The 57671-nt window shown below is 58.6% G+C and carries 44 protein-coding genes and 6 pseudogenes (1 of these 50 running past the window's edge); 27 read left to right on the top strand and 23 right to left on the bottom strand.

Annotated features, from left to right (window positions below; genetic code table 11):
• Both WB650_RS02005 and WB650_RS02000 read left to right on the top strand, forming a co-directional pair.
• Positions 1-803, top strand: the 3' portion of a protein-coding gene (locus tag WB650_RS02005; RefSeq protein ID WP_422300745.1) for a thiolase family protein. It extends 421 nt beyond the left edge of the window; 803 of the gene's 1224 nt are visible here — the last part of the coding sequence; the start codon falls outside the window, past its left edge; it ends in the stop codon at positions 801-803.
• A gap of 19 nt (positions 804-822) precedes the next feature.
• Positions 823-1161 (top strand): hypothetical protein, encoded by a 339-nt coding sequence (locus tag WB650_RS02000; RefSeq protein WP_423959224.1) that lies wholly within the window; start codon positions 823-825, stop codon positions 1159-1161.
• Between the two features lie 84 nt (positions 1162-1245).
• On the opposite strand, the gene WB650_RS01995 is transcribed toward WB650_RS02000, so the two are convergent.
• The 3 genes from WB650_RS01995 to WB650_RS01985 form a co-directional block, all read right to left on the bottom strand.
• Entirely contained in the window at positions 1246-2532 is a 1287-nt protein-coding gene (locus WB650_RS01995) for an FAD-dependent oxidoreductase (protein WP_422300747.1), read from the bottom strand.
• Positions 2533-2606: 74 nt separating this feature from the next.
• Entirely contained in the window at positions 2607-4184 is a 1578-nt protein-coding gene (locus tag WB650_RS01990) for a wax ester/triacylglycerol synthase family O-acyltransferase (protein ID WP_422300748.1), read from the bottom strand.
• A gap of 62 nt (positions 4185-4246) precedes the next feature.
• A complete protein-coding gene (locus WB650_RS01985) occupies positions 4247-4504 on the bottom strand; it encodes a hypothetical protein (RefSeq protein WP_422300749.1) in 258 nt (85 codons plus the stop codon).
• A 332-nt stretch (positions 4505-4836) separates the two neighbouring features.
• Here WB650_RS01985 and WB650_RS01980 point away from each other — a divergent pair, with 332 nt between their 5' ends.
• Positions 4837-5937, top strand: coding sequence for an LLM class flavin-dependent oxidoreductase (locus tag WB650_RS01980; protein WP_422300750.1), 1101 nt, complete (start codon positions 4837-4839; stop codon positions 5935-5937).
• 150 nt (positions 5938-6087) lie between these two features.
• Entirely contained in the window at positions 6088-6330 is a 243-nt protein-coding gene (locus WB650_RS01975; RefSeq protein ID WP_422300751.1) for a cupredoxin domain-containing protein, read from the top strand.
• Here the strand turns inward: WB650_RS01975 and WB650_RS01970 are convergent.
• Genes WB650_RS01970 through WB650_RS01960 form a run of 3 tightly spaced genes read right to left on the bottom strand, consistent with a single transcriptional unit; the run spans position 6327 to position 9516 of the window.
• Positions 6327-7520: a dihydrolipoamide acetyltransferase family protein gene (locus tag WB650_RS01970; protein ID WP_422300752.1), complete on the bottom strand. Its 1194-nt coding sequence runs from the start codon at positions 7518-7520 to the stop codon at positions 6327-6329. The genes WB650_RS01975 and WB650_RS01970 overlap by 4 nt on opposite strands.
• A 26-nt stretch (positions 7521-7546) precedes the next feature.
• Complete coding sequence (locus WB650_RS01965; RefSeq protein ID WP_422300753.1) at positions 7547-8518, bottom strand: alpha-ketoacid dehydrogenase subunit beta; 972 nt, start codon at positions 8516-8518, stop codon at positions 7547-7549.
• A gap of 23 nt (positions 8519-8541) precedes the next feature.
• Positions 8542-9516 (bottom strand): thiamine pyrophosphate-dependent dehydrogenase E1 component subunit alpha, encoded by a 975-nt coding sequence (locus WB650_RS01960; protein ID WP_422300754.1) that lies wholly within the window; start codon positions 9514-9516, stop codon positions 8542-8544.
• Between the two features lie 89 nt (positions 9517-9605).
• Here WB650_RS01960 and WB650_RS01955 point away from each other — a divergent pair, with 89 nt between their 5' ends.
• Entirely contained in the window at positions 9606-9830 is a 225-nt protein-coding gene (locus tag WB650_RS01955) for a hypothetical protein (protein WP_422300755.1), read from the top strand.
• A gap of 9 nt (positions 9831-9839) precedes the next feature.
• On the opposite strand, the pseudogene WB650_RS01950 reads toward WB650_RS01955, so the two are convergent.
• A pseudogene (locus WB650_RS01950) lies at positions 9840-10160 on the bottom strand (acetoacetate decarboxylase family protein); the annotation flags it as partial.
• Positions 10161-10458: 298 nt separating this feature from the next.
• On the opposite strand from WB650_RS01950, the gene WB650_RS01945 reads away from it, so the two are divergent.
• Both WB650_RS01945 and WB650_RS01940 read left to right on the top strand, forming a co-directional pair.
• Positions 10459-11154 carry an AMP-binding enzyme gene (locus tag WB650_RS01945; RefSeq protein ID WP_422301958.1) on the top strand — a complete coding sequence of 232 codons (696 nt, stop codon included), beginning with the start codon at positions 10459-10461 and terminating at the stop codon, positions 11152-11154.
• A 58-nt stretch (positions 11155-11212) separates the two neighbouring features.
• Complete coding sequence (locus tag WB650_RS01940) at positions 11213-11995, top strand: nitroreductase family protein (protein WP_422301956.1); 783 nt, start codon at positions 11213-11215, stop codon at positions 11993-11995.
• Positions 11996-11999: 4 nt separating this feature from the next.
• Here WB650_RS01940 and WB650_RS01935 read toward each other — a convergent pair whose 3' ends face one another.
• From WB650_RS01935 to WB650_RS01910, 6 genes are read right to left on the bottom strand one after another with little or no spacing between them, the layout of a single operon-like run.
• Positions 12000-13151 carry a thiolase family protein gene (locus WB650_RS01935; RefSeq protein ID WP_422301954.1) on the bottom strand — a complete coding sequence of 384 codons (1152 nt, stop codon included), beginning with the start codon at positions 13149-13151 and terminating at the stop codon, positions 12000-12002.
• A complete protein-coding gene (locus WB650_RS01930) occupies positions 13148-13549 on the bottom strand; it encodes a Zn-ribbon domain-containing OB-fold protein (RefSeq protein WP_423959220.1) in 402 nt (133 codons plus the stop codon). The genes WB650_RS01935 and WB650_RS01930 overlap by 4 nt, the downstream gene beginning before the upstream one ends.
• A gap of 8 nt (positions 13550-13557) precedes the next feature.
• A complete protein-coding gene (locus tag WB650_RS01925) occupies positions 13558-14031 on the bottom strand; it encodes a hypothetical protein (protein ID WP_422301950.1) in 474 nt (157 codons plus the stop codon).
• 13 nt (positions 14032-14044) lie between these two features.
• Positions 14045-15658: a phytoene desaturase family protein gene (locus tag WB650_RS01920; RefSeq protein ID WP_423959218.1), complete on the bottom strand. Its 1614-nt coding sequence runs from the start codon at positions 15656-15658 to the stop codon at positions 14045-14047.
• 11 nt (positions 15659-15669) lie between these two features.
• The gene (locus WB650_RS01915; RefSeq protein ID WP_423959216.1) at positions 15670-16083 is read right to left on the bottom strand and encodes a hypothetical protein; all 414 of its coding nucleotides are present in this window, start codon (positions 16081-16083) and stop codon (positions 15670-15672) included.
• Positions 16074-17666 carry a phytoene desaturase family protein gene (locus WB650_RS01910; protein ID WP_422301944.1) on the bottom strand — a complete coding sequence of 531 codons (1593 nt, stop codon included), beginning with the start codon at positions 17664-17666 and terminating at the stop codon, positions 16074-16076. The genes WB650_RS01915 and WB650_RS01910 overlap by 10 nt, the downstream gene beginning before the upstream one ends.
• 1650 nt (positions 17667-19316) lie before the next feature.
• On the opposite strand from WB650_RS01910, the gene WB650_RS01905 reads away from it, so the two are divergent.
• Positions 19317-21491, top strand: coding sequence for a sigma 54-interacting transcriptional regulator (locus WB650_RS01905; protein WP_422301943.1), 2175 nt, complete (start codon positions 19317-19319; stop codon positions 21489-21491).
• 10 nt (positions 21492-21501) lie between these two features.
• On the opposite strand, the gene WB650_RS01900 is transcribed toward WB650_RS01905, so the two are convergent.
• From WB650_RS01900 to WB650_RS01890, 3 genes are read right to left on the bottom strand one after another with little or no spacing between them, the layout of a single operon-like run.
• Complete coding sequence (locus WB650_RS01900) at positions 21502-21576, bottom strand: hypothetical protein (protein WP_422301960.1); 75 nt, start codon at positions 21574-21576, stop codon at positions 21502-21504.
• Positions 21564-21755 carry a hypothetical protein gene (locus WB650_RS01895; RefSeq protein ID WP_422301941.1) on the bottom strand — a complete coding sequence of 64 codons (192 nt, stop codon included), beginning with the start codon at positions 21753-21755 and terminating at the stop codon, positions 21564-21566. Before WB650_RS01895 ends, WB650_RS01900 begins: the two co-directional genes overlap by 13 nt.
• A gap of 12 nt (positions 21756-21767) precedes the next feature.
• Entirely contained in the window at positions 21768-22163 is a 396-nt protein-coding gene (locus tag WB650_RS01890; RefSeq protein WP_422301939.1) for a hypothetical protein, read from the bottom strand.
• A 384-nt stretch (positions 22164-22547) separates the two neighbouring features.
• On the opposite strand from WB650_RS01890, the gene WB650_RS01885 reads away from it, so the two are divergent.
• Together WB650_RS01885 and WB650_RS01880 are read left to right on the top strand one after the other, a co-directional pair.
• The gene (locus tag WB650_RS01885) at positions 22548-23006 is read left to right on the top strand and encodes a cyclic nucleotide-binding domain-containing protein (protein ID WP_422303192.1); all 459 of its coding nucleotides are present in this window, start codon (positions 22548-22550) and stop codon (positions 23004-23006) included.
• A gap of 2302 nt (positions 23007-25308) precedes the next feature.
• A pseudogene (locus WB650_RS01880) lies at positions 25309-25818 on the top strand (potassium-transporting ATPase subunit KdpA); the annotation flags it as partial.
• A gap of 351 nt (positions 25819-26169) precedes the next feature.
• Here the strand turns inward: WB650_RS01880 and WB650_RS01875 are convergent.
• From WB650_RS01875 to WB650_RS01860, 4 genes are all read right to left on the bottom strand, one after another.
• Positions 26170-28245 (bottom strand): ATP-binding protein, encoded by a 2076-nt coding sequence (locus WB650_RS01875; protein WP_423959213.1) that lies wholly within the window; start codon positions 28243-28245, stop codon positions 26170-26172.
• A 76-nt stretch (positions 28246-28321) separates the two neighbouring features.
• Positions 28322-28702 (bottom strand): response regulator transcription factor, encoded by a 381-nt coding sequence (locus tag WB650_RS01870; protein ID WP_422303190.1) that lies wholly within the window; start codon positions 28700-28702, stop codon positions 28322-28324.
• 98 nt (positions 28703-28800) lie between these two features.
• Positions 28801-29427, bottom strand: coding sequence for a response regulator transcription factor (locus WB650_RS01865; RefSeq protein WP_422303189.1), 627 nt, complete (start codon positions 29425-29427; stop codon positions 28801-28803).
• Positions 29424-30734, bottom strand: a complete 1311-nt coding sequence (locus WB650_RS01860) for an MHYT domain-containing protein (RefSeq protein ID WP_422303194.1) — start codon at positions 30732-30734, stop codon at positions 29424-29426. Before WB650_RS01860 ends, WB650_RS01865 begins: the two co-directional genes overlap by 4 nt.
• Before the next feature lie 1167 nt (positions 30735-31901).
• On the opposite strand from WB650_RS01860, the gene WB650_RS01855 reads away from it, so the two are divergent.
• On the top strand, positions 31902-33257 hold the full coding sequence (locus tag WB650_RS01855; protein WP_422303193.1) for an acyl--CoA ligase: 1356 nt from the start codon (positions 31902-31904) through the stop codon (positions 33255-33257).
• 91 nt (positions 33258-33348) lie between these two features.
• On the opposite strand, the gene WB650_RS01850 is transcribed toward WB650_RS01855, so the two are convergent.
• Positions 33349-34089, bottom strand: a complete 741-nt coding sequence (locus WB650_RS01850; protein ID WP_423959211.1) for a YoaK family protein — start codon at positions 34087-34089, stop codon at positions 33349-33351.
• 218 nt (positions 34090-34307) lie between these two features.
• On the opposite strand from WB650_RS01850, the pseudogene frc reads away from it, so the two are divergent.
• From frc to WB650_RS01805, 9 genes and pseudogenes are all read left to right on the top strand, one after another.
• Positions 34308-35557 (top strand): annotated as a pseudogene (gene frc / locus WB650_RS01845) (formyl-CoA transferase).
• Between the two features lie 23 nt (positions 35558-35580).
• Entirely contained in the window at positions 35581-37308 is a 1728-nt protein-coding gene (oxc, locus tag WB650_RS01840) for an oxalyl-CoA decarboxylase (RefSeq protein ID WP_422302604.1), read from the top strand.
• Between the two features lie 66 nt (positions 37309-37374).
• Entirely contained in the window at positions 37375-37668 is a 294-nt protein-coding gene (locus WB650_RS01835) for a hypothetical protein (RefSeq protein ID WP_423959209.1), read from the top strand.
• An 84-nt stretch (positions 37669-37752) separates the two neighbouring features.
• Positions 37753-40046: pseudogene (glgX, locus tag WB650_RS01830) on the top strand (glycogen debranching protein GlgX).
• 31 nt (positions 40047-40077) lie between these two features.
• Entirely contained in the window at positions 40078-40380 is a 303-nt protein-coding gene (locus WB650_RS01825) for a hypothetical protein (RefSeq protein ID WP_422302608.1), read from the top strand.
• A gap of 18 nt (positions 40381-40398) precedes the next feature.
• Entirely contained in the window at positions 40399-40968 is a 570-nt protein-coding gene (locus WB650_RS01820; RefSeq protein WP_422302610.1) for a cupin domain-containing protein, read from the top strand.
• Between the two features lie 217 nt (positions 40969-41185).
• Positions 41186-41647 (top strand): annotated as a pseudogene (locus tag WB650_RS01815) (APC family permease); the annotation flags it as partial.
• Between the two features lie 23 nt (positions 41648-41670).
• Positions 41671-42027 carry a hypothetical protein gene (locus WB650_RS01810; RefSeq protein ID WP_422302612.1) on the top strand — a complete coding sequence of 119 codons (357 nt, stop codon included), beginning with the start codon at positions 41671-41673 and terminating at the stop codon, positions 42025-42027.
• A 112-nt stretch (positions 42028-42139) separates the two neighbouring features.
• On the top strand, positions 42140-42877 hold the full coding sequence (locus WB650_RS01805; protein ID WP_422302614.1) for a hypothetical protein: 738 nt from the start codon (positions 42140-42142) through the stop codon (positions 42875-42877).
• 77 nt (positions 42878-42954) lie between these two features.
• On the opposite strand, the gene WB650_RS01800 is transcribed toward WB650_RS01805, so the two are convergent.
• A complete protein-coding gene (locus tag WB650_RS01800; protein WP_422302616.1) occupies positions 42955-45672 on the bottom strand; it encodes an ATP-binding protein in 2718 nt (905 codons plus the stop codon).
• A 467-nt stretch (positions 45673-46139) separates the two neighbouring features.
• Between WB650_RS01800 and WB650_RS01795 the strand changes: the two genes are divergently transcribed.
• The 7 genes and pseudogenes from WB650_RS01795 to WB650_RS01765 all read left to right on the top strand — a co-directional run bounded on the left by WB650_RS01795 (position 46140) and on the right by WB650_RS01765 (position 56706).
• Complete coding sequence (locus WB650_RS01795) at positions 46140-46340, top strand: hypothetical protein (protein ID WP_422302618.1); 201 nt, start codon at positions 46140-46142, stop codon at positions 46338-46340.
• 296 nt (positions 46341-46636) lie between these two features.
• A pseudogene (gene fumC / locus WB650_RS01790) lies at positions 46637-48048 on the top strand (class II fumarate hydratase).
• Entirely contained in the window at positions 48023-49702 is a 1680-nt protein-coding gene (locus WB650_RS01785) for an NAD-dependent malic enzyme (RefSeq protein ID WP_422302620.1), read from the top strand. The pseudogene fumC and the gene WB650_RS01785 overlap by 26 nt, the downstream one beginning before the upstream one ends.
• Before the next feature lie 134 nt (positions 49703-49836).
• Positions 49837-51345 carry an efflux transporter outer membrane subunit gene (locus WB650_RS01780; RefSeq protein WP_423959206.1) on the top strand — a complete coding sequence of 503 codons (1509 nt, stop codon included), beginning with the start codon at positions 49837-49839 and terminating at the stop codon, positions 51343-51345.
• On the top strand, positions 51342-54548 hold the full coding sequence (locus WB650_RS01775) for an efflux RND transporter permease subunit (RefSeq protein ID WP_422305320.1): 3207 nt from the start codon (positions 51342-51344) through the stop codon (positions 54546-54548). The genes WB650_RS01780 and WB650_RS01775 overlap by 4 nt, the downstream gene beginning before the upstream one ends.
• Before the next feature lies 1 nt (position 54549).
• Positions 54550-55716 (top strand): efflux RND transporter periplasmic adaptor subunit, encoded by a 1167-nt coding sequence (locus WB650_RS01770; protein ID WP_422305318.1) that lies wholly within the window; start codon positions 54550-54552, stop codon positions 55714-55716.
• A 33-nt stretch (positions 55717-55749) separates the two neighbouring features.
• Entirely contained in the window at positions 55750-56706 is a 957-nt protein-coding gene (locus WB650_RS01765) for a D-2-hydroxyacid dehydrogenase (RefSeq protein WP_422305316.1), read from the top strand.
• A gap of 166 nt (positions 56707-56872) precedes the next feature.
• On the opposite strand, the gene WB650_RS01760 is transcribed toward WB650_RS01765, so the two are convergent.
• The coding region (locus WB650_RS01760; protein ID WP_423959204.1) for a transketolase-like TK C-terminal-containing protein at positions 56873-57671 on the bottom strand (799 nt) is incomplete at its 5' end.

Here is a 57671-nt window from a genome sequence, read left to right as displayed (position 1 = left end):
GCGAACTCAAGGCTCGAATGGAATCAGGCGACAAGAAACCTGAAATCGAGGGTGGCGAAAAGAAATCCTTCTTCATGGACATCTATGCGGCCTCCACGCGCGAGTACATGAAAGTGAGCGGGGCGACCGCGGAGACCTTTGCCGATATCGCGGTGAAGAGTCACGCCTTCGGCGCGCTGAACCCCAAGGCCCAGTTCCACGAACGCGTTACCCGCGAGCAGGTCCTTGCCGCGCGCGAGGTCTCTGCGCCTTTGACCGTGTTGATGTGTTCGCCGATCGGAGACGGCGCCGCAGCAGCAGTGCTGATGTCGGAGAAATATGCGCGCGGATTGGGTATCGCATCGCCGGTCGAGGTGCGCGCTTCCGTAATCTTTTCGGGACGCGACCGCGCAGCTGACGAAGCCACCGCGCTCGAGCGCGTGGCCAAGCGCGCGTACGAAATCGCCGGCGTCGGGCCCTCGGACATTGACGTGCTCGAAGTTCACGACGCCGCCGCGCCCGCCGAACTGATCGCATGCGAGGAACTCGGGATCTGTGCCAAAGGCGAAGGCCCGGAGTTTCTCGCGAGAGGGGCCATGGATCTCGGCGGAGCCCACGTTGTCAATCCGAGCGGCGGACTCCTCTCGAAAGGCCATCCGATTGGCGCCACCGGAATCGCGCAGATCGTTGAAGTCGTCGATCAGCTGCGCGGGCGATGCGGCGCGCGGCAGGTGGAAGGCGCGCGGGTAGGGCTCACCGAAAATGGCGGTGGCTTCCTTGGACGCGATGCCGCGGCGATGTCGGTTCACATTTTCTCAACCTGAATCCTTCGGAGTAAAGATGATGACCGAGCAAACCATCGATTCATTCAATTCAGTCAGGACTTGGCGGCGCGATCTGAGCGATCAATGGGGCGGCGACCCGATCGCTGAAGAGCCGGAGAAATTGCAAGCGCTTCGGCGTTTTTGTGAATTCGTCGGCGAAGACCCCGACGCGATCGTCGCGCGATGCTTTCGGGTCAGGAAGTCAGACGGCGAGCAAGTAATCAGCATAAAATGGCGTGCCCACTACGCCGAGAAGATTCGGGAGTTTCGCGAACAGAACCAGGACCAGGAGTCACAACGCCTTGCCGCCGACGTGCTGAGCTTTCTGATCCACAACGGCGTACTGGTCCAGGTCTAGGAGCTTCGGAAAGACCCGTCGGTGCAGCAGTATCAAGTTAGGTTTACTGCGCAGACCTAGTGCCCCGTTCGACACTCCGAAAGGCTATTTGGCCTCACTTGCCGCGTATTGTTCCGCGCGCCGCAAAGCGTCCTGCTTCCGGATGGCGCGCGCGCCCAGGAAGGGCACGTCACGACCGCGCAACATCAGGTTCCAATACAGCCATGGCAACCCGTAGCGCTTCAAAAGCCAAGTGTCATAGCGCTCCGATGCAGTGTTGATGAAGGGGATAGTCGGCGTCGGCTTGCCGGTATAGTCGAACTCGCACAGCAGCAGCTTTCCATACGCGGTCGTGATCGGACACGCGACGTAGCCGTTGTAGTTCGCGGTTGGCAAAGCACCGCGCATCACCGCGAGCAGGTTGCTGACGACGACCGGAGCCTGCTTGAGGGCTGCCGCGCCAGTTTTTGCGTTGGGCGAACTGGCCACGTCTCCCAAAGCAAATATATTCGGATAACGCTTGTGCTGAAGCGTATATTGATCGACCTCGACCCAACCGAGCCCGGGCTCTTGTTGCGCAGGTAGCGTACTGTTGCGGATGAATTCGGGAGCTACCTGCGGCGGCGTCACGTGCATGATGTCGTATCCAATCGTGACTCGCGCCTTGGCGGGATCGTTTTTCTGGACGAAGATGGCTTCCTTCTTGTCCGGCCGAATTTCCACCAGGTCGTGACTGAACCGCGCGTCGATCTCATAGCGCCGGACCACGGTGTCGAGGACCGCGGCGTACTCCTTGATTCCATAAATCGTTGGAGTGGCCGATCCATAGATGACGTTGGCGGAGATTTTGTTCCTGCGGAAATGATCCGCCGCGAGGTACATGATTTTCTGCGGCGCACCGGGGCATTTTATGGGCGTCCCCGGCATATGGAACAACACCGTGCCGCCCTTGAAGTTGCGAATCAGGTCCCAGGTCTGGGGCGCGTTCTCGTAAGTATAATTAGTCGATACCGAACCGTCGCCGACCGCCTCGCGAAGGCCTGCGATCGCTTCCCAATTGAGTTCGAGACCCGGCGCGACGATCAGGAAATCGTACGCGACGCGCGCACCGGAGCGAGTCGCGACACATTTGGACTCGGGAGAGATTTCGCTCGCCCAGTCCTTGATCCATGTGACTCCCGCCGCGATGTAATCGCTCTCCGAGCGCGCGGTCGCCTCTCTATGGACCGCGCCGGCGCCGACCAGCGTCCATAGCGGCTGGTAGAAGTGCTTCTCCGACGGCTCGATGATTGCCACATCGGACTCACCTGCGCGTCGGAGCCGCGCCGCGACAGTGAGTCCGGCAGTGCCACCACCAATGATAAGGATTTTATGACGGCTGTTTTGGGCCATGCTGGACACTTTCCACACCGCTGCTTCGCACGATCTCCGACTTCCGGCGTGCGCGGCAGCTATTCAATGGGCGTTCATGCGGCGACCGGATGTGGTGAGCCATCTGCGCTCGCCGCATGCGCTGTCGCACGCTTCGGTTTCTTCACGGGCGGCGCCTGCTTCTGTACAGGCACTTTTTGCGCGATGGCTGCCTGCTTGAGTTCCTCGAACACCTGTTCCACCAGTGACTTCATACGATCTGGATCCGGCATCAGATTGGGCTCAGCCATCATCGTGAAATAGAGATTCTGGTTGTAGCTTACGATCGGCACGCCGAATCCGAGATTGCCGCCCAGCGGAAGCAGGCCAACATAATCGACCATCCGATGGCCCGCGAGATAGAGCGGCACCTGGGAGCCGGGAACATTGGTGGCAACAAAATTTATTCCCATCGGCTGCGCCAGGGGTCTGGTCAGTGACGGGAGAATTCGCTGGAACGACACGGCGGTATCCATGGCCGCGGTTGCGATTCGCGCGAGCGTCGCGACGATTGCCGGCGAGGCGCTTTCGCCATAGCTCATCAATCTCTCCAGCGCCTGCGGCTCTCCGGCCTCCTTGATTCTTTGAGTCTCCGCAGTGACAAGTTTCAGCCTCGCCACCGGATCCATCGGTTCAGTGGGCAATTCGGGGAACATCATCGAAACCCGATTCCCCAGCGACCCGTTTTCGTCTTCAGCTCTCACACTAACCGGGCATCCAATTCGAAACGGAGCGCCGGGTTGGACGCCATGATAACGGAGGTAGCGGGCGGCTCCTTCGCTGAGCATCGTCAGCACGACGTCGTTGATCGTGCCGCCGAAAGCCGTGCGAATCTCTCGGATATCCGCAAACGACGTGCGGAGCCAGGCCAGCGTCCGTTTCTGGCTTACGAAACTGGCATTCCACGGCGTCGCCGCGATCGGCCGCGCCATCTGTTGAGCCAACCTAGCGACGGTGCCCGCGTCCGTTCCGAGACTCTTGACCAACGAGCGAAAGTTCGGCGCCTCCCGAGTCAGCCGGCGGATCGAGTCGACCTGCTCCCGCGCGCGGTCAAGCGTGACCTCGATTATCTGTCGCAGCGGACCTGGCAGAGGCTTTGGAGACCATCGCTCGACATTCGATTCCGGCGCCGGCGACCCCGGCCGGAAATCCATCACCACGTTCAACAGCTCCATTCCCGACACCCCATCGACGAGGCAATGGTGAATCGACCACATCAGGACGGAGCGATTGCCTTTGAAGCCGTTGAAAAGGTGCACCTCCCACAGCGGCCGCTTGCGATCCAGCGGTTTTTGGAAGATCGCCAACGCCGTCTCCATCAGCTGCGCTTCGGAAGTATCCGCAGGCAATTGGTGAAACTTGACGTGATTCTCGATCTTGAAATCGGGGTCATCCTCGAGCGTCGCGTGATCAAGATTGAAAGGCACTGTGACCAGGCGCTGACGGTAACGCGGAACCAGATGCAGTTTGCTCTCGAAATGCCGCATCAATTCGGGATACGTGATCTCGTCTTCGAAGAACGAGAACGAGCCGATATGCAGTGGCCCATTGCGGGACTCGCCGTAAATGAATGTGGCGTCCTGGCCGGTGAGCCGATGGTTCAGATTTTCTATTGCAATAGACTTTTCCGCCATTGTCCTCTCGCCTCTCAATCCGGTTGCCAGGTTATTTCGCCACTCGTCGCGCTCTCGGCAAGCTAGCTGAGTTTTTCCAGACAGCCGCGACCGCATTCGCGAGGCCATTGCGTGCATCGAATGATTCGAAGCCCGGGCATCCCCAGCGCAGCGGTCGCCGCGGCCATTTCAACGTCTACCTGAACCGCCGCGTACTCATTCTCTTCGGGGCAAATCACCTGCTGTGGTTCACGAAACCGGGCGTAAACGTCGGTCGCCACAGGGTTGAATGGGCACAGTGCCGCGATTACACGGACAGAGTTCGTTAAGGGAGTCTTCATGGAATCGGTCCCTCATTCGAGGCGCCTCGATGCTGCTGGGGCGCCTTCGCTCATTCGGTTTTGTTCAACGATCAGACAGCAAAGAGCGCGCCACCGGCTTGATGCGAATCTTGCGCCGGATGACGGGTAGCGACTAAACGGATTGTTGCCAAACGATACAGGTGGCTCTGTCGGACGCATCCGGCAACTGTGCGTGGAGAGACGGATCCTCGCCTTATCATCGACTGTAACCGCATGCGGGCGATAAGGCCGATGGTACGCCGGCGAGACATTAAGCGGCATGAGAAATGCGTTCTTTCGTAGCGAATAAGCCCGAGACGTAGGAGCTGCATATGAAGTTCGGCATGCTGCATTTTTTTGAACATCCTGCCGGGGGCAAGAGCGAGCGCAAGATAATCAGAGAGCAGCTCGACTGCATGCGCGCGGCCGAGGACATGGGCTTTGACTCCATCTGGGCGCCCGAACACCACTCCACCGAATATGGCTTCAGCGCCTCACCTATGGTCACGTTGGCCGCAGTCGCATCGGTTACGAAACGGATCCGACTCGGTAGCGGAGTTTTGGTGCTGCCGTTTAACGACCCGATCCGTGTGGCCGAGGAAGCAGCGATGGTCGACCTGATGAGCGACGGCAGGCTCGACCTCGGGGTTGGGAGAGGCTTCCAGCCGATCGAGTACCAGGGTTTCACAGTGAATCAATCCAAGTCGCGCGAGATTTTTGACGAGGCTCTCGACGTAATCGTGCGCGCATGGACAGAAGAACCGATGAGCTTCAAAGGCGGTCACTTTGATATTCCGGAGCAGTCGGTGCGTCCCAAGCCCTTGCAGAAACCTCACCCGCCCATATGGATCGCCGCAATCAGTGATCCTTCCTTCGAATTGGCTGGTAGGCGCGGGTTCAACTTGCTCTGTTCACTGGTCTACGGCTTTAGGTCCGAGCGCCTCCACCAGCTTCTTGCGGACTATCGTAATGCTCTACTCGACCAGGGACATAACCCTGATGAACGCGAGATCGGTGCCTTGTGCATGGTCTATTGTTCCGAGTCGACAGAACAGGCTCGGCAGGATTTCGGTGCTCCCGTCCTAGGGTACTATCGAAATGTTGCGAACCTCATAGCTCCGCTCCGCCAGCCGCCTCCGGAGGGATACGAGACCTACCCGAGCATTCGCAAGGCGATGCAAAGTGTGCAGTGGGACGAGCTTCTCAGCAGTGGCACCTTGATATGCGGAAACCCTGCCTCGTGCATCCGGCAGATTGAAGAGCTGCAGACGAAGTACGGTTTCACCCAGATACTGTGCTGGACCAGGCTATCCGGTCTCGAGAACCGAAAGGTTCTGAGAAGCATGGAGCTTATGCAAACGCACGTGATTCCGCACTTCAAACGTCCATCTCACGAGAGAGGCACACTGCGCGCTGGTTTGCGCACCCCATAGTGATCCAGGGCATGCATGCTCGGCGTCGGCTGATTTTCTGACACCGATCCTGGCAGAAAGCCCCATTTATCCTTTGACCTGCTGAACCTGCAGAAATGATTGCAGCACGTACCGTAATCGTTCGAGCGACAGTGGCTTCGAAATGTAATAGTGGAATCGGGAAACACTGGCGGCATCGCCCGTAGCGTCGACTTCGTTGGCGCGATCCTTCCGGAGGGCACGGCATCTTCGCAGTCGGGAGTCATGGCGCCCACCAAAAGCTACAGGTTCACGTTCAAGGCGCCCGGCAGTTACGCGTACATCTGCCGGTTCCATGTAATCAACGGGATGATCGGCAAAATCGTCGTGGTCCCCGACGAGCCAGCCTCTGGGACCACGGCCGGCCCTCGCTAGACGCCGTTTGGGCAGTGGTTGAAAATTTCGATCACGGTTCGAAGGAACTCCGCTGCCGGGGCGCCATCAACTACTCGATGGTCAAACGTCAGGCTCAGCCAAATCATCGCGCGCTTTGCGATCGCGTCGTTGAAGACGGCGGGCTTCTCGACGATTCGGCCGACGCCGAGGATTCCGGTCTCGCCGGGATTCAGAATCGGCGTGAAGGCGTCGATACCGAACATGCCGAGGTTGGTGATCGTAAACGTCCCTCCGCTTACGTCTTCGAGCTTGAGATGCCCGGCGCGCGCCTTTTCGCCGAGTGCTCGGCTTTCGACCGCGATCTCCTGAAGTGACTTGCTCTCGGCACGCTGCACGACCGGAACGATCAGACCCTCATCGAGTGCGACGGCGATTCCGATATTCGCGCTTGCATTGAGGACGATCTCCGCGCCGTCGAGGCGCGCATTCATTCGCGGGTGGCGCATCAAAGCGCGCGCGACCGAATGAATCATCATATCGGTGTATGAAAAATCGAACTCGCGGGTCAGGCGAGTGCGAAATTCGGTCGCCGGCGTCACGTCGGCTTCGGCGGCGATGGTGATCTGCGCGCTAGCGTGCAGGCTCTGATGCATCCGCTCGGCGATCACCTTGCGTGCGCCACGAAGGGCGATGCGATCGGCGGACGACGCCGCTGCCGATATTGGTGGCTGCACCTTCGTCGAGGATTTGGATGCGCGCTCGACGTCTTCGCGGGTGATCCGTCCACCGGGACCGGTGCCTTCGATTTTATCGAGATTCACTCCAAGTTCAGACGCGAGCTTGCGGGCAACCGGGCTTGCGCTGCGCCGCCCGTTCGCATTGGCGGCGGCGGTCCGATCGGAGATCGGCGGCGATGTCGTGGGTGAACCTTGATTGGCCGGTTGCGATGCGGATTTACCGTAGCGCGCCGCGATCGCCGCGACATCCTCTCCCGCTTCGGCAATCACGGCCACCGCCGCTCCGCACTCAACAGTGGCGCCTTCGTCGAATAGCGTGGTCGCGAGAGTACCCGACGCGGGCGCTTCGACCTCGTAGAGAACTTTCTCGGTCTCGACTTCGTAGAGCGGCTCGCCCGCGTTGACAAGCTCGCCAGCGGCCTTGAAGAAACGCTGGATGGTTCCTTCATGCATCGTCAGCCCGAACTTGGGCATCATAACTTCAACTGCCACAGTCAGTTCCGCAATTGCCGGCCGGTCTATCGTCCGACCACGTCGCGAATCGCGGCTTCGATGCGAGCCTCGTCCGCGATGGCCGCCTTTTCCAGCGGCGGACTGAACGGAATCGGCACGTCGAGCGAGGTGACGCGGCGGATCGGTGCGTCGAGAAAGTCGAAGCCCTTGTCGGCGACGATCGCCGCGATATCGGCGGCGGCGCCCCCGCGCAGATGGCCTTCGTCTGCGATCACGATGCGATTGGTTTTCTCGACTGAAGCAAGGATCGCATCTTCGTCGAGTGGAATCAGCGTGCGCGGATCGATCACTTCGACTGAGATTTTTTCCTGCTCGAGCCTGGCCGCAACGCTCATCGCTTTCGGCACCATCGCGCCGATCGCGACCAGCGTAACGTTCTCGCCTTGCCGCTTGACCGCGGCCTTGCCGAGCGGCACCAAATGATCGCCGGCGGGGATATCCTCCTTGAGGCGGCCGAGCGCGCCGTGTTCGAAAACGATCACCGGATTGTTGTCGCGGATCGCACTCTTTAGCAGGCCTTTCATGTCCGACGGCCCCGAAGGGACGACCAGCTTGAGTCCCGGGACGCTCAGAAATTGCGCGTACACTGTCTCGGAATGTTGCGCGGCCGCGCCACCCATCGCACCGAACACGGCGCGAAACGTTATCGGCATGGTGGCCTGTCCGCCCGACATGTAACGGAGCTTGGCGGCCTGGTTGCAGACCTGGTCGAAGGCGCAATAGAAGAAGCTGGCGAATTCGACTTCGCAAATCGGCCGCGTCCCCGCCATCGCGGCCCCGACCGCCGCGCCGACGAAGCCGGCCTCCGAGATCGGGGTGTTGCGAACGCGCTGGGCGCCGAACTTTTCGATGAGCCCCTTGGTCGCGCCGAACGCCCCGAGCACGACATCCTCGCCCATCAGAAAGGTCAGCGGGTCGCGTTCCATTTCTTCGGCGATGGCCTGGTTTATAGCCTGGATAAAATTGGTTTGCGGCATGATATTTCCTCGGCGGCGGGCGCTCAGGCGTAAACGTCGTCGGTGACTTCCGACGCCGCGGGCAGTTCGCTCGCGCGCGCGAATTCGATCGCATCGGCGAGTTCCTTTTCGGTGTCCGTGACGATCTTCTTCAGTTCGGCCGAGCTTATCTTGCCGCTCTCCGCACACCATTTCTCGAATCGAATCAGCGGGCACTTGCGCTTCCATTCCTCGACTTCGGATTTCTCGCGATACGCGCGGTCGCCGAGAAAGGCTTGCTCGCCGACGACGTGCCCCTCCCATCGATAGGTCTTGCATTCGAGCAGGGTGGGACCTTCACCGGCGCGGGCGCGGGCGACCGCCTCGCTGGTGTAGCGAAAGACTTCGAGCACGTCGTTGCCGTCGACGATGTAGCCCGGGATGTCGTAGGCCTTCGCGCGCACTGCGATGTCTTTGACCGAGGTCACCGCCGCCATCGGAGTGAATTCGCCGAAGCCGTTGTTCTCGCAGACGAAGACGACCGGCAACTTCCAGACTGCGGCGAGGTTGAGCGACTCGTGGAAGGTGCCCTCGTTGGAAGCGCCGTCGCCGAAGAACGCCACCGTGACATCGTCTTTGCCAGCGATCACGGCGCCCAGCGCGGACCCGGTGGCGATCGGCAGTCCAGCGCCGACGATCCCGTTGGCGCCGAGGATGCCGAGTGAGTAGTCGACGATATGCATCGAGCCGCCTTTGCCCTTGCAGTAGCCGGTGCGCTTGCCGAATATCTCCGCCATCATCCGATCGAGCCGTCCGCCCTTGGCGATCAGATGTCCGTGTCCGCGATGCGTCGACGTAATGCGATCGGTCTTTCGCAGCGCGGCGCAGACGCCAGTGGCAGAAGCTTCTTCGCCGATCGAAACGTGGACGAAGCCGGGAATCTCGTTGGCCATCGCCAAGTCACGCGCCTTGGACTCGAAATGCCGGATCTTTTGCATCGTGCGGTACATCTCGAGCAGCTTGTCCTTACTAATATCCATGAGCGGTTACCTCCAAAAGGATTCGGGCAAAGGCGGCATTGTCCCCGCGAAAACTATCCTCAACAGCAGAAACCGTCAAATGAGCGCGCTTGTTCAATATTCGTGCGAGTGCCACAAGTAGGGAAATCCCGCCTCAGGAGGATTCGCAGTATGGCCAGGCACGGACGTCTCAACCTCGGCAACGCAGGATACTCGATGCTTATGCCGCCGCTCCGCATGGCATCAACGTGAACGTGCTATGTCCGGGATGGACCAACACCAGGCTGGTGGATTGGAACGTGCTGGGCGCGATGATGGGAGTGAGCGCGATTTAGCGCACCGGACTATTCGAGATGATCGATCACCTTGCCGAATCCTAGCGTCATCTCGCTAAGCATGTAGCTCGCCTGGATCACCCGCTTGACCGGCAAACGGTTCCACGGATCGAGCCGCGAGCTTTCCGCGAAAGCAATCGAGCCGACTCCGATCCATGCCTCGATTACTCTGACCTCGGCGAGCGTCTCGATGAGCTCGGCACAGGAGGGACGCCCTTTCTCTTCGGGCGAAGGTATCAGGCGCATGCTGACGGGGGGCGGCGCGGCGGAGTGCCCATTGGCGGCCGGCCGCTCCGGACGAACGATCGCGCTGGCGAGGCGGATACCTGCGGGACGTTCGAGGCTTCTCTAGTTCAATCGCTTTGTCTCACCCATTCGCGGACTTTTGCAAATGGTCTAATTCGGGCCTGTATCGAAAGCACCCATACGGTGCGTCTTTTCGCGCCATACCCAAGCCGCGTTCTCGTTAACCCATTGGGTTGGCGATAGTCATCTCGTGCGTTTGCGCGATGTCCAGGGCGCGCACCCGTGGCACGTTCGATGCACGATCAACGAAAGCTGAGCACCGATTGGGTGGCGACTTTCCAAGCCTGCAGAGCGAGGAGAAACGGGCCGATGGATACTTACCGTGAACTCTGTCTGGGGATCGTTCGGAGTCAAAATCATCGAAGTCTATGGAATGGTCGATTCGCCCGGGTTCCTGATGAACGACGTTGACCGCGTCGGCTCGATGGGCAAGCCGGTCGGCGAGGTAGAGTTCCGCGTGGTCGACGATAACGACAATCCGCTGCCCGCGGACAAGATCGGCGAACTCGTCTTCCGCCATCCCAAGGGGCAGCTTAGTCACTATCACAAGCTTCCCGATGCGACCGCGGAGGCATACCGCAATGGATGGTTTCATTCTGGCGATCTCGCCAGGACCGACGAGGATGGTTTCTACTATTTTTGCGGACGCAAGAAGGCGTCGATCCGCCGACGCGGTGAGAATATTTCCGCATGGGAGATCGAGACCGTCGTCAATCAGCATCCTGCCGTGTTGGAATCGGCGGCCTATGCAGTGCCGTCGGAACTCGGAGAGGATGAGGTCAAGATCGCGGTTGTGTTAGCGCCCAACGAGAGAATTCGCTACGAAGAACTTATCGAGTTTTGCCGCGACCGGATGGCCTACTACGCGGTGCCGCGTTTCATCGAATTTGTCGACGAGCTTCCAAAAACCGGCACTCAGCGCATCCAGTATGCGGCCCTGAAAGCGCGAGGTGTGGCCGGCGCGTGGGATCGCGAGCGGGCAGGCATCAAGGTCCAACGAACGCGCGCGTCAGCGTGAACTGGTCGCCGTCGAAGCGGCGCAAAGTGGTACGACATTCGCGACGCGAGGAGGAACAATGGAATTCCAGGAATTAATCGGCACGCGGCGTTCGATTCGATTCTTCGATCCCAAGCGACCGGTCGAACAGGAAAAGATTCAGAAAATTCTGGAGGCTTGCCTGATCGCTTCATGTGCGGTCAATGCGCATTGGCTGCGCGCAATCGTCGTCAAGCGTGACGACATCCCGAAGGCCGAACTCGAGAAACTGAAAAACCCGGTGCAGGCTGTCGTCATAGAACTCGCGCCGGTGCATATCTACTTCTATGCTGACCTCGGCGTGGTGAATCGGGTCAAGGGTTCCCGCCTGCGGCAGTTGGTCGATGCAAACATCGTCGCTTCGACTCATGGTTGGAGTACCAAGTTCGTCGATGAGGTCGTCTATCCGATGATACTCAAGCCGATGACGGAATCGCCGCAGTATCCGGCCATGGCGGCTTTCGATTGCGGCATCGCGGCGTGTCAGGGACTGCTGATGGCGTTCGAGCAAGGACTTGGTGCGTGTCTAACTGCGTTCACTGCTCCTATCATTGGCGCGATCACCAAGCCGCCCGCAGACTGGTTCCCGCTCTACCAGCTGAATGTCGGTTACTCGTTGGAGTCTCGCGAAGCTGGCGGGCAGCGGCCGCGGCCTCCGTTCGAGGAACAGTATTTCCTGGGCAAGTACGGGAACCCGTTCCCGCGCGATCCCAAAGTCGTCGAGGAACTGAAGAAATCCAAGATGCTGCAAGCGCCGGCGCCGCAACCGGGCCGTAAGGAGGAACTCCGTCGTCTCGCAAGGCAGCTGAATCTGCCGGAGTGATCGCTCAGGCAGCTCTCTGCAGGACGTGCGCGACGCAGACCGCGCCGATTCCGACCATATGCGCGAGACCGATCCGCGCATTCGGCTGCTGGCGAATGCCCGCTTCTCCACGCAACTGGCGCGTAATTTCGACCACCTGGCCCGCTCCTGTAGGTCCGATCGGATGGCCCATCGCGAGTAATCCCCCGGACGCGCTAATCGCGCATTTGCCGCCGATGTCGGCGTCGCCACTCGCGATCATCCGCGCTCCCTCACCTTCGCCACACAAACCCATGGCTTCGACGTACAGCAGTTCTTCGATTGTGAACGCGTCGTGCAGTTCGACTACGTCGAGGTCCCGGGCCGAAATTTGTGCCTGCTCGTACGCTTGCGTAACAGTTTCGCGAGTGAGTTCGGCGTCGAAATTTCTTTCGCCGCGATAAATCCTTTCGCTCCGCGAGATTGACGCAATTACACGCACCGCGCGGGAACGATCGATGCGAAGCTTCTCGATAGCGTCGTCGGACGCAACGATCACTGCGGCGGCTCCTTCGCCCACAGGGCAGCATTGCAGCCGCGTAAGCGATCCGGAAATTCGCGGACCGGCGAGCACCTCTTCCAAAGTGACCGCCTTCTGTCGCTGCGCATACGGGTTGTTTGCACCGTTGCGATTATTCTTTACCGCCACTGCCGCAATCTGCTCGGCGGTGGCACTGTAACGATTCATGTACTCGTTGGCGAGGAGGGCGAAATGCGTAAACGGAACGACACGGCGCCCGACCAGGTCGTGAATATTGGTCTTTGCCGAAGCCAACGCCATCGGTGCCGGCTTGTCCACTCCGATCGCGATTGAGACATCGGCGATGCCGCCGGCGACATCGAGACAAGCTTGGCGAACGGCGGTCGAGCCTGAAGCGGATGCGTTCTCCACTTGCGCCATCGGTATGCCGGTGGCCCCGAGATATCGCAGCATCGGGCGACTCGCAGCCATTCCGAGCATCGCAGTGCCAGTGTATGCGGATTCAACCGAGCGCCATTCGATATTCGCGTCCTTAAGCGCCTCGCGCACCGCGGTCAGTCCGAGCGTGACATAGCGAGTCTCGCTCATACGCTGATACCGATGCAGCCCGATTCCCACAGCGTACACGGGACGCATTTCGCGCAGCGTCTTCTTCATTGCAGAGTCTCCGGCTTTGCGAAACGGAGTTCGTTTGCGGGCGCGCCGCCCTCGTTATCGACGGTGACGACAACCGCGCGCATCCGATCTCCAATCTCCAAACCGTCGTCGGTCTTGTGAGTGAGAACCGCTCGAATCGCAGGTCCATCATCAAGAACGATCACTCCGACCGTGAATGGAGTTTCTATTCCGCGGGCCTGATGCAGATTGACTGTCGCGAAAGAACTCAGCACGCCTTCACCTTTGAGCGATTTCGCTTCGAGTTTCTCCGGCGGTGCGCCGCAAAACTCACAACCATAGCTCTGCTTCGGAAAAAATACGTAGCCGCACGCGCGACAGTATCCTCCGTTGAGTGTCGGATTGGGCGAAGCGGAGAAGAGATTCGTTGGCGCCGTCACTTGACCGGTCAATGCGCGGCCTGCGCGCCTGCCTGCGGAACGCTCGCCGGCTTGCCTTTCGGCCAAGTCGTTTCGATCTCTTGGGCGTAAACGTCGTAGATCACATTCACCAATTCGGCGTGCTTGATCAGGACTCTCATGTCGCCGTTGATCTTGATGCTGCCCTTGAGTCCGGCGTCGATCAGGTCGATCAGTCCGGCGGCGACTCCCTCGAATACTGTCGCAGGTAACTCGAAAATGAAATCGAAATCCTTGCGCGGCGGCGGGACCTCCACCTGCCGGTATTCGATGCATTTGCCGTCAGACAACACCACTACGAAATTGCGTACGTCGCCGGCCATAAGATATGGCGAGTGCGCATCACCGACAATCTTCGCGAGCACGTTGATAGTGCCGCGCGGCGCATTGCGATCGACTTCGGGATTTTCATTGAGGAGCTTCTTAAGAGCGTCGTACCATTCCGTGGTGTAAATCGCAGGCATGATCGATCCTCCGCTAGTAGAGCCGTCCTTCCTGCTGCCAGATCTTCGGCAGATTGTGGTCGTGCGCGATCACCTTGTACGCGTTGTAGCCGCCGGCCGCGCTGACGCCGCCGCCGCTCGCCGACGAGCCGCACATGTAGAGTCCCTCGATCTCGGTGCGGTAGATGTGCTCGCGCGGCAGCCCGGCATTCATCCTGCCCAGCCGGCCTTGCGAAAAATCGCCCTCGGGCATCGCCATCCGCCGCTCCATGTCGAGCGTGACATACAGCTTGTCGGCGACCACGTTCTCGCGTGTCATGTTGGGGGCGTATGCGCGCCAGAGTTCGAGGAATTTCCCGTTATAGTCGCGCCGGACATTATCCCATTCCTCCGGGCTCAGGCACGATGCACGCGGAAAAAAGAACCATCCGTTCATCGTGTGCATTCCCGGCGGCGCCTGGCTCGGATCCCACAGCGAATTTACCCAGGTTCCTGCGCCCGGACGTTCCGGAATCTGCCCGCCGTAGGCCTCCAGGATGTAGTCGGATACCTGGTGAGCATCCTCGAATCCGACGATCGTGTAAAAGCACTTGTTGATGTCGGCGTTGTGCCGCGCGGACTTGTAATCGGGCGGATTGCGCAATGCGAACGACGGCGTCCCGAGCACGTGCTCCGGACCGAAGTGCCAGCTCGCCATGCGCTCTTTGCGGAAGTCGCTCAGCTTGTCCCATCCAATCAGATCGATGAAAGTGGTTTTCGGATCCGCATTGGAGGCGACCAGTTTTCGCGCCTCAATAGTGCGGCCGTCCTTGAGCCTGACCCCGGTGGCCCGTCCGCCCGAGTTCAGAATCTCTACGACCGGGCTGTTGTAGCGGAGGTCCGCGCCTGCCGCGAGTGCCGCACTCGCCATCGCATGCGCGAAGGTATGGGTGCCGCCAATCGACATGTAATGATTGGCGCACAGCCAGATCACCGCCATCACGAATCCCATGCCGTCGCCGGTGTGCAGGTTGGCGCCCCATTCGATGCACTGGCGATACAAGGTTGCCCGCAGCTCGCTCGACTCGAAAAGCTCATCGATGAGCACTTTGGGGCACTTGTTCATCTCTTGAGGCTTGAACCCGATGTCAATCCAAAGCTGCAGCAGCCGGCCCATGATGGCTTCGGTGCGGCCGCCTTCGGCCGGCGCCTCGGACGCCGGCGGGCTGTAGAGCATCGCCGAGATGTAATTGTTGGCGTCGAGCACTTTGCGCCGGATCGCATTGAAAGTGTCGGCGTCGCGGCGTGAGTAGTAGGCGATACTCGCATGAGTCTTGTCCGCGAATTCGGGGCGGTAGATGATCAGCGGCGGCCTGCCATCGGCAAATGTGATCCCCACCTGCGCATCGGGCTTGATCATCCGTGCGCCGAAGCTGGGCAGGTCGAAGTCGCGATAGAAGGGCATCACCTCGATGAACTCCATGTACTGGGCATGGAGGTTGTGCCAGAAGCCGGGCACGGTGGCCTCGTCGGTATGCGCGCCGCCGCCTTCGTCGTGACGCCGCTCGAACATTCCGACTTTCAGGCCCGCGCGCGCTAGATAGGCGGCGAGGCAAAGCCCGTTGTGGCCGGCCCCGATAATCACCGCGTCGTAAGATGCGTCTGCCATATAAGTCTCCTCTAACGCGCGCCGTCGCGAGCGAGCTTCATCAGCCGGAGGACTCGCAAGGGAAGAAAAGGGTTGCGAAGCCGCGACTTAACTTTGAGTCGTCCCCGAAGATGCTCGATTAGCGGATTGCTGCGGCCCTGGAGCAACTCGGTCAGCGATCGGTACGGTCCCGCAATGCTGGCATCGAGCGGTTCCACACTGCCATCGCACACCGCGATTTGACTGCCGAGAAAATCGACCGTGACGGACGCGCGATAATCAGTCGCCGTCAGTCCCAGGCGTCCGCGCAAACGTCCCGCGCGACGCCGCCGCGATTCTGAATCGACCAGCTGCTGTTCGAGGAACTGCTGCACGATCGATGCGAGCCCGCTGGTCGAGCCGTCGGCGAGCAAAACCGGAATATCTGCGATAGCGGTCATTTCCACCAGCGTTCCACGTGCTGATCGTGCGCGATAATCTCGAGTGCGTTGTAAGCCGGCGCGAAAGTCACGAACCCGTGGGGATGCTGCGTTGCGCCGCACATATACAGATTGCCGATCGGAGTCCGATACTCCGAAAGAATCGGGCCGGGGCGATGGTCCAGCATGTTGCCCAGATCGATCAGCCCTCCGATCCAGTCGGCCTGAACCATGTTCGGCATCCGCCGCGTGATGTCGAGCGGCGAATAGGTCGCCCAGTCGAGAAACGTGCTGTCGCTCAGGTTGGGGGCGGCCTCTTTCCACACGTCGATGCATCGCCGGCCGTATTCGCGGGAGATCTTGTCCCACGCGGCCGGACCGCCAGAGGCGAGATTGTATGGCGCCATCTGACGGAGCAGGCCTGTGTAGAAGCCGTCGGGTGCGTCAGTCGGATCGTAGAGCGAATTGACCGCGGCGTTGGGCCGCGGATCCAGCAGTTTGCCGCCGCGCAAATCGCGCCAATCGTCATTGAACTGCTTCTGATTTTCGTAGCCGAGGTTAACCACCCAGGCCTGGTTGACGTCGGGATCGAACGCGGCCGCGCGATACGCCGGCTTCGCCGTCATCGCCAGATGGACGCTGAAGAACGTCGAATCCATGTGCGGAAAGCTCTTGACCTCGGCCGCTAGCGGAGCGGGCAGGTTCTCGGCCCCGACCATTTGCAAGAAAGTCTGCTCGAGGCTGATCGAACTCGCGACCAGATGTCGCGCGCGCACTTCGCTACCATCTTCGAGGCGGACGCCGACGGCTTTTCCGGTCTCGACCAGGATCTTCTCGACGCCATGATTCAGGAAAACGCGCCCACCGGCTTGTGCTAGCGCTTCCCATAGTGAATGGGCGAGCGCGTGCGAACCGCCAATGCAGATGTGCCAGTTGTCGATCTTGCTGAGCAGCAGCGGGAATGAAACCGCGAGTCCTCGGCGATCGGTCGCGTAGCCGGCGAGCGCCGCGTGAAATGAGAGATGAGCCTTGACGCGATCGTTCTCGAAGTGGTGGTCGAGGAATTCATTGATCGTCTGATGGCGCAAATGGACGCTCAGGTACTTGCTCTTTTCCTCGACGCCCCACGTGACCAGCGCCTTGGTGATGTCCTTGATCGAGGTCGGCGGCGAATACATCAGCGTGCGCAGAATCAGGTCGCGGTAGCCGCGCGCCTCTTCGTAAACGGCGTGGAAGGTGTCGGCGTCCTTGCGCGAAAAACGCGCAATCGAATCGCAGGTCTTATTGAGATCCGTATGCACCACCAGCGCGGAGCCGTCCTTGAATACGCTCGCCATTTGGACCGGCGGCTGGACGTAGCGCAATCCGTGCCGCGTGATGAGTTCAAGATCGTCGTACACCGGGCAGATGCCGACCAGGGTGTGATAGTTCGCGTGAACGTTGTGCAGGAAGCCGGGCCGCGTCAGTTCCTCGGTGCACAGTCCGCCGCCCTCTTCAGTGCGCTTCTCAAACACCCCGACACTCAGACCAGCCTTCGCCAGGTAGGCGGCGAGCGCCATGCCGTTGTGACCCGCACCGATGATAATCGCGTCAAAAGTTGCATCGGGCATCGAAGAATACCTCTGCGGTTCTCCAGCCTTTCATTTGCTAGCGGCTGCCTCGGCTATACCGACCAAACGGTTGATACGCATTTGTTGTGCCTAGCGACGGAAAAAGGCCCTGATGTCACGGGGTTGCGCTTTTCGGACTCTGTCCTGGATTCTGTTGGCAAGTGTATCCGTTCGCACCGTTGGCTGACGCCAACGGCGACATAGCTTTAGTCCGCCGCCCAATGCCGCGAGTCACATTTCGCTCGAAAGCAGTAGTAGCGTTGGCCGGGCCAGCGTTGGCGCGCGAGTTACTCATTACAGCCGGTTAGCTGAGTGTGATTTTCAAACTGTTACCGCTGGCCGGACTTAACCTTTGGCGTCGCAACTGCCAGCGCACGCTTTTGACCGTGCTTGCGGTCATGACGGCCTCGATGGTCTTTTCGGCCGTGATGGTCATCCCGTTTGCGATGACCGCAATTGTCAACAGGCGGACGCGGTTCCCCGTCTCGCAGTCACCAATCGCGCTGCCGTCAGGAGGGGACTGCCTGAGTCGTACTATCAGAGGATCGCGGGACTGCCCGGCGTCATTGAATCCGGCGGTTGAGACTTAACCGGCTTAGGTCAGCTTCCATCGCCGGTCCAACTCGCTCTTTAGCGCAGTTGCGAAGTGGCGCCTTTTTTGAATCTAAGTGCGAGGCGGGAGTCTTCTGCTCCATCTCGCATCTCGGGCTTTGTTGATCAGAGTCAGAACCTCGTTGGTTCTCGGCTCTTCCCATACCAGTACTTTTTTCCCACGATGAACAGTTGCAGATAGATCGTGCCCTTTCATTCGTATTCATCGGCATGATCTATGACGCCACAGTGCAAGATCTCTCAGCGTGTGCAGCAAAGCATGGTCGGCACTTAGGTCGGGTTCAATTCCCAGTACCGTTTGGTAAGGGCCGCACTCGGTGATCGCTGTCCATTTTCCAATAGGACGATATGGGCGGCGCGGACCTTGAACCGACCGGCCATCTGACGCTGATTCAGATCATCATCCAGTCGCGATTTCTTTAGTTCTTTCGGCGCGGGAACTATTCGCGTTCCGCGTCTCGGGCTCCACGTGGGGAGGATGGCTCCGATTTTGGCTCGGGTCGTGTAGGCGGTTTACCGACATGAGCTAGTTCGACCAGACGAAGTAGGCGGTTCAAATCTCTTGCGACAAGGTGCAACTTCCGCGCACTCCGTGTGAGCGTTCGAGAGAGCGACTTACGAAATACGCTCTCCGCAGCGACCATTTCCATTTCCTCTGCACCCTCGTCGATTGCATTCCGGAGGGTTCGCAGTTGAAGGACCATAGCGGAACGGTCGATCTCGAAAATCTCGACGGTATCTCTTTCCAATTGACCCAATCGCGGATTAAAAGTTTTCGGAGGAATGGCAGTTTGTCGAATAGTCCGTTTAACCATAGAAAGAGATAGCAGGGGTTGAGCCACGGGTTCTTGCGGGGGAAATTCTTGATAAATCTGGTGGTTTCGAGAGTAGATGAGTACGGCGCCCCAACGAAGTTCCGTTGCGATGACGATTGCAACGGCATTCCGTTGCGGACAGACCCTATGTCGATTAAACCGCTGGCGCGGTCTATTCAAAGATTCCAAGGGAGAATCCTAAGAGACCGCGACTCGACGGCGGATGGTTTCGAGCGGTCGCGACCTTGCTTGGAAACCCAGACTATGGGAGAGAAGAGCATCATTTAGCTGGACGCCAGACAGGTGGGATATGCGCTCCAGTCTGTTCAGCGTACCGACCCTGGAGGAGCAGATAGACGCGCTCCAACCGGGCGATCACGTGTGCGCGATCTCCTCCGGCGCATCTCTGGCCCATTCCGTCGTTGTTCCCTTTGTGCGACGCTGCCTCGCCCGAAGAGAGATGTGCTTTTACGCAATCGGCGACCGCGCAGGGGAAGACGTGGTTGCCGAACTCACTCAAGCAGGAATCGACGTCGAACAGGCCCGTGAACAGGGCGCGCTGACGCTGCTCAGCGCTCGCGAATACATGCCGCTGGAGAAGTTCGACGCGTCCGCCTTTATCGCGGTGTTCAGGGCCAGGACTCGACAGGCTTTGAAGGCCGGCTTTCCTCGCGCCGCTTTCCTGATTGAGATGACCTGGGGGCTGGAACTCAATCTTGCGCATGACGCTCTGATCGAATGGGAGGCGCGCCTGAACACCGAGTTCTTCCCATCGGAGCGCGCCATCGCCCTTTGCATTTACGAGCGACAGCGACTTCCTGCGGAATACCTTCAAGCCGCGCTCCGCAGCCATCCCCTTGCAATCGTCGATGACAACCTTATTTCCGATCCATACTACGAACCGCCACAGTTAATCGCGCAGCCATCTGAAGCTGCCAAGGTCGACTGGATGGTCACCCAGCTAGCTCGATGGGCCAAAGAGCACGAGGAGCTTCGCCGCAGCCATGACCGCCTTCGCGCGCTGATCGAAAACGCGTCCGACGGCATCACAGTCCTGGACGCTGACGGACGGATTTTATACGAAGGAACGTCGGCCGAGCGCCTGCTGGGTTACAAGCCGGAGGAGATGGTAGGCCGCTATGCCCGGGACTTCATCAGTCCGGAAGATGTCGCTCGACTTATCGATAAGATTCACCGCGCGCTTGAACATCCGGAAGAAGTTCAGACGCTGCGCATGCACGGCCGACGCCGCGACGGCTCAATCATCGACCTCGAGGCGGTTGGCAGGCGCTTGCGGGACCCGGCCGATCCCCCATATGTCGTCTTCAATTGGCGCGATATCAGCGAGCGGGTTCAGTTCTACGATAGGCAGCGCGAGCGGCTGGAGTCGGAGAACGCTTATTTGCAGGAGGAGGTCAGAGCGGCCTCAGGCACCGGCACAATCCTCGGTCGAAGCGCCGGAGTGCACCGCGTGCTCGAGCAGATCGAGATGGTCGCCCCGACCGATGCCACCGTACTTATCCTTGGCGAGACCGGAGTCGGAAAGGAACTGGTGGCCCGCGCGATCCACGAAAGGAGCCTGCGGCGTGACCGTCCGCTGGTCAAGATCAACTGCACGGCAATTCCGCGGGAACTGTTCGAAAGTGAATTTTTCGGCCATATCAAGGGGGCGTTCAGCGGGGCGTTGAGAGATCGGATCGGCCGCTTTCAACTGGCGGATGGCGGTACTCTCTTTCTTGATGAAATAGGTGAGCTGCCGCTGGCGATGCAGCCCAAGTTGCTGCGGGTTCTGCAGGACGGCGAATTTGAGCCGGTCGGCATCGACACGACGCGGCGGGTGGACGTTCGTATCATTGCGGCGACTAATCGCGACCTCAAGAGCCTGGTCCACGCGGGACGGTTCCGGGAGGACCTCTACTATCGGCTGAGCGTTTTTCCGATCGAGGTGCCGCCGTTGCGCGAGCGCAAGTACGACATTCCATCGCTCGCGAAGCATTTTCTGGATGCGGCCTGCAAGCGGTTCAGTCGCGCGGGTCTGCACTTAACCGCGAGTCAGCTCCGGCAACTGCAGAATTACGATTGGCCCGGCAACGTCCGCGAGCTGCAGAACGTTATCGAGCGGGCGGTGATCACGTCTCGCCTGGGGTCGCTCACGCTGGATATCCCAGCCTCCGAATCGGGGTCGTCCGGAGCGCCGGCCACCCGGTCGAAATCACGCGAAGAGTCTGAAGTGATCACGGATAAGGAGATGAGCCGCCGAATGCGCGACAACATGGTCGCCGCGTTGAAACGCAGCGGTGGCAGAATCTATGGGCGCGGCGGGGCCGCTGAGTTGCTTGGGATTAGACCAAGTACTCTTACTACTCGCATCAAGAAGCTTGGTCTTAAGCCCGATTGATTTGCCGACTCTAGTTCTTTGCAAAATGGGGAGTTGAATCAAGTCTGTAGCGTTTGCGTCTACGCCACAGGGTCACGACATTGATGCCCAGCTTGTTTGCGGCGCTTTCTCGCCGGTGAGGAGAATTGTAGCGTCGCTGGCCGCGGCGCGCTTCGCCTTCTCCAGCACTCGTTGCATCACAGGAGCGTTCGATTCGAGCAGGGGAACGAAATCGTCAGCGGGGTGCGGTATAGGACGATCCAGCCCTTCGTGTTCTTCGTCCACCGTGAGCCCTCCCTACCGAGAAGTCAGTTTACCGCGTTCGAACCCGACAACGTCGATGCGAAGACCGTTGGCGCGGCTCAAGAGATCGGGATAGACCGCGCGGCGAAATAGTAGAGGGAACTGCGACGGCCGGTTTCTGGTAACGAAGACTCGGCCCACGCGAGATTGGCTGGCGAACTGTAGCAGCGCGCCGACCATGTCAGATGATTCCAGCCATACGATCCTCGCGCCCAGGTAGCTGGCGAGAATGACGTCTTCTATTAGCGCCTTAACTTCTGCATTTCCAAATCGGGTGCGCGGCGAATCGACGAAGACCGCGTAGAACTGACCGTCATGTTCGCGCGCGGCGGCCGAGGCCCTACGCAAGAGTTCGCCGTTGCTGGAACCACGCGCACTTAGACAGGCCATCACTGCCGTCCTCCGCAGTTGCTTTTCAGTTCGTGCAGTCGCCAGCGTCCCCTTCTCGTTCGCGACCAACCTCAGATTCGGCTGAGTAAACAAGTCGGCGCGTGACGGCGATTTGGATGAGATGAGGGAGGCCATGCTTCGGAAGTGAGCATCAAATGTGCCGTAACCGATTATTAGGACAATCAACGATTTTTTTGAGCCGCAAAGGAGCGGCATTTCAAAATCGACGCATCAGACCATTTCAATTTGAAATGTCGCCAGGCGTGGCAACCGAAAAGCTCATTCCAGTCTTGGAGTTTCAGATCGGCATGATTAATGCGGTTGTCTTTAGATGGTGAACAGGGTGCGACGGAAGTCTGTGAGGCAATAATGAGAGAATCAGTTTTGAAATCATTTCAGGGCTCGGAGGGAAGACCACGCCTGATCAAAGCTTTGATCTCGCAGCCGCTGATCCGCGAGAAGGAGCTCGCGGTTGTAGTCGAGCGGTACCTGAAATTAGAGGAGATATTCGCGGGGACCAGTCTCATCGAGCAGGGCGCATCTGATTCCGATCTTTATCTGATCCTGAGCGGCGCATTTTCGGTTGCGATCGACAGGCGCATGGTGGCCAGGAAGAAAGCCGGCGAGCATGTCGGTGAAATGGCCGTTATCGATCCGTCTGCGCCCCGGTCGGCTTCGGTCACCGCGACTTCTGATTCGGTAGTCGCGCGAATTGCCGAACCTGACTTCTCAGCGCTCGCCGACAGGTATCCCCGACTATGGCGAAGAATCGCGCTGGAATTGGCTAGCCGACTGCGTGATGGCAATTGCGCAGATCACCAAAAGGCCGGCCACGCCGCTTAAGCGTGCCGAGTGCCCTTACGCAGTCCTCGTTACCTGACTGCGACTACTGCTGCGATGTCTACTAGTGAGGGCGCGAACCATATCTACTATTCTCGACAAGTACTTAGGAAGTCGACTCTCGCGCTCAAGTTCAGGCACCAGGTACTCGAAGATTGGGAAGGCAGGGCACGGTCCTCGGTGAAAGGTGACGATGCGTTTGGCGTTTTCGGGTTCGGGTAAACGCCGGCCTAACCCGTCCAAGGCAATGATCGAGCCGCGGGAGTCATTGACGCGAAAAATCCATCTGCAGCGAACGCAAGTATATAGATACGGCTGCGGGCGAAAGGCCCCGGGTTTCTCCAGGGCCTCAATTGCGTAGTGATGGCGTGTTTCTTCTGCGGTGAAGGCCAACTTCCGCTTGAAGCGGGGCGCCCGCTCCGAAGTCACAGACGAATCCACGACCACGTCAATAGAACGCTCATGCGTGGTGGAAGGATCGAGTGGATGCGCTTGCATAGCTGAGATCCCGTCCACCTTCGCGCCAAGGAAAGATGTGAAATAGCGCGTCTGAATTTGTGGATTCGATTTCATAAACCTTCGTCGAGACAAATCGCGATGAGACTGCTAGAAGAGAAATTCTTGAGGAGTCATGGCGGGCATAGCCTGAGCGCGCTTGCTGGCGGTTTCGATGTTCTGAAGCCCCCTTAATTCCGGGCAAAGCGAAGCCAGGATTCTCAACAAGCCAAACTTCAACATGCTTAATTTGACGCCGTCGCCGGCTGATGTTGTCGAGGGAATTTCGAAGCGAACTTGAAGCTGGGGCATGGGCCTTCAGCAAAGGTCTTAACCTGTCTTGAGTTCTCGGGCTCGGGCAACGGATTTCTATTACGATCGATAGCTACGATCGAGGCGCGGCGCCCCTTGACTAGAAATATCTGTTTGCATCGCACGCACAGATAGATGTACGGCCGACGCGCCAAGAAACTCGGCTTCTTAAGCGATCGGATCGCAAAGTTGTGCTTCATCTCCTCTGGCGAAAAAGGCTTCCCGGAATACTCGCGCCTTGCCGAGGGATACAGTCGATCGAGCTGGTGGTAACCAGCCGATGAGACTGGCCAGGGCATCTGAATACCAAATTTCTGCACTGGGCCGATGATCCGAAAAGAGGAAAGATCGCGCCGCATTGTTCTAAACAGGTTCATATTCTCCGCTCACGTGAGTTCACAAGGTTTCATGCTAAAGCAACCACCGCGCCAGATGAGGCCGCGATGGTGCCAGCTGGTTGGCTAGGTCTAAAAGCAGCGCAACTATTCAAGATTTTTCGATATGGCGGTTAAGGTCGCTATGGACCGGCAAGCGGTTCGACGGCGCAGCATTTCAAAATGAAAAGCAGCTTCGTTTGAAAATTAATTGGTCCGCATCGAAGGCTTTAGCGAAGTCCTTTTGAGAACTAGGGTTTTTCGTCGGCACACCTAATGCACCTAACTCGCGTAACCCGCCGATTCGCGCATCGGCCAAACACGAGTACTGAACATGAAAAGAATCGAATTGGTGATCGATCCGGGCACTCTCGACCGCTTCAGGGATGCTGCCAACGTGTTGAACTTATCCGACTACGACGTGACCGAGGTTCGCCGTACGCTCCCTGCGAGCAGCGTCGCACGCCAGAGGCTTTACCGCGGCCGCGAGTTTGTACTCGATTTGGTGGAAAGGCTCAAAATCGATCTTATGGTTGCGGACGACATCGCTACGCAAATAGCGCGCGAATTGGTCGAAAAAGTTCGCCCGGAAAGTATGGCCATCCTGAGGTTAGAGCAGGCAGTCGTGGTCACTAGTCAGGCCGCCGTTCGCTCGACTCATATCGCCGCGGTTCCCAATCCTCCGGCGGTGGCGCCGCGCACTGATTGCGCGTATCGGGTGCGAGGTCGAGTGCGGTTCCTGGGGCCGCGTCTGAATCGCGACTCTAACTCAGACCGCGGAAGATGGACCATACGAACGATCGGGATTGATAGGTGGTTATGCCGATTGTTTTATTACTGCTCGCCGTCATCATCGCACTTGCCTGTTATATGGACGGAGGTGTGAGTGACAAGGACAAGGCCAAAGATAACGATCCTCCGACAAGTCACCTTACCCAATAGACTCTGACGCCTAGCACCTTCAATCAGTCCACATTTCAATAGTTACAGTCCTAGCCGTTGGCTACGCACGCGAGCATCTGGCACTGCAATTTGTAGTCGCACCTCTTCCTTCCTGGCATTTAATTTTTAATTGTGCTTGCTCGAGAGTGGCGCCGCTTTAGCAATCGAGCGAGTACTTAGGAAAGAAGATCGACCCGCGGGAAGTCAAGCTCGCGCTAGTCGCGCTGCTGGTGCATCCGCTGGTGATACTCATGCCGATGGGCTTATTTGCCGCAACCAATTGGGGAATGAAGGCGGAGAGCAATCCCGGGCCGCATGGATTCTCGCAAATCGTTTACCAGTTCTCTTCTGATTCAGCTAACAACGGCTCCGCCTTCGACGGTCTAGGTGTCACCTACGGGCTCAACAACAATCCCAGTCCGGCGCCTGAAGCCGTGCCATGGGACATCGCCGCCGGCCTCGTGATCATGTTCGGGCGATTTCTGCCGATTATTGCTCCTATTGCGATGGCCGGCTTTCTCGGCATGAAGAAGAGCACACCATTCGGACTAGGTACATTGCGCGACGACACCTTTACCTTCGGGTGCCTTCTGTTCGGCACAATCGTAATCATCGGGGCACTGTTGTTTCTGCCAGTCGCCGCGCTTGGCCCCGTGGCTGACCACTTGGGGCCGATCCCGTTCGGAGGATAGGGAAGCGGTCTCGACCTAAGAGCACCCAGTACATCAGGGCACCTTTCGGAGGAGAAAAAAAAGGGCCGCTGCCACACCGGTACAGAGTTTTGAGACACCTGAACATCCGCGCGCACAACGGCGCGTGAGAAGCCGGAAGCTATAGCATTGGGATCGGATGTTTTGACTCTGCTGGCTTTCCAGACATTCAATCTTTGAATGTCAGCCATTTCATTCTGCGATGTTTGAGGCAGAATGTATGCCCAGTGGGCGATACCTTGGTCGTTGTGGAATGAACCCTCAAAGACCAAACACGAAATAGCTTGGTGGCTAATACTCAGTTGTCACGCGGCGATGGCCTTGGGGACACTTCTAGACAGTCGGCCAGACTCCCTCGGCGAACGATCCCGCCTTGATTAGGTCAACAACGATGTCGGCAGGGCGCTCGTTGACGGCATTGGGTTGGAGCCGCGCGATTGCGTCGGCGACGCCGGCATGCAGATGCTGTTTGTGCGGAGCCGAGATCCCGGCAAGTAGCGTCTGGCGAACGAGTTCATGTGCGAAGCAGAAAGGTGTTTCCGGATGCTGGGAGCTCGCGACTATTCCCATCCGCTGTGCCTTCTCGATGATGGTGAAAAGTTCGTCGACCTCGATCTTGGAGATGGCGGCCAGAAGTTTGAAGTCGAAGCTGCGTCCGATCACTGCAGCGGCCGTCAGCGCCCGCTTTTCATTTTCGTCGAGCCGCTCAAGGCGGCGGCCGATGATCAACCGCACGCTTTCCGGTACCTCGGTCTCGGCGATCTTGATGTCTGTGCGGAATTGGCCGGTCTCATCGAAGACTTTCCCTTCTTCGATCAGATGCCGATACACCTCTTCGACAAAGAATGGATATCCCTGGCTTTCCTCAAAGATGAGGTTCACCAGGCTTTCGGGAGCTTGGCGCCGGCTCAGCCCATGTAACATCTGCGCGACGGCGTCCTCTGATAACCCGCCCAGCTTGAGCGGACGGACACCCATGCGAATCAACTCTTCCAAAGTTCTGGCCAGCGCCGGACTGCTCTCTGTATATCCGTCCCGATAGGTCCCGATGATTACGACTGGAAGCTGCGCGACCCGATTGGCTAGATGAATCAAGAGCGCCAGCGTGGATTCGTCGGCCCAATGAAGGTCCTCAACTACGTACAACTGCGAACGTGTTTGAGCCGCGCGCCCCATAGCGTCGGAAACGCTCTGGAATAGATGGCGGCGCATCTGCGCCGGCGGCAGTTCCAGTGGTTGGGGAACATCCGGAAACACTCGCCGAAGGCTTGGTGCGATCTGGGCCAGTTCAGGCGCATTTGCTCCCATCCGTCGACGGAAGTCATCAAGGCTCGGCGCCTCAGCGAGGTTGTTTTCGATGATCTCCGCGAACGGGAGAAAGGGATACCGTTCTTCTCCTTCGTGGCAGTGCCCGACCAGGTATCTGAAGCCCACACTCGATGCGTACTCCGCCATCTCCATCGCTAACCGGCTTTTACCGACCCCCGGTCCGCCATCCAACATGACGACTGATCCGTGGCCAGTTAACGCGCGATCGATTGCCGCGCGGATCGTGCTGCGCTCAGATTCCCGTCCCACAAAAGCAGTTCGTGCCGCCAACCAAAGTGGAGAGACCTCCAACAGCGCCGGCGAGGTCTGCGGATGATCGGTACGCGCTGCAGCGCGCTCGCCGTATGAAGTTGGACGCTCTGCCGGCTCGATAGTTGTCGCATCGAATTGCCACGCGATCGGGAAACCAGGATCTGGCTGGTAAGAGCAGAAGTTCCCCGTCTTGATGCAGCGCGAGAAAATATCGCCAAGCTGCGTGTCGCTATGCGCGATCCTTTCGACTACCGACTTGATCGTCTTGAGGATGCTCTGTCGGGCTCGCTCCGAAGCTGATGCCGCCCGCCGATTACGCCCACCGAGCCCCACCGCGCGCGAGAGTTCCGAGGTGAGTGCGTCGATTTCCTGCTCCGCCTGCTCGGCGCGCTCGACGTTTCCGAGTTGCTTGGCTTGTTCCAGTTCTTCGCGCAACTCGGAGAGCCTGCGCCTGTAAGCTACTTTGGCCTGCTCGTCGAGCATCTCACCCGCGTCACCCAGACTCGTGATCTGAATGCCTGCCTTTTCGAGGTCGCCATCCAGCCTGGGCAAGCCGTTCATGGAGTGATTGGTTTGACCCGCGTCGCGCTGGCCCGCGACTCCTCCAGCCAAATCGAGGACGTGGAATTCGGTCCCGGGATGACGCAGCAGATGGCCGAGGTACCCGAGCCCCTTAGTGTGCTTTAGACGAAAGGCGTTCCCGGCGCGGCCTACGGTCCAGTACTCGCCTTCTTTGCGGAAAATAGCCTGCTCGGGCCAGGAAGTGCTTTGAAACATGGTTGCAACGGCAGGTTCAACGGCTTCACGATGCTTGGTCTGCGTTTCCATCTGATTGCCTCTTCCTTTCAAGCATCACGTCAAATCAGAGAATATCTCGTTAGATGCCACTAGCCTTGTTTGACGTTCACGCGCCAAGCGCAGAGTCCAGGGCGTCGATCAAAGCCTCATCGCTGAAGGGTTTGGTCAGGAAGCTAATCGCTCCGGCCCTCAACGCCTGCTCGCGTGTATCTCCGTTCCGTGCCGTGATGAAGATGATGGGTATTGGATGGGTGTCAGCCAGATGACGTTGCAGCTCGAGGCCATTCATCACTGGCATCGAGACATCGAGGATCAGGCAGGACACATTCGAAAATTTGGGGGAGTCGAGGAAGTCGCGGGCAGAGTTGAAAGTCGCGGTATCGAACCCGATCGACTTCAGCAGACTCTCGACAGCCTCGCAGACATACACGTCGTCATCGACGACTGCGACGAGGGTGTTGCTTTTCTTTTTGTTGAGATCTTTCATTGCGGGAACTACTCTCTCTGGAAGAGAGGGTACCCCGCGTGAAGTGCGTGAATCTATTATACCTTGGTATAGGAGGACTATGACTTGGTATAAGTGGATTAATCCTTGGCAGCTGGAATCCCCAGTTTTTCTGTCATTCTGACCAGCTCGGCCAGAGATCCCGCACCCATTTTCTTCATCACCTGGCTGCGATGGATTTTGATAGTGACCTCGCTGGTTCCCAATTCACCCGCGATCTGTTTGTTGAGTAGGCCCGAGACAACCAGGCCCATCACTTCACGCTCGCGAGAGGTCAGAGAATCGAACCGCTCGCGCAGCTCTGCGTTTTCCGCCCGGTGTTGCCGCGCGCCGCGGTCGCGCTCAAGGGCTTGCTGAATCGCGTCGAGAAGATCCTGATCGCGGAAGGGCTTGGTAAGGAACTCCAGCGCGCCGGCCTTCATCGCGCGCACCGACATCGGGATATCGCCGTGGCCAGTGATGAAGATGACAGGCAGATTGATGCCATGCGCGGCCAGTTCGCGCTGCAGGTCCAGACCGCTTAATCCGGGCAGGCGCACATCGAGCACCACGCAGCCGGGCGCATCCGGGCGCGTGCTGCGCAGGAATTCTTGCGCGGTTTCGAAGGTCTCGACGCGCAGTCCTACGGACCCGATGAGACTCTTGATCGCTTCGCGAACCGACGAATCATCATCGACAACAAAGACTACTGAGTCCGGCTGTTTCACGGCGCAGCCCTGCCATCAATCGGTACGGTAAATTGAAAAGCTGCGCCGTGGTCCGGATTTGGCGATGCCCACAATCTGCCGCCGTGGGCCATGATGATCGAGCGACTGATCGACAGTCCCATTCCCATCCCGCTGGCTTTGGTGGTGAAGAAGGCGTTGAACAGCCGGTCCGCGCTCTCCGAGTCAATCCCGATGCCCGAATCGCGCACCGCCACCAGCACTTCGCGGGTTTCGTGCGGTTGCGACTGTATAACGATCTCACGCGGCCGATCACTGATTGTCGCCATCGCGTCCACGCCGTTCATCACCAGGTTGACCACCACTTGCTGCAGCTGAATCCGATCCCCAAGAATCCTGGGCAATGCGGACGCCAACTCCGTTCTAAGCGACGCACTACGGCTTGAGACCTCACGCTGCACCAGGAGAATAGCCTCGCGGATGACGTCGTTGATGTCCAGCGACACCATCATTGTGGGGTTTTTTTTGGCGAGCGCACGAATCCGCTGGATCACTTCGCTCGCCCGCTTGCCGTCCCTGACGATGCGCTCGACGGCGGCTCGCGCCTCGTCAAGGCGCGGCGTCTCGAGGGCCAGCCATCGCAGGCTGGCTTGCGCATTGGTGATGACCCCGGCGAGCGGTTGATTGATTTCGTGAGCGATCGAGGCCGTCAGCTCTCCCAGCGTCATCACGCGGGTGACGTGCGCGAGTTCGGTCTGCGCATGGCGAAGCGCTTCTTCCGCACGCTTCCGCTCGAACAGGGAGGCGACCGATGCGAAAGCCAGAATGAGAAACGTAATGCCGGCAACCGCTAGCGCCAGATTGGTTTGATCGACACTTGCGTTTATTTGGGCCTCGTTTGAATCGGGGCGTGAACAGTAAAAAAGGGCCGCTCTCATCCCCGTATAGTGCATACCGGAAATGGCTAGCCCCATGACGACCGCGGCAACCAGCTTTTGCCCAAGATCGGTGGTTCGGAATGCCACCCAGAGCGCCACGGTCGACGCACCGATCGCTATGGCCAGGGAGAGCGCAAAGAATAGCGGGTTGTAGCTGAGTTCGATGTTCCCCCGCATTGCCGCCATGCCGGTGTAATGCATGCCCGCAATGCCAAGTCCCATGAAGATGCCGCTGAGACCGAGGCGAAGAGGCGATGCGCTCTGGCGACTAATGACGTAAAAGCCGATGCCGGTTACGAAGATCGCTACCAGGAGCGAAAGGGTGGTCAATCCGATGTCGTAGGACATCGGTATCGGCATGATAAACGCGAGCATCGCGACGAAGTGCATCGACCATATTCCGCCTCCCATTGTCAGTGCGGCAGCCACCAGCCACACGCGACGCGCGATCCCCCGGGCGGGTCCCACGTGCCCACTGAGATCGAGGGCGGTGTAAGACGCGAAGCAGGCTACCAGAATGGACAGAGCGACGAGATACGGATTGTATGTTCCGGTAACGAACATCGGGTTCGCGCCAATTCTGACCGGTGCCTAATGGGCGAGGAATCCACCGGCTCATCTGGAAAATGCAGCCGACAACGTTATTGTGGCGTCACTAAAGGCCGATGTTGGCCGACCTTCCCCAAATGATTGGTTCGCGAAACGAAGATGCTCCTTTGGCGCTTGGCTGACAAGAGGAATGCGAGTGATGCGCGACTCGCCTTCCCGGACCGACGAATCATCATCGACAACAAAGACTACTGAGTCCGGCTGTTTCACGGCGCAGCCCTGCCATCAATCGGTACGGTAAATTGAAAAGCTGCGCCGTGGTCCGCGTTTGGCGATGCCCACAATCTGCCACCGTGTGCGGCGATGGCAAACCTTGTGCCGCGCGACCCTGCTTGCCAGCAGGCGCGGCCGCCGTTCTTACGACAAGTGGTGCACCCCAAAGGGCCGCTCGCACTTCAAAGGTAGTTCAAACGGCCACAGAGGAAGTCTCGATTTCAGCGTGGACTCGAGGGAGGCCGCTGAGGTCGTCAGCCGTTGAGGCTGCACCGATGCCGTGCTTGCTATCGTACCGACAGTCTCGCGACTAGCCTTGATGAATTTCCGCTAGCTCCTCCGGAAACACCGCGCAGTCACCTCCAGCCTGCCATCTCACTTTCATTAAAGTGCGATCCAGGTTGCGTATGACGCTAACGATCGTCACCTCTTCGTTGGGGAGATGAATTTCTCCGCTCCGTGGATCTCTCACCCATTTAACCAGAGTCGCTTTGTTCATCATGGTCTTTTTCCGCCTGATCTTAGCGATCAACTAAATTCATCTACCAAGGCGGGAAATCAGTAGGCACAGGTGTCGTGCGCGCATTTTTCACGCCTGACCGACCGGGGGTACGGAGGGCTAAACGTATGAGATCGAGCCTGGCAGACCTGATTGCGGATCCCGGATCTTCGGCACCAGCGATAGTCTCGACCTCTCCTTTGATGGTCGTGAGTTATAAGGCTCTGGCAGAACAGGTTGAGAGAGCGTAGGGACAACTGAGAGCCGCGGGACTGAAGCCCGGTGACTGCGTAGCGATCGTACTGCCCAACAGCCTCGAGTTCCTTGTCGTATTTCTCGCTCTGACTCACGCCGGATTGGTCGCCGCGCCACTCAATCCGGCCGACAAGCCGGACGAAATACGCTTTTTTGTCGAAGACGCCCAGGCGCGAGCAGTCGTTACTGGACGCGCCAATTCCAATGTCAGAGAAGCCGTCGCTGGACTTGGTTTGCCGATGTGGCAACCGACCGTTGACCGGAGCGGCGTTGTGCAAATCCCGGAGCTGCCGACGGCGTCGCACACTAGCCTCGACGATCCTAATCCCGATGACATCGCGCTATTCGCCTATACCAGTGGCACCACCGGCCGGCCCAAATGCGTACCGCTCAGCCACGGCAACGTGCTGTGGTCATCTCGCAATATCGCAGCGCACTACGATCTGACTTCCGCAGATTGCAGCCTGTTAGTTTTGCCGCTGTTCCACGGCCACGGTTTGATCGGCGCCGCATTGTCCACCCTGGCGTCCGGGGGTTCGGTAATCGTACCGCCGCGTTTTTCAGCCTCCGAGTTCTGGAAGCTGTTCCGCGAGCATCACGCGACCTGGTACACCGCGGTGCCTACTATTCATCAAGTGCTGCTCGAAAGAGCGGACAGCGACGCGGCACCTCACGACGGCCCGCGATTCATTAGATCGTGTTCGGCTCCGCTCGCGCCAACAATTCTGACCAAGTTGGAGAATCGCTTCGGCGCGCCCGTGCTGGAAGCTTACGGCATGACGGAAGCGGCGCATCAGGTCGCGACCAATCCGTTACCGCCTCTGGTGCACAAGCCCGGTACCGTCGGCCGCAGTGCGGAAATCTCCGTCATTGATCAGACGGGCCGCCATCTGGCGGCGAACACTTCAGGCGAGGTGGTAGTACGCGGCCCAAACGTGATGCGCGGCTATCGCAACAACCGCGAGGCCAATGACGCGGCCTTCATCGATGGTTGGTTTCGGACCGGAGACATTGGCGCAATCGATAATGACGGGTATCTAGCCTTGACCGGGCGTATCAAGGACCTGATCAATCGAGGCGGAGAGAAGATCTCACCTCCGGAAGTCGAGGCTGTGTTGCTCGAGCATCCGGCGGTAGCCGAGGCTGCGGTTTTCGAAGTGCCCGACCCCAAGTACGGCGAAGAAGTCTCGGCCGCGGTGGTGCTCAGAGGCGCCGCGACACCACAGGAACTGCAAAAGTATTGCGGAACCCGCCTGGCCGATTTCAAAGTGCCCAAGTTGATCCATCCGGTCGCCGCGATACCCAGGAACGCGATGGGGAAGGTCCAGCGCAACGAGCTGACAGCTTTGTTCTCCTGAGAGAATCGGGCGCACGAAGTCGCGCCATTTTCAGGCCAGCTTGAACACTGAACCCTCACGTCGCCGTGTGAAGCAGACCTTGATATCGAGATCAGACTGCCGCGCTCGTGGCGCGGTCTAATGCCGCCAGCGCCGATAGGATTAGTATGGGGAAAAACAATACCCACACTCCAAAGCGCGGTATCGCCATCCCCGACAACAATGCGCCGGTCAGGAACCCGGCCCAGATACCTGACGAGAGGAGAGCCCGGCGTAGATGTGTATCCCACGATCCCTGGCTGTCCGGAACAGGCGCGCGCTTGGCCGCGAGCGCGAGTTGCACTCCAATCCTGCTCAACGTCCCGGTTACAAAGGTCAGGCTCACGTATTGCGCGCCGACGCGAGACAGCGCGGTATTCATGGCGCCCATCGCGAAACTGACCACCACAATGGGAACCCAACCCGATGAAAATCCAAGTTGCGTGAACCCGACGATCAAGGCCAGCGAGGCTGCGACCACTCCAAAAACCAGCCGCTGTATCCGACGCACCCCCGAATGCGCGAGCAAGGCTCCGGCGAAAGACCCGCCCACGAAGAATACGATTGCCAGCGCTGAATGCATTGCTGCCCAACAGTTACCTTGCCCGATTCTATAGCCGGCTTGCGTGGTATTTCCGCTCATGAATGACACGTAAGTGTCGTAGGTAATGATGCCATAGGCATCCAGGAAGCCGGCGATCATCGCGAGGCTCACCGCCAACCACTCCTGAAGCTCCGCCACCTCTTCGCTGGGAAGATGAACCTTGCCGCTACGTGAATCGTGCACCCGCTCCAGAAGAATGTCTGTTGTCACGACCGCCTTTCTCCAGCTTGGTGTCTGACCAACGATAACGAACGCTCTCACGTATCAAGGCGGGAAATTGGAAGGCGCGCTTCGTGCGGCGATTTCGCACGCCTCACCTGTGCGGTGCTGAAAACTCTTATGACTGCGAAAACCGAGCGCACATCTTTTGAGCGGCCATTTTTCACGCCCGCTTCAGCATAAATTCTTAACGGAGGACCATTTTGCTCATGGCACTACCACTCGAAGGAATTAAAGTTATCGACTTCACAGGCGTTCAGGCCGGACCCGCATGCACGCAGTTGTTGGCGTGGTACGGCGCGGACGTGCTGAAGGTCGAGCGGCCGGGTGTTGGTGATGTGACGCGCAACCAATTGCGGGACATCCCCAATCTGGACGCGCTGTACTTCATCACGCTCAACAGCAACAAGAAGTCGCTGACACTGAATACCAAGACGCCGGAAGGCAAGGCGATCATGGAGAAGCTGATCCGCGACGCCGACGTGCTGGTCGAGAATTTCGCGCCCGGTGCGATGGACCGGATGGGCTTCACCTGGGAGCATATTCAAGAACTCAACCCGCGGCTCGTCTTCGGCTCGATCAAGGGCTTCAGCGAAAATTCGCCCTACGCGGACCTCAAAGTCTATGACAACGTGGCGCAGTGCGCCGGCGGCGCCGCCTCGACTACCGGATTCTGGTACGGCCCGCCGACGGTCAGCGGGGCGGCGCTGGGCGACAGCAATACCGGAATGCATCTGGCGATCGGCATCCTGACCGCGCTGATCGGCCGTGCGAAGACCGGCAAAGGCCAGAAGGTTGCTGTATCCATGCAGGATGCGGTGCTGAATCTGTGCCGCGTCAAGTTGCGGGATCAGGAACGGCTGGATCACGTCGGCCATCTCGAGGAGTACCCGCAGTATCCCAACGGAAAGTTTGGCGAAGCGGTCCCGCGCGGCGGTAACGCAGGCGGCGGCGGGCAGCCGGGCTGGGTACTCAAGTGCAAGGGCTGGCAAACCGATCCGAACGCCTACATCTATTTCGCGATCCAGGAGCAGAATTGGGCGCGGACCTGTGAGGCCATCGGCAAGCCGCAATGGGCGAAGGATCCGGCCTACGCCACGGCGCGCGCGCGGCAGGCAAGATTTTCGACATTTTTGCCGATATCGAGAAGTGGCTGGCCGACAAGACCAAGTTCCAAGCCATCGATATCCTGCGCAAGTTCGACGTGCCATGCGGACCGGTTCTATCGATGAAGGAAATCGAAAACGATCCTGCCCTGCGCGCAAGCGGCTCTATTGTCGAGGTGGACGAGGAGAAGCGCGGCAAATATCTCACTGTCGGCAGCCCGATCAAGTTCTCCGACTTCACGCCGAAGATCACCGGTGCCCCCCTGCTGGGCGAGCATACCGACGAAGTGCTGAGGATGCTGGGCTACACCTCGGAAAAGATCGCCGGGATGCACAGGGACAAGATCGTCTGAGTGCCAGCCAAATCTTTTGAAAGGTGTTTCACAAGCCAAACGAAAATAAATCTCAATCCATCACCGATGGGTTCCATCTTGTGGTCGACGCCCTGAAACTCAACGGTATCGATACCATCTTCGGCGTGGCCGGTATTCCGATTACGGACCTGGCTCGTCTCGCGCAAGCGGAAGGGATCCGATACATCGGCTTTCGGCATGAACAGTCCGCTGGAAATGCGGCCGCGATCGCCGGCTATCTGACGAAGAAGCCGGGCATCTGTCTGACCGTCTCCGCGCCCGGCTTTCTGAACGGCATGGTCGCCCTGGCTAATGCGACCACTAATGGCTTTCCGATGATCCAGATCAGCGGATCGAGCGACAGGTCGATCGTCGATCTCCAGCAGGGCGACTACGAAGAACTCGATCAGATGAACGCGGCAAAGCCGTACACCAAAGCGTCTTTCCGTGTCAGCAAACCCGAAGATATCGGCACTGGAGTTGCGCGCGCAATACACGCAGCAGTGTCAGGTCGGCCCGGTGGCGTCTACCTCGATCTCACCGCCGACGTCCTTGCCGCAACCCTCGGCAACGATGCGGCCAGTAGATCGTTGGTACGCGTCGTCGATCCATCGCCCCGGCAGATCCCCGACCCCGAGTCGATCAAACGCGCCATCGACCTGCACGCGAGCGCACAGCGTCCGCTCATCATCCTCGGCAAGGGTGCAGCATACGCACAGGCCGACGACGCCATTCGGTCATTCATCGAGAAGACCGGCATCCCATACCTGCCGATGTCGATGGCGAAAGGTCTCCTGCCTGACAATCACAAACAATCGGCGGCGGCCGCCCGCTCTCTCGTTCTCTCCCAAGCTGATGTCGTGATGCTAGTCGGAGCGCGACTGAACTGGCTGCTCGCACAAGGCAAGGGCCCGCATTGGTCGCAGACTGCACAATTCGTGCAGGTCGATATCTCGGCGACTGAGATCGATAGCAATCGCGCCATCGCGGCACCGGTCGTTGCCGACATCGGCTCAGCTATGTCGGCATTCCTGGCCGCGCTCAAGCCCGGTCAGATACAGCCGAAGGCCGCATGGATCGACGCGATCGCCGAGCGCAAGCAGCACAACACTGAACGCATGGCAGCCCGCCTCGACGGCAGTCCTAACCCGATGAACTTCTACAGCTCGCTTCGCGCGATACGCGACGTCCTCGCCAACCGGCCGGACATCTACGTCGTCAATGAAGGGGCTAACACTCTCGATTTCGGTCGCGACATCATCGACATGCACCAACCTCGCCAACGTCTCGACTGCGGAACATGGGGCGTGATGGGTATCGGCATGGGCTATGCCATCGGTGCGGCGGTCGTGAGCGGCAAGCCTGTCGTCGCAGTCGAAGGCGACAGCGCCTTTGGCTTCAGTGGAATGGAGCTCGAGACCATCTGCCGCTACCACTTGCCGATAGTCGTCGTGGTTTTCAACAACGGTGGCATCTATCGCGGCGACGACATCAACCGTAGCGGTGGGGCCGATCCTTCACCGACCGTTCTCATGCGGGACGCGCGCTACGACAAACTCATCGAAGCGTTTGACGGCACCGGCCATAACGTGACCGATCCGCGAAGCCTAACCAAGGCTCTCACCGTAGCCCTCGCGTCAGGCAAACCCGCACTCATCAACTGCGTCATCGATCCGACGGCAGGCACCGAGAGCGGCCATTTGCAGAATCTGAATCCGCAGAGCCAGGTCGGTAACGAAAAAAAGAACTAGACGAAGAGCAACATTCAAAAACCATAGGGGCGGTCTCTCGGCCCCACTCCCAAAGGAGAGTTTCCGATGAAACGCGTGATTATAGGACTAAAGAGAGCGGCGATTATTGGGGCATTCGCGATGCTGGCGTCGGCCGGTTGTTCGACGGAAACACAGCCACCCACAATTGAGACCGGCTCACCCTTGGCGCAAGCCAATTTCGACTTGCGGAAGTGCGACCAACTCGAGCCCAATCTCTACAAGTGTCCGGCGGTCGATAAACCGCTCTGTACGCCCCAGTTCAACCGCGACGACCTAAATTGCGTGCGGATCGGACCCAAGGGCAGCGTGTTCGTCCAGCGCCAGGGCGCCAACACGTAGCATTGAGACCATAGGTAGCGGATGCGGAAGTTGAACGTTAATTCGCATCTCGGAACTAAGTGCTAAGCGCATAGGACGGCGAAAATGGCCACTGACTTACAAGCCATCCGCATTTGGGAAGGCAGCTCAACCCAGCGTGGCGCGACCTGGGATGGCCTGGGAGTTAATTTCTGCTTGTTCTCAGCCAACGCCACGAAGGTCGAACTGTGTCTGTTCGATCAGAGCGGAACCCAGGAAGTCCAGCGAATTGAGTTGCCGGAATACACTGATGAGATCTGGCATGGCTATCTGCCCGACGCCGGACCAGGAACGGTGTATGCCTACCGCGTGCACGGCCCCTATGAACCCGAGAAGGGCCATCGGTTCAATCCTAACAAGCTGGTCCTGGATCCCTATGCGAAGGCGCATATCGGTCAACTCAAGTGGGGTCCTGAGTTATTCGGTTATACGTTGGGCGCTCAAGGAGACGATCTCACCTTCGATAAGCGGGATAGCGCGCCGCTGATGCCGAAGTGCGTGGTAGTCGATTCTGCGTTCACTTGGGCTCATAACCGTAGGCTCATCACTTGGGGTCGCGACCGCAGGCCCAACGTACCGTGGGATCAGACGATCATTTACGAGCTACACGTCAAAGGTTTCACAAAGCGCAATGCGAACGTCCCGGAAAACCTTCGTGGCACGTTCGCGGGCCTCGCCCGCAAGGAAGTGCTCGACTACATCAAAAGCCTGGGAGTGACTTCCGTCGAATTGCTCCCTATCTACTCCTTCATCAGAGAGGGCGGGTTGATCGAGAAGGGACTGACCAATTATTGGGGATACAATCCTATCGGCTTCTTCGCGGCGGATCCGCGTTACTTCGCGACTGGGGCGATCACGGAATTCAAACAGATGATCGCTCATTTCCATGATGCCGGCGTGGAGGTCATCCTCGACGTAGTTTACAACCACACTGCGGAAGGCAATGAACGTGGGCCGACCCTTTCGTTCAAGGGCATAGATAACGCGTCTTACTATCGCCTGTTGCCCGACAACCCTCGCTACTACATCAACGACACGGGCGTTGGCAATACCATGAACCTGAGCCATCCGCGCGTACTGCAGATGGTCAACGATAGCTTGCGCTACTGGATAACGGAACGCATGTCGACGGCTTCCGCTTCGATGAGGGGACCATACTCGGACGCGAAGGCGCGGGCTTCGACCAAGGCGGTGGCTTTCTGGACAGCTGTCGGCAGGACCCATTCCTGAACCAGGTGAAACTGATCGCAGAACCATGGGATTGTGGGCCGGGAGGATACCAGGTGGGGTCTTTTCCGCCGGGATGGGCCGAGTGGAACGATCGCTTTCGAGATACGGTCAGAAGTTTTTGGAAGGGAGATGAAGGGAAGGCGGCGGAAATGGCTTCGCGCCTGGCTGCTTCGGCCGATCTGTTCAAGAAAAGGGGTCGCAAGCCTTACGCAAGTGTTAATTTTATCACAGCTCACGACGGCTTTACGTTGAACGACCTGGTCTCCTACAACGACAAGCATAACGAAGCCAACGGCGAGAACAACCAGGACGGCATCTCAAACAATCTTTCCTGGAATTGCGGCGCGGAGGGTCCCACTCAAGATCGTGAGATCAACAACCTCCGCGAGCGACAGAAGCGCAATATGCTGGCGACGCTGCTCTTTTCACAGGGGACGCCGATGCTTCTGGGCGGCGACGAGTTCGGCCGGACTCAGAAGGGCAACAACAACGCCTATTGCCAGGACAACGAAATCAGCTGGGTAGATTGGGAGGGAATCAAAGAAGACGGACAATCGTTGATTGCTTTCACCCGGAAACTGATCCGTTTGCGCCATGCTCTTCCCATCCTTCGACGCGGCCGGTTCCTCAGCGGCGAATACAACCCGGAACTTGAGGTCAAGGACGTCACCTGGATCAATGCATCAGGCAGAGAGATGCAAAGGAGTGACTGGGAGGACGGCAGGATGCATTGCTTCGGCATGCTCATCGACGGAAGGGCTCAAACCAGTGGCATCAAGCGAAGAGCTTCCGACGTCACCCTGCTGATCGTGATCAACAGTTATTACGACCGCGTCAAGTTCACTCTTCCCGAATTCGTCGGCGGCGACCAATGGCTGACTTTTATAGACACCAACGACCCCGAGCGCAAGGAGGCGTCTACTCTTAAGACGGGAGATAAGTATGACGTCACTGGCCGTTCGCTGCTGTTGCTCGCGGCGCTGACCAACGGTGAGCCGGTCAAGGTGATAAGTCGCCTCGCGCTCGACGAGCTATTGCGCGAGAACGTGCGACCCCATGAGGTTTATCGCGCCGGCGGGATCCGCCATGACGACGCCGTGCTGCCAACTACCAACCATAGAAGTGCTTAAAGGGAGCGACAATAATTTCGGAGGTAATGCCATGAACGTTCGATGCTTACTTACCAAGGCCGGCGCAACGGTCGCGGCAGTCGCTATGCTCACGTTTGCGGGATGCGGGTCGCAGCCCGATCTGACGCCGGCTCAACAGAAGGCCGGTGACTACGCCGAGATGAATTTCGACCTTGACAAGTGCTTGCCCATCGAGCCCAATCTCTACAGATGTCCGGCAATCGACAAGCCAATATGCACAACTGAGTTTTCACGGCCCAATATCGAATGCGTACGTATAGGAGCGAAGGGCCATGTCTTCGTGCAGCAGCTAGGCGGGTTCGGGGTAATCTGACAAAGGAATCGAGAGTCTATGTTCAGCAACAAAGGCGAAGCGATCCGGACCGTCATAGACGGCACGCTCGAGGATGATGTTTGCTTGAGCCGACGGGCGCTCTTGTTCGGCATACTAGCAGGAGGTCTGCAGTTGGCGGCATCGGGTACAATTGCGCGGGCCAGCGCAATCAATCCATCGGAGACTCAAATAACTCTGCCCGACGCTATCAAGTGGACCACCTGGACCGGCGCCCCTCCGCACATCGGTGAAATGGCGACGCTCTATGGAGGCTTGGATAAGCCCGGGCCATATCTGGTTTTGATGAAGTGGTATCCAGGCTACATGAGTGCCCCGCACTCCTATGCTACAGATCGACTCTCGCTGGTAATGTCCGGCACATGGTGGGTGAACAGCGGCGCTGATTTTGATCCGGACAGCACAGTCCCGGTTCCTGCCGGAGGATTCGTCAGACGCGTCGCCGGCACACCGCACTACGATGGGGTAAAGAGGGGCGCGAAGCAGCCCGCCGTAATCGCGCTATTCGGCATCGCGCCGGTCGACCTAAAGCTAGTCGATCCAGGCAAACCAGTTTGGCGCAAGATATAGCTGCGATATCCGGGCTACTACAAGAATGGTCCCGGACTCGCGACTGCTAGATCGAGAAAAGACGTGCTTGGGCGTGGGCTATGCTATCAGGTCTCAAGGGTTCTTCCCGTTGCCGTCGATACCCGGGAATGCCATTCTGGAGCCCAACCGACCAGTGCTGCTGCGGGTTCTGATAAGACAACTAGCTGCGGTTCGGCGTCAACTCCCGGCCCCTAAAATTTCACTGATCGACACCATACTTGGACGTCCTCTTGCCTCCCATGAGGCGGGCGAGCAGCGCATCGGTTCAGCCGCGGGCGTGCCGACCTTCGGACTCGATGCGCTCAGTTCCGCCGCATATGGTCCCGAGGCGGCACTGACCGTACTTCTGCCACTCGGTGCGGCGGGACTGACGTTGATCTTTCCGCTCACAGTGGCGATCGTCATTATGCTCGGCATCGTATACGTCAGTTATCGGCAGACCATCGCGGCTTATCCGAGCGGCGGCGGTTCCTATACTGTGGCGCGCGAAAACCTCGGCGCGAACGCCAGTCTTGTGGCCGCCGCCGCCCTGATGACTGACTACCTGCTGAATGTCGCGGTCGGGATCTCGGCCGGTGTCGGCGCATTGATCTCGGCCCTACCGGCCCTTCAGCCTTACGCGCTCACGCTATGCCTCCTGATTCTGACTCTGCTGACCTTCGGATGTCGCGCGAGGTCGAAGTGCTGCATATCGAAAGCGAAGACGGTACCAACTCGCTGAAACGAATTTGGCCGTCGCGCGTGGAGGAGCCGGCGCGTGAGGCGGAGCGGCAGGTCCCGCAGCTCACGGTCCTGAAGTCATCGTTTCGATTCGTGGTCCAGCCGATCATCGATCACGTCCTGGAGATCGAACAGAAGAACCCTGATCGCACCATCGCGGTGGTGCTGCCGAAGTTGGTCGAACGCCGATGGTACCAATATTTTCTCCACAACCAGCGCGACCGGCTTCTTGCGGCTGGTCTGTTGAGTAAGGGGAGGCACAGGATAGTGATCGTGAATGTGCCCTGGTATCTCCGTAACGGCAGTGATGGCGGATAACACCAGCCAGAGCAGCCCGGCAGCTCCAGACGACCTCGTGTCCCGCCGACGAGCTTAAAAGTATCAGCGAGGGAAGGGCCGATGGGTATCGACGGAGATTGAAGTGTCGGGAATGCGCCTAATCGCTATCGATCAGATCGTTCCGCTCTTGAGCCTCACTGGCGTCGTGCTCAACGCCCTGGGCGGACTCTATCTCGCCTACGATCTGCTCGGGGCGAAGCAGGGGCCGCTGCGGATGCTGTCGCGGCTCTTCACATACAGCGCGATTTTCGGACTCGGCTACGCCGCGATGCTTGGTTTGTGGTTTGGCCTTGCAGGTGCGTTCGTCATGGGACCCTTAATCGAATATCAACTTCGGCGACGCGCGCGCGGAGTTCCGCCTTCGAATCTGGAGTGGGCGGCGATGGCAACACTGCGCGGGTCCGCTTTTGGCGCCGCGGGATGGCTAGCCGTCGGCCGCGACTTCGGACTCGCCTTCGGTGTCCTGAGTGCGATCGCGATGCATCTCTCATACGCGTCCGGCTTCGGCACGAACATGTATCGTATCTACCAGCGTCCACGGATCGAGCGATCGATATTTCAAGGCGGCCTCGTGAGAGGCATGATGATCGGGCTTGCCGGCGTAATCAGCGGCGCAATTACCGGACGCTCAGAGGCGTTTTTTCATGGTATCCAGATAGGCCTGGTCGTCAGTGTGCTTAGCACCACCGTGGAAATCCTGAGCCCGTTGGTAGAATGGTGGGCCGACAACTTGCCCGATCGAGCGCTGGGCGGTTATGGCGCGTTCCTGCTTCTGATCGGTTCCGCACTGCAAACTGTCCAATACGTAATTCCGCTCGTCTCGCGCTGAAGATATCTGGACCGGTGCGAGTCCATTGATGTCGTCATCGTCGATCGGTGGTCGATCGATCCGAGACTTAGGCTTACCTATCGGCAGCGGGCTAGCAGAGCCTGGGTCATCTCGAGGTGACGTGGCATTCCGATAGACTCGTAACTCTGCAGCGCTTCATTGAGCAGCGTCTGTGCTTTTTCGTGATCTCCTTTAGCGGCGCGATCAATAAGCATCATGGCGTGGAAGCGCCGTATCTCCGTCTGTTCGAGATGGTCGGGGAAAGCCTCGGCTTGTTGCATCGCGGTCCGGAAGTGATCTTCAGCGGCTTCCCACTGATGTGCCGCAGCCGCGGCGAGACCCGCGATCGTCTGCGTGAAGCGCCGAATGGACCAAAGCACCACCGTTTCGGTGCCCACCAATTCCCGAACGAGCGGGTAAAATTGTGCAGCTTGCGATTGCTCGCCGATCATGACAAGTCCCTCAATAACAGCCGCGAGCATCCACCACGAACCTCTGGTGTTCGGTTGGCCGGTAATAGGCAGCAACATGCGCTTCTGATGAAGGAATTCTACTGCACCGTCGTGATCGCCGGCGTAAGCCATCAGTCGAAAAAGTGTTCCTTCCTCAAATCCCTCGGTCGAACTCCTTAGTTCAGCGCGGCAGTCGGCGTGGGCTTGCGAGAGTGCGGCTGCCCAGTCTCCGCGAAAGAAATCTACGAAAGTCTGATCTATCTCGGAGAAATCCAAGAACATATACAGCGCCTTTTGGCCAGATTTCAATTGTCGGAGAGTGGTTTCGAGTTTGGTCAGATCGGGAGCTTTACCGAATTCTGTCCAAGCTCGCGTACTGATGCAGAGCGCGAACGAGTAAGAATCCCCAATCTTTCGCGCCAGGGGTTCAAGCTCGTCCGCGATTCTCAACGCCTCTTCCACGCGTTCTAAAAATAGCAACGTCAAATACAGAATCCGCAACTGTAGGTTACGCTGCCAGGGAGATGCTTCTGACCCAGCCAGTTGTTCGCTGCGGAAACCGTCTGCGGCGGCTTCTCTCAACCGCAGGAAGGCATAATTTGTTGCCGAGCGAGTGCTGAGCACGTCCGCCATGAGGTTTGCATCCGAGAGCTGGGACGCAATATTCAACGCTTCCTGGAGCGCTTCTTGTGCCGGTTTGTAGTCTCCGGCGGCTCCGTAGGCCCGTCCGAGGGCAGCGGCTAGACGCGCCCGCTCAGCGCTAACATCCGCCTGCAAGTAAGCGAGCCCGCGTTGAGCGGTTTCAATGGCTTCCTGGAAGCGACCAGCCCAGTTGAAGGCGTCTGTTAAATCGGTAAAGCTCCTCGCGATCATCTCCCGATCGTCGAGACCAATGTAGATTTCGAGGGCTTCGCGGAGATTGGCAACTACTGTGTCCCACAGATCAAGACCTCGCTCGGCGGTCGCAAGGCTCGCCAACAACTCGGCCCTTTGTCTTGGGTCAAGGGCGCCTTGATGCGACAGGGCAGATTGGAAGTTCCGCCGTGCTTCTCTAAACGCCGCAGCCTCAAGTGCGCTCCTGCCTGCCAGCGTGAGCCAACGGACTAGTTTTTGCTCGTCAGCAAACGATCCTGGCTTGAGCAGATGGTCTGAGATCTCTCCGGCGCGCTCCTTAACGGCATCAGGATTTAGCCGCTCGATAGCGTCGGCTACGGCCGCGTGGAGTCGCTCTCGTCGCGGCGCCGAGATGCCGGCAAGTAGAGTCTGACGTACGAGTTCGTGGGAGAAAGTGAACGGCCTTTTGGGCCCCTCTGAGCTCGGAACGACTATTCCCATCCCCTGCGCCTTCTCTATGACGCCGAAAAGTTCGTCAACGTCCATCTGGTTTACCGCGGTCAGAAGTCGAAAGCTGAAACTGCGCCCGATCACTGCAGCGGCCGCCAGCGCTCGCTTCTCATTCTCGTCGAGGCGCTGCAGGCGGCGACCGATGATCAACCGCACGTTTTCCGGAACCTCGATCTCGTCGATCTTGAGGTCGGTGCGGAACTGGCCGGCCGCATCGAAGACTTTCCCCTCTTCGGTAAGATGCCGGTACACCTCCTCGACGAAGAATGGATATCCCTGGCTTTCTTCAAAAATGAGGCTTACCAAACTCTCCGGGGCCTCGCGCTCGCTCAGCCCTTGTAACATCTGCGCGACGGCGTTTTTGGACAGACCGCCCAGCTTGTGCGGACGGACACCGATCCGAATCAGCTCCTCCAGAGTCCTTACCAACGCCGGATTGGTATCCGAATATCCGTCGCGGTAGGTACCGATAATTACAACCGGGAGTTGACCGACGCGGTTGGCCAGGTGAATCAAAAGTGCAAGCGTTGACTCGTCTGCCCAGTGAAGGTCCTCAAGTATGTACAACTGCGAAAGTGTTTGAGCCGAGCGGGCCAGCGTCTCGGAGACGCTTTGGAAAAGGTAGCGGCGCTGCTGGGCCGGCGGCAATTCGAGCGGTTTCGGAAGATCGGGGAAAATTCGCCGCAGGCTTGGAGCGATCTGGGCCAGTTCGGCCGCATTGTCTCCCATCCGGCGACGGTAATCATCCTGGCTTGCCGCCTGCGCCAGATTGCTTTCGATGATCTCGGCGAACGGGACGTAGGGTACCGGTTCGTCTCTTTCGTAGCAGCGGCCCACAGAGCACCGGAAGCCGAGGTGCAAAGCGTATTCGGCCATCTCCATCGCCAGGCGGCTCTTACCCACCCCGGGTCCATCCCAGAGCATGACAACCGATCCGTGGCCGGTGCTCGCACGATCGATGACCGCGCGAATCGCACCGCCTTCCGATTCCCGTCCCACGAACGCAGCTCCGCCAGCGAGAACGGAGAAACCTCCAGCACCACTGGCGGCCCTTGCGGATGATCTGCACGCGCTGGAGCGCGATCGGCCCTTGGAGCCGGCGGCTGGTCTGGCTTGACCGTCGCCGCGGCGAACTCCCACTCAATCGGGAAGTCGAGATCTGGCTGGTAGGAGCAGAAGTTGCCGGTCTTGATACTTCGCGCGAAGATGTCTCCCAGCGCGGCATCGCTCTGCGCGATTCTGTCCAGTACCGACTTGATGGTCTTAGTGATACTTTGGCGGGCGCGTTCCGAAGCTGATACCGCCCGCCGATTGCGTCCACCGAGTCCGATGGCGCGCGAGAGCTCCCTGGTCAGCGCATCGATTTCATGTTCCGCCTGCTCAGCGCGCTTTACGTTTCCCCGCGCTTTGGCTTCTTCCAACTCTTCGCGTAGATCGGAAAGCCGCCGCCGGTAGGCAACCTTCGCTTGCTCGTCGAGCATCTCGCCCGCATCACCCAGACTGCCGATATGAATGCCTGCCTTTTCGAGATCCTCGTCTCCGCGCGGCAAGCCCCGCTCGGATTGATCGACTCCGTCATCATCGCGCTGGCCGGCAATGCCACCGGCCAAATCAAGCACGTGAAATTCGACCCCGGGATGGCGCAGCAGATGCGCGAGGTACCCTAGCCCTTTGGAGTCCTTCAGACGAAAGGAATTGCCACCGTAGCCGACGGTCCAGTATTCGCCCTCTTTGCGGAACACTCCTTTTTGGACGACACGGGCGCTCGGCCCGGCGTCGCGGACACCAGTTGAGCCTGCGCTTCGCCTGTCAGGTGGCATCCGAAATCTCTCCATGCCGAGCGAATCTGGTGACCGAACCGGATTATCGCCACATCCGTGGCGTTCGGCAAACCGTGAAACGCTCAATTTGAGCGGTCATTTTTCACGCCGTATAAGCGTCGCATTTGAATCGGAGCATTTTCATGACCGAATTTCGCAGAGAAACCGACAGCTTGGGCGTGGTCGAGGTGCCTGCCGACAAACTATGGGGGGCGCAGACGCAGCGCTCACTGGAACACTTCAGCATCGGCCAGGACCTGATGCCGCGGGAGATGATCACGGCTTACTCAACGCTGAAAAAGGCGGCGGCTAACGCCAACCATGCGGGTGGACGGCTGGACGACTCGGCTCACCGGCTGATCGTGCAAGCTTGCGACGAGATCCTGGCCGGTCAGCACCACGACATGTTTCCGCTGCATGTGTGGATGACGGGCAGCGGGACGCAGTTCAACATGAACGTTAACGAGGTCATCTCCAACCGCTGCTGCCAACTTGCGGACACCGAACTGGGCAGCAAGGCGCCGGTCCATCCTAATGACCATGTGAATATGTCGCAGTCGTCCAACGACTCGTTCCCCTCGGCGATGTATATCGCCGCAGCGGTGAACGTCACCGGGCGCCTAATCCCTGCCGTCACTCGGCTGCGCGACGCTATAGCGGCTAAGGCCGAGCAATGGAAAGACATCGTCAAGATCGGCCGCACCCACATGCAGGACGCCACGCCGATCACGCTTGGGCAGGAATGGTCGGGCTACGCCGGGATGCTCACCGACGACCTCGAGCGAATCGACGACACGCTGAAGAGCGTGTACCGGCTGGCGCTCGGCGGCACCGCGGTGGGCACCGGCATCAATGCGGCACCCGGTTTCGCCGAAGCAGCGGCGGCTGAGATCGCGAAGCTCACGGAGTTGCCGTTCGTCAGCGCGCCGAACAAGTTCACCGTGCAAGGATCGCATGATGCGCTCGTGCAGTTGTCCGGCACATTCCGGACGCTGGCCGTATCTCTTTACAAAATCGGCAATGACATTCGCCTGATGTCCTGTGGGCCGCGCGCCGGCTTCGAGGAATTGGAGATCCCCGAGAACGAGCCCGGCTCCTCGATCATGCCCGGCAAGGTGAATCCGACCCAAGCCGAAGCGCTGACCATGATCGCGGTGCAGGTGATGGCTAACGACGTGGCTGCGGGCTTCGGCGGAGCCGGCGGTTACCTCGAGATGAACGTCTACAAGCCGCTCTTGATTTTCAACCTTACCCACTCGATCACAATCATGACCGACGGTTGCACAAACTTCCGCAAATTCCTGATCGAGGACACCAAGCCGAATCTGAAAAAAATCAAAGAGAATGTGGAGCGCTCGCTGATGCTGGTGAGGCGCTGTCGCCGGTGATTGGCTACGACAAGGCGTCGAAGATCGCGCACTACGCGATGGATAACGACCATACGCTAAAGGCCGCCGCGCTCAAGCTCGGCTTCGTGACAGAAGCTGAATTCGATCGCGTCGTCGATCCCAAAAAGATGGTCCAACCCTATGTCGCGGCTGCGGCGGCTAAATGACTCACCGGCAACGGAGGACGACAAAATGACAAGTACACCACGCGGCTTGGCGCTTTTGCGTGATCCGCGACTAAACAAATCGACTGCTTTTACTGAAGCCGAGCGTGAAGCTCTCGGACTCGTGGGCCTCGTACCCGAAGGAATCGACAGCGAGGACACTCAGGTCAAGCGAGCGCTGCTTCAGTTAGGGCAAAAACCGACCGACCTGGAAAAATACATTTTCCTGTCGCAACTCCAGGACACAGACGAGACGCTATTCTATCGGCTGCTGATGTCGGATCCCGCGATGTTCCTGCCGCTGGTGTATACGCCGACGGTCGGTGAGGCTTGCTTGCAGTTTGGCCACATCATGCGCCGGCCCAAGGGTCTATATATTTCTATCAACCGGAAGGGCCACGTAAGAGACGTTCTTCGAAATTGGCCGGAACGCGACATTCGCTTTATGGTGGTTACCAGCGGCCAGCGGATTCTCGGACTCGGCGACCTGGGTGCGAATGGCATGGGGATTCCGATCGGTAAGCTGGCACTATACACCGCATGTGCCGGGGTACCGCCTCAGGTCACCCTACCTGTGCTTATCGACTGTGGCACGAACAATGAGGCGCTGCTCCGCGATCCGCTTTATTTAGGCCTGCGGCAAACGCGTCCGGAAATCTCACAGTTGGACGAGTTCGTGGAAGAATTCATTACCGCCGTCCAAACTGAGTTCCCCAACTGCTGCGTTCAGTTCGAGGATTGGGCCGGAGTCGACGCTGTGCGATTGCTAGCCCGCTATCGCGAACGGATCTGCTGCTTCAATGACGACATCCAAGGTACCGCCGCAGTTGCGCTTGCCGGAATTCTGGGAGCGTTACGCATAACCGGCGGGAAGCTTTCCGAACAGACCTTCTTGTTCCTTGGTGCGGGTTCGGCCGGCATCGGCATCGCGAACCTGTTGACGGAAACGATAGCGCTCGAAGGAATTCCACGCGAAAAGGCCCGCGCACGTACCTGGTTGTTCGATGTTAACGGGTTGCTGGAATCAAGCCGTAAAGACCTGGCGGATTTCCAGAAGCCGTATGCACATCCGCACGAGCCAGTGAAGAATTTCGTCGACGCGATTGAATCGATCAAACCGACTGCGATCATCGGCGTCAGCACCGTTGCCAAGGCTTTCAATGAGCGAGTGATCAAGGCAATGGCCCGAATCAACCGACGCCCGATCATTTTCCCTTATTCAAACCCGACCTCGCATTCAGAATGCACGGCCGAGGAGGCCTACCGCTGGTCGGAGGGCCGAGCGGTCTTCGCTAGTGGGAGCCCTTTTCCTCCGGTGCGATTCGGTGATCGGACCTTGGTTCCCGGGCAGGGAAACAACGTGTACATCTTCCCTGCCATTGGAATGGCCGTCTATGCGACTCGCGCAAAACTGATCACAGACGAGATGTTCATCGCCGCTGCCCGTGCGGTGGCCGAGCAGGTGACCAAGGCGGAGCTGGACGTCGGGCTGATTTATCCGCCGCAGTCGGAAATCCTGAAGACCGAGTTGCACGCGGCACAGCGCGTTGCGGAAGTGATCTTCGCGCGTGGGCTCGCCCGCGTTCCGAAGCCGAGCGACATTGGCGCTTTCATTCAGTCGGAGACCTATAAGCCCGAATATCCGGCGCTGATCTGACAAGTCGGGGGAAATTGGCGCGACCCGCAAATCTCACGATTTGAGCGGTCACTTTTCACGCCTTTGGCATCGGAGGATGACGGTAGTTTTCCGTCATGTGGGCGGCCATATAGCGCACCACGACCGAGGCCCAAATGCAGGCACTCACGCGCATTTTCGGTACTATAGAAACAATCGTAATAGCTGCTACGGTGTGTAGCTGCGCGGTAGGGCCGGATTTCCACCCCGTCGCTGCTCCCAAGGTTAGCGGATATACCTCGAGCCCGTTGCCGGCTCACACTGCTTCCGCCGATGTTATCGGGGGATCTGCGCAAACCCTGCAGGCCGGCGGGGAGATACCCGGCCAATGGTGGAATCTTTTTCATTCCGAGCAACTTGACCGGCTCGTCAACGAGGCTTTAAAGGCGAACCCCAATGTCACGGCTGCACAGGCAGCGTTGCGTGAGGCGACCGAGACCGCGGCAGCCGAAAAGGGTTTCCTGTACCCGAGCGTCAATGCGGGTGTGACCGGACTCCGCGAGCGCCGACTTTATTACCACACCGGACTACCTACGGGGATCACGTCGCCCTACAACCTCCTGAATGTCGGCGTAAATGTGTCTTACACGCTGGATGTGTTTGGCGGAATCCGCCGGCAGGTGGAAGCGGCCAATGCGCAGGCGGAATACCAGCAATTTCAGTTGGAAGCGACTTACCTCACCCTGACGGCGGATGTCGTCACTGCCGCGATTCAGGAGGCTTCGCTACGTGGTCAGGTCGCGGCAACAAATAGGCTGATCAACGACGAGCGCGATCAGCTCAGTATCGTACAAAACGAATTTGATCTCGGCGGCGCTTCGCAGGCCGATGTGATGGCGCAACAGACCACCCTCGCGCAAACCGAGGCCATGCTGCCGCCATTGAACAAGCAGTTGGAAATCGAGCGGGATCTGCTCAGACTTCTCACTGGTCATTTTCCTAACGAGGATGTCGGCGCGAATTTCGATCTGTCGGAACTTCAGCTGCCGCAAACCCTGCCGCTGAGTCTGCCTTCGCAGCTCGTCGAGCAACGGCCGGACGTTCGCCAGTACCAGGCGCTCCTGCACGTCGCGAGCGCGGAGGTCGGCGTGGCTACCGCGAATATGCTGCCGCAGTTCACGATCAGCGGCGGGCTCGGAACTTACGCAGCAGCGGGGGTCAATCCCGCGATACTCGGGTGGAGCGTCGCTGCGGGAGTTGCACAGCCGATCTTCGAGGGCGGAACTCTTCTGCATCTTAGACGCGCGGCGATCGATGCTTACAACCAGGCCTTAGCCGAGTATCGCTACTCGGTTCTGGTCGCATTCCAGAACGTTGCGGATTCCCTGCATGCGATCGAAACCGACGCCGACGCTCTGAAGGCGGACGCAATCGCGGAGCGCTCAGCGGCAGAGAGCTTCAAGCTGGCACGTGATCAGTATCAGGCCGGTTATATTCCATACCTATCACTGCTCGTCGCGGAAAATTCCTATCAGCAGGCGATCATAAGCCTCGTGCAGGCAGAAGCCAGCCGTTATGCGGACACCGCGGCACTCTTTCAAGCACTGGGGGGCGGCTGGTGGAACCGGTCAGATGTCGTCGCGTCCGACGTCGCGATCAAGGACTCGCGGAGCCTCATACCATGATGTGGCTAGTATTCGTCGCGCTACGGCGCCCGCTGTCGGTAGCGGTCATGGCCCTGCTGATGCTCGTACTCGGGGTCTTATCGTTCGCGTACATGAACACAGACATCTTCCCGGCGATCAATCTGCCGGTCGTGATGATGGTATGGAACTATCCCGGCCTCTCTCCATACGACATGGAGCGGCGGATGGTGACAATCAGCGAGCGCGCACTATCGACCACCGTCAACGCAATCGAACATATGGAGTCGGAGTCGCTCCTGGGGATCGGCATCGTAAAGATTTATTTTCAGCCCAATGCGGATCCGGGCTCCTCGATGGCGCAGGTCAGTGCCGTCTCGAATGCCATCCTGCATCAGATGCCGCGAGGTACCGAACCGCCGCAGATCATCTACTACAACGCTTCGAACGTCCCGGTAGCTCAACTTAATGTTTATAGCGACGTTCTTTCAGGAGAGCAGTTATACGATTACGGATTCAATTTCATCCGGCTCGCGCTATTCACAATTCCAGGATTTTCCAGCCCGCAGCCATTGGGAGGCGTGCCCCGCAATGTGATGGTCAATCTGGATCAGGCGGCTCTCTACGGCAACCAGTTGTCGGCCCAGGACATCGGCAATGCACTCTCACTGACCAACCCGGTAATCCCCTCTGGAACGATTCGTGTTGGCGGGCATACCTATGACGTCGACATCAACATGAGCCCGCAGACAGTCCCGGAATTCAACCAACTGCCGGTGAAGGTCGCGAATGGCACGCCGGTTCTACTTGGACAACTCGCGCCGGTGAGCGATACCCATCAGCCCGTGACAAACTCTGTGCAGATTAACGGTCGGCCCGCCACGTACCTGCTCGTGATTAAGCAGGCTGCCGCCTCGACGATAACCGTTGTCGATCAGGTCAAAGCCCGCTTACCCGGCATCATGTCGGTCGCCCCTAAAGGATTGAAGATAGCGCTTACGTTCGATCAGTCGGTGTTTGTGAAAGCGGCCCTATGGGATGTGCTTCAGGAAGCACTAACTGCAGCCACGCTAGTGGCAATAATGGTGCTGATTTTCGTGGGCTCAGCACGCAGCATGCTAATCGTCATTACGTCGATTCCGCTAGCTATCCTGACCTCCATCATAGCACTGAACCTCTTCGGACAGACCATTAACACTATGACGTTGGGCGGACTTGCACTGGCTGTGGGAATGCTGGTCGACGATGCGACGGTGGAGATCGAAAATATTCACCGCAATCATACTCCAGGCAAGCCCCTAGTCACCGCGATACTGGAGGGCGCGCATCAGATCGCCACGCCCACGCTAGTCGGCACGCTTTCGATTTGCGCCGTATTTTTTCCGGTGGTGTTGCTGTCGGGTGTAGCTCGCTATCTGTTTCCGCCGCTTGCGCTGGCGGTAGTGGGCGCGATGCTGACCTCCTATCTCTTGTCGAGAACGTTGGTGCCGGCGATGGCCAGTCATCTGTTGCCCAACTTTGTAGAGACCGCTCCACCTTCCGGACTCTTAGGCCGTTTCCTATCGGGATTCGAACACGGCTTCAATCGCGTCAGGGACGCGTACAGTCGCGCTTTGGCAGCTTTCATAGAACATCGGCGACTAGCCCTGACGGGCGTAGCCGTGATGATCGTGGGTTCGCTACCGCTGTTCTGGGTCGTCGGCCAGGATTTCTTCCCGCGCGTCGATACCGGACTGATGAGGCTTCACATCCGCGCCCCAACTGGGACCCGCATCGAATCGACATCGTACCTGGTCACGAAGATCGATCGCGATATCCATCAGGTGATTCCGGCCGACGAGCTTGAGAGTATCAGTGACAACGTGGGGGCTCCGCAGTCCTTTGTGCTCGCCTACTACCCGACCGACAGCGTCGGAGACCAGGACGCGGACATCATGATAGAGCTGAAGGCGAAACATAGCCGCCCGACGGCTTTCTATGAAAAGGCGATTCGGGCCAGGCTCGCGCGCAACTTTCCCGGCGTTGAAGGCTACTTTCAGGCCGCTGACATCGTAAGTCAGGTCCTGACCTTCGGCCTATCCGCTCCTATCGATGCGCAAGTGTCGGGGCCAAACCTTAGCGCCGACTATATGCTGGCCAGTCGGCTGCAGTCGGTGATGCAACGTATTCCCGGGCTCGTCGATCTCAGGATTGCGGAACCGCTCAACTATCCGTCATTTAAGATTGATGTCGATCGTGCCAAGGCGTTGGAACTTGGGTTAACTGAATCGGATGTGGCCTCGAGTCTGTTGACCTCGACCAGCGGCGATTCGCTGCTAGCACCTAGCTTCTGGGTCGATCCGAAAACGGGAGTCAACTATTCGGTAATCGCTCAGACGCCGCAGCATAGACTGAACTCGATTGATGCTATTTCAAATACGCCGCTCAGATCTTTGTCTGCGGCGCCTACTGCTGACAGTCCGCAGCTCCTCGGCAATGTCGCCAGAATTTCTCGCTCAGCGGATCCAGCCGTGATCGACCACTACACGGTGCAGCGAGTCATGGACGTGAATGCCAGTGTATCTGGACGCGACCTGGGGAGCGTCACTTCGGATGTGCAAAAAGCGATCGCCTCTCTTGGGAAGTTGCCGCCTCAGCAGAAAATCGTCATTCGCGGCGAGAGCCAGGCGATGCGGGAATCCTTTATAACTCTCAGCGCGGGACTCGTGCTGGCGATCGTGCTGGTCTACCTGCTGATGGTTGCCAATTTTCAATCCTGGCTGGAACCTTTCATCATTTCGTTGGCTATACCTGGTGCGCTCGCGGGAGTGCTGTGGACACTGATAGCGACAGGCACGACCATCAATGTCGAATCCCTGATGGGCACTATCATGGCTGTCGGCGTGGGCGTGTCTAACGGTAATTTGCTGATCACCTTTGCCAACGAGTTGCGCGAGGAAGGCGGAGAATTCTCGGACGCCGTCAGCGCCGCAATCCAGGCCGGTCATATCCGCTTCCGACCGATTATCATGACCGCGCTCGCAATGATTCTCGGCATGCTGCCGATGGCGCTGGGACTAGGCGAGGGTGGCGAGCAGAACGCTCCGTTGGGCCGCGCTGTAATAGGAGGACTCTTATTCGCCACCGCGATGACCCTCTTCGTTGTACCCACGGTCTACTCAATCTTCAGCCGAGAATACATCGGTAAGAATGAGCGCGACGCGCGAATCATGAAATTCGCGCCGAAGGCCATCTTAGGAGAGTAAAATGGAAGCCAGCCACGCCCATAAAGAAGTCTCCAGGCAAGATCGTCGTCGTCATGTGATAGGATGGTTTGCGGCGATGATCGCGGTCATAGTTGGAAGCGCTGCGGTCGTAGTGTCACGCACCTATGCTATCAGCGCGCAGCGTTCGGAACTCGACAAGGTTGCGGAAGCGGGCCCCCACGTTCTCGTGACTCATCCCCAAGCTGCATCGGCAGACCGCCGGCTCACACTTCCCGCCACGATCCAGGGTTATGTGGAAACCCCGGTCTTCGCGAAGATCTCGGGATATCTAAAAGAGATCCGCGTAGATAAAGGCGATCGGGTCAAAAAGGGCCAGGTCATCGCTATCCTTGAATCTCCTGAACTGGACCAACAGGTCGCCGACGCCAAAGACAACCTTTGGTTGCAAACCACCACCGACAAGCGCGATGCGGGGCTTGTACTCAAGCACGGAGTCTCTCAGCAGATCGCCGACAATTCGCACGGTGCCGCTCTCCAGGCAGACGCCACCTACAAACAACTACTCGCCTTGCAGTCCTACGAGGTGATAACCGCGCCGTTCGACGGAATCGTGACTGCGCGATATGTCGATCCTGGCGTTCTGGTAGCCCAGACCATTACTCCAACCAGTACCTATCTGCTGAGCCATCTCACCGAAACCGCGTCGCCCCTGGTCCAACTTGCAACCCTAAGCCCTATCCGCGTCTACGCGAGCGCGCCGCAGGACGTGGCAAAATTCATCGACGATGGGACTCCAACCGAAATCTCAGTGGTACAGCGCCCCGGCCAGGATATCAGCGCCAAGGTCACTCGACACCCGCAGGCTTTGGATCCCGCGACGCGAATGATGCTGGTGGAAGCAGACATCCCTAATTCCGACGGCGCGCTATATCCGGGGATGTACGGCACGATGTCGCTCGCGGTGAAAGTGCCAACGTCGGCGCCGCTGGTTCCTGACGATGAGCTCATCTTCCGCGAGGGCAAGGTGTTCGTGCCGTTGGTCCAAAACTCGACCGTGCATCTAGCGCCGGTATCGCTCGGTTTCGACAATGGTTATTCCGTCGAAGCTACCAGCGGCATCGCCATGAACGATCTAATCGCGCTCAATCTGGGTCAGTCGGCGATCGAAGGTGAACGAGTGCAGCCGGTTCAGCAAGCGACCAAGTGATCATTCCTCTCTAGAAGGTGAGGTATGCCCGTCATGAAGATAGTCGTTCTCGATGGTCACGCGTTGAATCCCGGCGACTTGAGTTGGGAGCCGCTGCGTACGATTGGCGAGGTGCAAGTCTTTGACCGTACTCCAGCCGATCAGGTTGTAGCGCGTGCGCACGACGCGGAAATCGTTTTCACCACCAGGACCCGCCTTTCTGCGCAAATCCTGCGTCAGCTCAAAAAGACGCGTTATATCGGCGTGCTCTTCACCGGGTACGATGTCGTCGATGTGAAGGCAGCGCGCGAGCTCAACATCGCAGTCACCAATGTACCGACCTATGCGACGTCCTCGACCGCGGAATTTACATTTGCGCTGCTCCTGGAGCTGTGCCATCACGTGGGCCTTCACGGCGAGGCGACTCGCGCCGGCGAGTGGTCGCGATCACGGGATTTCAGCTTCTGGAGAACTCCGTTGGTCGAGCTGGCGGGCAAGACGATGGGAATAATAGGTCTTGGTCGGATCGGCCAACGCGTGGCAGCGATCGCACTGGCGTTCGAAATGCGGGTAATCGCCGCCGACGAGGTCCGAAGCGCGGTTCCTGACTGGCCCGGGTTTCGATGGTGTGAAGTCGATGAACTACTGACGCAGGCGGATGTCGTGAGTCTGCATTGCCCGCTGCTCCCGCAAACCCAGGGAATTATCAACTCGAGGTCCCTGGCTTTGATGAAACCGAGCTCGTTTCTCATTAACGCGTCTCGTGGTCCACTGATTATAGAGCAGGACCTGGCTGACGCGCTCAACAACGGCCGTCTGGCGGGCGCGGCGGTTGACGTACTTTCGAGCGAACCGCCTGCTCCCGACAATCCGCTTTTGCGTGCCAGGAATTGTATCGTAACGCCGCACATCGCGTGGGCAACCAAGGAAGCGCGAACGCGACTACTCAATATCGCGATCGCCAACGTGCGCGCATTTCTCGACGGCCATCCGGTCAACGTTGTGAATTAGAGATTATCAGCAACGTTCGAGCAGGAGCGCCAGGACACGCCTCTACAGCCTGATCGTGGAGCAACCAGGATGGGTAAGCAGCCTGTTGCGTAGAGCATGCTGGATCTTAGCTGCGGTGCGGGCCGGACGCTTCGATGCGCGACTTGTTTCGAGCTCTATGGATGTCTTACCCAGGGCGGTTGGCGGCCAGGATAGATTTGGCAACTTTGACGATGTGCTCTGGAGTAAAGCCCAGCTCACGCATCACGATTTCTCCCGGCGCTGAAGCACCGAAGCGGTTCAGCCCGATGATTGCGCCTTCGAGGCCCACGTAGCGCTCCCATCCTAGCGGGGAGCCTGCCTCAACACTGACTCGCGCTTTGACGCCGGGAGGAAGAACCATGTCCTTGTAGGATTGCGGCTGCGCCTGAAACAAATCCCAGCAGGGCATCGAGACCAACCGGCTGGCAACTCCCTCACGAGTCAGTTGGTTGTGCGCCTCGAGCGCGATCGACACTTCGGAACCGGTAGCGATGAGGATAAGCTTGGGCGGACCTGCGGCGGAGTCGGCAAGGACATAAGCTCCTTTTGCCGTTCCCGCAGCGGGGGCCAGCGTACTGCGGTCCAAAGTGGGCAACTTCTGGCGCGTAAACACCAGCCCCACGGGCCCCTCAGTATGCGCCACCGCGATCTTCCACGCTTCCACAGTCTCGTTGGCGTCGGCCGGGCGCAGCAGCATTAGATCGGGAATCGCGCGCAGGCTTGCCAGTTGTTCCACCGGCTGATGCGTGGGTCCGTCCTCGCCCAATCCGATGCTGTCGTGGGTCCACACATAGATGACGTGGGCCTTGCTCAAGGCCGCCAGTCTGATGCTTGGCCGCATGTAGTCGGAAAACGTAAAGAAGGTGGCGGCAAAGGGCAGGACGCCGCCATGCAGGGCCATGCCCGTGGCAATCCCGGCCATCGCGTGCTCGCGAATACCGAAA

This window comes from Binatus sp. (SeqCode) (assembly GCF_049584895.1).
Classification (GTDB): Bacteria; Desulfobacterota; Binatia; order Binatales; family Binataceae; genus Binatus.
The sequence above is the reverse complement of the archived record's forward strand: the minus strand, read 5'-3'. Positions and strand labels throughout refer to the sequence as shown.

Coding starts and splice junctions, on each gene's coding strand:
- WB650_RS01825 (WP_422302608.1), top strand. CDS start 40,078: ATGAACGTTCGATGCTTACTTACCAAGGCCGGCGCAACGGTCGCGGCA.
- WB650_RS01995 (WP_422300747.1), bottom strand. CDS start 2,532: ATGGCCCAAAACAGCCGTCATAAAATCCTTATCATTGGTGGTGGCACT.
- WB650_RS01985 (WP_422300749.1), bottom strand. CDS start 4,504: ATGAAGACTCCCTTAACGAACTCTGTCCGTGTAATCGCGGCACTGTGC.
- WB650_RS01920 (WP_423959218.1), bottom strand. CDS start 15,658: ATGGCAGACGCATCTTACGACGCGGTGATTATCGGGGCCGGCCACAAC.
- WB650_RS01960 (WP_422300754.1), bottom strand. CDS start 9,516: ATGGATATTAGTAAGGACAAGCTGCTCGAGATGTACCGCACGATGCAA.
- WB650_RS01805 (WP_422302614.1), top strand. CDS start 42,140: ATGCGCCTAATCGCTATCGATCAGATCGTTCCGCTCTTGAGCCTCACT.
- WB650_RS01990 (WP_422300748.1), bottom strand. CDS start 4,184: ATGGCGGAAAAGTCTATTGCAATAGAAAATCTGAACCATCGGCTCACC.
- WB650_RS01875 (WP_423959213.1), bottom strand. CDS start 28,245: ATGGAAACGCAGACCAAGCATCGTGAAGCCGTTGAACCTGCCGTTGCA.
- WB650_RS01925 (WP_422301950.1), bottom strand. CDS start 14,031: ATGCCTGCGATTTACACCACGGAATGGTACGACGCTCTTAAGAAGCTC.
- WB650_RS01870 (WP_422303190.1), bottom strand. CDS start 28,702: ATGAAAGATCTCAACAAAAAGAAAAGCAACACCCTCGTCGCAGTCGTC.
- WB650_RS01890 (WP_422301939.1), bottom strand. CDS start 22,163: ATGGCCTGTCTAAGTGCGCGTGGTTCCAGCAACGGCGAACTCTTGCGT.
- WB650_RS01860 (WP_422303194.1), bottom strand. CDS start 30,734: ATGGGAGGCGGAATATGGTCGATGCACTTCGTCGCGATGCTCGCGTTT.
- WB650_RS01820 (WP_422302610.1), top strand. CDS start 40,399: ATGTTCAGCAACAAAGGCGAAGCGATCCGGACCGTCATAGACGGCACG.
- WB650_RS01785 (WP_422302620.1), top strand. CDS start 48,023: ATGTCGCGGCTGCGGCGGCTAAATGACTCACCGGCAACGGAGGACGAC.
- WB650_RS01775 (WP_422305320.1), top strand. CDS start 51,342: ATGATGTGGCTAGTATTCGTCGCGCTACGGCGCCCGCTGTCGGTAGCG.
- WB650_RS01980 (WP_422300750.1), top strand. CDS start 4,837: ATGAAGTTCGGCATGCTGCATTTTTTTGAACATCCTGCCGGGGGCAAG.
- WB650_RS01835 (WP_423959209.1), top strand. CDS start 37,375: ATGAAACGCGTGATTATAGGACTAAAGAGAGCGGCGATTATTGGGGCA.
- WB650_RS01965 (WP_422300753.1), bottom strand. CDS start 8,518: ATGCCGCAAACCAATTTTATCCAGGCTATAAACCAGGCCATCGCCGAA.
- WB650_RS01910 (WP_422301944.1), bottom strand. CDS start 17,666: ATGCCCGATGCAACTTTTGACGCGATTATCATCGGTGCGGGTCACAAC.
- WB650_RS02000 (WP_423959224.1), top strand. CDS start 823: ATGACCGAGCAAACCATCGATTCATTCAATTCAGTCAGGACTTGGCGG.
- WB650_RS01905 (WP_422301943.1), top strand. CDS start 19,317: ATGGTTTCGAGCGGTCGCGACCTTGCTTGGAAACCCAGACTATGGGAG.
- WB650_RS01935 (WP_422301954.1), bottom strand. CDS start 13,151: ATGAAGAAGACGCTGCGCGAAATGCGTCCCGTGTACGCTGTGGGAATC.
- WB650_RS01780 (WP_423959206.1), top strand. CDS start 49,837: ATGCAGGCACTCACGCGCATTTTCGGTACTATAGAAACAATCGTAATA.
- WB650_RS01940 (WP_422301956.1), top strand. CDS start 11,213: ATGGAATTCCAGGAATTAATCGGCACGCGGCGTTCGATTCGATTCTTC.
- WB650_RS01770 (WP_422305318.1), top strand. CDS start 54,550: ATGGAAGCCAGCCACGCCCATAAAGAAGTCTCCAGGCAAGATCGTCGT.
- WB650_RS01765 (WP_422305316.1), top strand. CDS start 55,750: ATGAAGATAGTCGTTCTCGATGGTCACGCGTTGAATCCCGGCGACTTG.